Consider the following 57,671-nt stretch of genomic DNA (forward strand, 5'->3'; position numbering starts at 1 on the left):
TGCACATCGGCAACGCGTTGGATTTCCCCCGTTGCGACACAGGTACCACAGACGCCCTTGCCCACCGGGATCCGTACACACGCCACCTTACCCTGGAACGGGCCCAGTACCAGTTCCCCCTGACGCATAATGTAAAAGCCTGCCCAGTTTAAATCAGGCAGGCTTTGAAATAATAAAGCACTGAAATTGGCCATATTGGCAATCACATCGGTTTCTTCCTGCAGCAAAGCCTTAGCCTGCTGCAGCAATTCAGCATAGAGTGCGTGTTTTTCGCTCGACATCTTCGTTCGTAAAGTGAGTTAGGGTCAAAAGCAGTACATTACTTGTTTTAAGCACTAATTTAAACCTTTTTTAGCGCGTCGCGCTGGCGGCCAGGCGCAGTCAGTACACTAAACAGCGTTAATTGCTGCTTATTTCAGCAAGGGCCGCTCGCGGCGTTAAACTGTAATGGATTGGCGGGATACAACAGCTGTGGTGCCTGACTCTGATGACTGAACTTGCGGGTGTCTTTATATGGCAGCTTCATAAAGCCCCCAACTCCGTCACCACTGATTAAACCGACCTTACTGAGAATACTCTGCAGTAGCCGGTTAAATTCTGGTTCAGCCGCCGGATCCAGCAGGCGGTAGTAGCTGTGGATTTTCATATATAAGGGCGTGACCTCAAAGATAATACAACCGGTATGCCGGATCAGGTTAAGCCGCGCGATATCGTCCATAATGGCATCGGGTAATACCAGTTGCTCATCCGGATCCTTGCCATCTTCAAAATAAGAGTGCTGCTTACTGGCCTCTTCTGCACTGAGTACCGGCGCCAGCTGATACGGAATTCGACTCTCTGCTGGCGCCACAAAGGGCTCAGCTTCCGATGCGCGGCTAATATGAATAGTATTGCGGGCATTAAATAAACAGGCTTTAAAGATCCCGACCTTGCCAATAGCGCGGGCCAGCGTCACCACGTTATTGACCGCCAGCGCGAAGGCCTGACTCAGGCTCTGATCATATAAATTCAGACTGCTGTCGATATAGATGCCGCCGGCCTGCCAGTGGATGGCTAAACCGCCCACAACCGGATAGCGCCCGAGCCGGCTGACGGCAGCGATAAAGGCTTTTTCGGTTTCGCCCATCCCTTCCAGATAGTTTTTGTAATAGCGTTCCAGCTGCACATCATCGATGTAGGCGATATCCAGCTCTTCGTTATGCTCGCGTAAAAAGGATTTGCGCGACGAGTACACCACGGTATCCAGCTCACGCCGCTGTGGGCTCACCCAAACCGGCAATACGGGGCTGTCATCAAACAGCGGCAGTTCCGGTAATACCAACTGCTTTAGACGCGGCATCTGCTTAATAAAATAATCACCGGCCTGCTGGCGTAATGTCAGATCATCGGCCAGCATACTATCAAGCATGGTGGCAAACTCCAGCGGCAAACCCAGACTACGTGCCGGAATAGCTTTGCGGCCGAAACGGCAGGCCTGCCCCGAGGCCAGCGCATAGAGGGTACTGGCGACGCCCTGCTCGTCAAAGCGTGGGCTGGATAACTGCCCGCTGCGCTGTTCCGGGCCAATAAAGTAGACATCGCCCATCCGGGCATTGGAGTGTTGCAGATCGGCTGACATCAGCTGCATCACATTATTCGACAGATAATGCCCCTCGTGATCCAACTGAGCAAACACCGAGGAGCCCCAGTCAATCAGGCTCAGGTGGCCGCTTTGCTCCTCAAACACCAGATTGGACGGCTTAATATCGCCATGGACTATCGGCGCCGGCGCGCCGTCTTTTTCGATACTACGTAAATATTGCAACAACTCAGCCAGTTGCGCCGCCAAATCCACCAGCAAACGCACCGGCAGGCGGCCATGCTGCAGGCTGTATTGCTCTAAATCAATACCCGGCGCCCGATCCATCATCAGAATGCCCTGCTTGCGCACTACCTGATAAGTGATATAACGCGGCACCGCCGGATGTTGTACCTGCGACAACATATAGGCTTCATCGGCAAGCCGTTCCTGAATATGCTGCGGCAGATTAATCCGCGAGAACTTAAACACATAGCATTCGTCGTTAATGCCAAAGCCGGCAAAGGCAAAACCGTAAGCACCTTTACCGAGCAAATGGATATCCCGGTATCCCAGTTGTTGTAACTTGCTGATACAGAGCGCCACCCAATCTTTCAGCTTTTTCGCGTCATTGGCGTTCAGCAGATAGATCGACTGTTCTTCCGGGATATAGAAATTGCGCAGATTACGTTCTTGCATCAGGGCCATTACTCAGCAATTTGACTCAGCGATTTTATTCAACGATACCACGCGCCATCTGGGCACTGATATTAAAATACCAGTTAAACTCATGCTCATCGCGTGGATTAACGATAGTCATCAAATCAAAGGGTTGCTCCTGATGCCACACCAGCGCCTGAGCCTTAGCATTAAAACCATGCAGATTGATAAAGGTATAGAGCTCAGTGGTGCTGGTACAGAAAAATGCGGTTTCCGGCGTTTTACCATCACCACTTTGCCAGATTGCGGCCATCAGACCGTCTAACACTTCCTGATGATACTCGCCCTGCTCGGTATTGCCCGACTCAAACTGACAGACCATAGCACCATAATGGCCGTTTAAGCTGATAAACTGCTCCGCTAATAGTTTGGTAGTATGACTCAAACACTGCTGCCAGTCTTTTTTGGCGATGGCTTCAAACATCAGACTGGACAGTGCCCGCTCCACCATACTGTATGGCCGGTAAGCTGAGGTTTTGGTATAGGCCTGCCGCAAACTGGCCAGTCGCCTTGGCTCTGGTGCTTGCTGCACCTCTGAGAGCAACAGCTGATAGTGCTGGTCCGCCGCGTCTTGTTGCGCTCTCTGCGTAGCAGACATTAGGGGTGCAGCAGTCATTGGGGGCGCAGCAGACATCGCAGCTGCCGCACCCTGCTTTGATTGAAGCGGTTGGGCACAGCCGCTCAGTAATATCATTAAGGCTGTTAAAATACCGATCCGAAACACCATAGTAGTATCCTTTGCTAATGGTTTTATTCATCTAAGGGCAAGCGCCCGGCCCGCACGGTGCGTCTTTGCACCGCCTGTTTCAGCACCTGATAGTCTGGCACCACCAGAGTCAGTTGCTTTGCCGCCCGGGTAATACCGGTATACAACAGCTCGCGGCAGAGTACCGGGTTATCCCGCTCCGGCAACACCAGCACGGTATGACTGAACTCTGAGCCCTGCGACTTATGCACTGTCATCGCAAAGACGGTTTCAACAGCACCCAGGCGGCTAGGTAAGATCCACCTTAACTGGTTATCAGCATCAATAAAGACCACACGTTTTTGCTGATCCTGCGGTGAAATCAGGACAATGCCGATGTCACCATTACGCAAATTCAGATTATAGTCATTACTGCTAACCATTACCGGCCGCCCCTCATACCAGCTATCCTGCTGCAAACTGCGACTGGCCGGCAGTTGCGGCAAGGCCTGTTGTACCAGCTGATTTAAACCGACAACGCCAAAGGGACCTTCACGCACGGCCGTTAATAACTGAAATTGCTGATAGCTGTTAAGCACCGCCCGCGCCCACTGCTCAATAGCGCCCGCCTCGGCACCCGCGTCAGGTTTGGCCGCTAGCTGCTGCCAGTAGGCGGCAAAGCCACGACGGCACAAGGCTGCTAACTGTTGCAGCGGATCTTGCTCCGGCTCCCCGGCTAATAACTGCAGATCCTGATAGCCCGCCTGACCTGATAACAAATAATCGACCTGCGCCTGCTCACCCTGATTGACTGCGCGGGCCAGGGCGCCAATACCACTGTGTTGATCAAAACGCCGGCTAACCCGCAACATCACCACCTGTTGTAGCCGCTGCCGCGGCGTGCTGGTTGCCAACTGCGCTGGTATGGGTGCGGCGCTGAATTGCTGCAGATAAGCCATAGTTTCTGCACTATAGCCACCCTGCTCGGCATCCTGACAAAGCTGTCCTAAAATAGCGCCGGCTTCTACTGAGGCCAGCTGATCCTTATCACCTAACAAAATCAGGCGGCCATCCGCCGGCAGTGCCGCTAGCAGCGCCTGCATCAGCTCAATATCAATCATACTGGCTTCATCGACAATCAACACATCAAGCGCCAGCGGTTTACTGCGCTGATGCTTAAATTGCCGGCTGCCGGCTTGTACCCCCAACAGTTTATGCAGGGTCGCGCTGTCGGCGCGGATCGCGGCAACCGCGCTCTGCCAGTCCTCTGCCAGCGCTTGTAAGCTTTGCATCGCCTGGGTAATCGCCTCTTTCATCCGCGCCGCGGCTTTACCGGTGGGTGCTGCCAGCTTGATAGTCAGTGGCGTGGCCGACAAACGCTGTAACAGCGCCAGTAAGCGCACCAGGGTATAGGTTTTACCGGTGCCCGGCCCACCGGTGATCACACTAAAACGGCTACGCAAGCTATTGGCACAGGCCAGCTTTTGCCAATTGATCTGAGCGAAGGCATCGCCAGCGCTGGCGGCTAACGACTCAGCGCCAAACAGCTGATCCAGATAACGTTTTAGCTGCGCTGGCTCAGCCAGCAGCGTTACCGCTTGCATTAAAGCGCGCAAGTCGGCGGCGATCTGTTGCTCTGCTGACCAATAGCGGGCGAAATAGAGTATCTGTTGATCTAATACCAGCGGCCGTCCCGGCGCTGCGCTGGCAATCGACTCAGCGTTGGCCGGTGTTACGGTAAGCACCGTATCACACTGTGCCAGGCTGGCCTCCAGCTCTTCCAGACTATATGACGCCAGCAGCAGCGCCGGATCCGGTAACAGACTGCCATCCTGCTGGCTTAACGCCTCAGGGGTTAACTGCGCACTCTGGTAATTGAGTAGCTGTGGCGCATCGGCCAGTAAATCCGCCAGTGGCAAACAGACATGGCCGCGGCCAACCTGCCGTGACAGTAAGGCAGCAAGCAACAAACTCAACGGTTGTACTGTGGGTGCGTTCTGCGCCAGAAAGCGGGCAAAGGCCAGGTCAAGCTGACTTAACAGCTGCTGGCGCTGATAGGCGGCCAGTAGCGCCAGCATCGCCTGACGATCCTGCAGCCGTTGTAATACCTCAGGTAGCATTGTACTAATCAGCATCGGCGACCTCCACAGCAGACTGTGGCTCTTGTTGCATAAAGTATTGCTCTAAACTTAGGATCAACGACTCCGGTACCCGATCGATAAAGGCGCCCCGGCTGCTGGCTTGCTGGCCACGCAAAAACAGATATACCACGCCGCCGATATGCTGCTGATAGCTGTAAGCGCCTTTTAAGCGGGCTTTTAAAAGCTTATGCAGGGCCAGGCTATAAAGCACATATTGCAGCTCATAGCGGCTTTGTAAGATTTTCTGTTGCATCGCTGCCGGGTGATAAGCCGCATCATCCGGCCCCAGATAGTTTGATTTGTAATCCAGCACGTAGTACTTACCCTGATGTTCAAACAGCAAGTCGATAAAGCCTTTTAACATGCCATTTAAGTAGTTGCGGCTAAGCTCAGGTCTGGCGGCACCGCCCAGCACAGCGGCACTAACCCACTTATCCAGTTGCCGGGTACTGACCCCCTGCACGGCGAACCAGAACTCAGGCTCAGCCCGATAGCTACGCAAGGCATTAAGTGCTACCTGCCCCCCCCCCGGTAACGGAAAACTCAGCTGCAGATAGCCATGTAACCAACGACTTAATAACTCTGCGCGCTGCGCCCAGCTGCCGTGGCGGCAGCGCCGGGCAACCAGGCTTTGACACAGCTCAGGATCTGCAGCCACGGCGGCGAAGCCGTGCTCGGCTGCATCCTGCAACAAGTTATGCAGCAAGGTTCCTGGCCCGGCGCCGCGTGGAAAGTCATGCAAACTGACTAAGTCTGGCGTTGCTGGCAAGTACTGCGCTACAGCGGCAAACTGCGCTGTACTGTCTGCTGCCAGGGTTGCCGGGGAGGCATTCGGCATGACTTCTGCAAGCAGCGCACTGGCCTGTTCTTCCAACAGGTTATGTTCCAGCGCGGTATCGCCCTGACTGGCAGCACCATAGGTTAACGCCGAATAACTTGCGATCCACCAGGGCACAAATGGCTGCGCGGTATTGCGTTGCCGCGCGGCAAACTGTGAGGCTGAGCCACTAAGCACCGGCGGCAAATGCTGCGGTGTGCTAAAAGCAGGCAAGGCAACCACCTGAATGTCTTTGCCATTAGCAGGCCACAGCGCCTCGGCTTGCTGTAGCAGCTGCAGCGGCTCTGTCGCCTGATCACAGCCCAGCAGATAGGCCAGCGCTGAGCGCTGCCAATCACCTACCGGACTTAAACTAAGCCAGGTCGCATATTTGGCCCGGGTCACCGCCACATAGAGCTTGCGGATATCTTCGCCCAGCCGCTCCTGATCGGCGGTTGCCAGTTCAAGCTTACCGGGCGTCAGGCTTTGCACCAGTTCACCGGCTTCATTATGAAAGCTTACCAGCCGGTCATCATGACTTACCGGACGGCACAGGCTGATAAAGGGCAAGAATACCAGTGGATACTCCAGCCCTTTCGATTTATGGATGGTGACAATTTGGATCAGCTCAGCATCACTTTCCAGCCGCACTATCTGATCATCGGCAGGCTGGGCAATGGCTTCCTGCTGGTACAGATGCTGATAGAGATAGCGCAGCAAAGCATGCACACCATCCAGTTTGACACTGGCCTGCTGCAACAGCTCGGCCAGGTGCAGTAAATCGGTCAGATAGCGCTCGCCACCGGCGTTCACTAACACCCGCTCTGCCACCTGAAACTGCTGCACTAACTGGCGGATCAGCGCCAATACGCCGCGCTGCTGCCAGCAGTGGCTAAACTGATAAAACCATTCCTGATACTGCTGCCAAAGCCTATCGTCATGCCTTAGCGCATCCAACTGCGCCAGCGGCAAGGCCACCAGTGGCGTATAGAGCGCGTTTAGCAGCGCCTGCTGATTGGCCGGCTCGGCACAGGCCTGCAACAGCAAATACAGATCGCTGGCCACTTCACTGTCGAACACGGAATTACGATCCGATAAATACACGCTGGCCATGCCGCGCTCACGCAGCTGCTGCTGGATCAAATGCCCTTCCTGATGGGTACTGACCAAAATCGCAATATCTTTGCTTTGCAGCGGTTGTAAGGTCGGCGCTGTCGCAGCCTCCTGCTGCAGCATAAAACCCGTGCGCCCGACGGCCGCACTGCCCAGCAAAGCGCCAATATAGTCAGCAACCCGGCCCGCCAACTGCTCCCGGTACAGGGTTTTACTCAGTGCTTTGCTATCGTCTGCACCCTCGTCGAAACTGCCGACGCTGGCGGTCCACAGGGTTAAGGCAGCCGCGGCCGCTTGACCGTCAATCACCAGTTCAGCTTTAACGCCCCTGGCGTTAACTTCAGTAAAGGGCAACGGGTTGCCGCTGCTGTCAGCGAATAAAAATGCCTGCCTGGCGGCGCTTTGCTCCGCCGGACGAAACAACGCATTAACGGCCGCCACCATCTGCTTACTGGAGCGGAAATTGGTGGTCAGCGTATAGTGGCGCCCTACGGTATCGCGGCGGGCTTGCAGATAGGTGAAAATATCGCCGCCACGAAAGGCATAAATCGCCTGCTTCGGATCGCCAATCAAATAGACTGCCTGTGCCGCTGCATTGCTGGCCAGCTGGTATACCACATTGAAAATGGCGTACTGCGCCGGATCGGTATCCTGAAACTCGTCAATCATCGCCACCGGGTACTGCTGGCGTAAAATAGCGGCCAGTGCCGGCCCGGCATCACCCTCCAATGCACGCCGGCATTGCTGGATAATGTCATCAAAGCCCATTTTGGCTTGCTGCTGCAGTTGTTGCTCCAGCCGGGCCTTACACCAAGTTACCGCCTTTGGTAACAGTAATGGCCGCAGCGCCGGCCCCTCGGAGAGTAGCGCAACCAGATCCAGCAAGGCCGCCGGCCAATCCGCTGCCAGCGGCTCACCCTGATAATGCTGGTAAAACTGCTTGCCATAATTATCGACAAAAGAGGTTTTTAGTTCAGGTAACTGCGTTACGGCCTCAGCAACAGGTAAGGCCGTCCAATCCAGCAAGGGCGCAAAATCCTGACGGGCTTTTTTCAGATTATAGGTTCTGGGTTTACTAAAGCTGCCGGCCGCTTCGGCCGCGGCAATCCAATCCAGCCAGGCCGGTAACGCCTGTTGCCAGTAGTAAAAGGCGCTACTTAGCCGCTGCTGATAAGCTTGCTCAGCCGCCAACAGCAGCTCAGCTAATTGTACCGGCTCAGAACTGGCACTGGCCTGTGCCCATAGTGGCCTTAGATCATCGAGTAAGGCTTCCGGTGTACGGTATAAAGCCTGGATCTGCTGCAGCTGTGCTTCAGGTAGCGGATAGCAGCAGCTGCGCCAAAAGTCTCTTACCGCCTCTAATTGCAGGGCGCTAAGATCGGTCAGCAACTCCTGTTGAAACAAACTGCCGCTATTAAACGCATGCTCGCGCAGCACCTGCTGGCACCAGCTATGGATGGTTTTTACACTGGCTTCATCCATGGCTTCGCTGGCCATTTGCAGCGCATAGGCACATTCCGGCCAATGCTGCGGGGCAAAATCGACTTTTAGTGCCTGCAACACCGCATCGGCGCTGGCCGAAGCGTCACGAAATACCGCCGCCGCCTCCACTAAACGCTGACGGATCCGATCCTTTAGCTCGGCCGTTGCCGCCTTGGTAAAGGTCACCACCAGAATATCAGCCGGCAATAGCGGTGTGCTGCGACTGGCCGCCGCTGTCAGCCTCGGCAGATGCGCCAGAATAAAACGTAAATACAGCGCTGCTATGGTATAGGTTTTACCGGTACCAGCACTGGCTTCAATCAATACACTGCCGTGCAGCGGCAATTGCAGCGGGCTGGTTAATTCTTGGCTCATGGCTGCTCCTGGCTCGTGATTGCTAATGACTCATGCTGCGCCTGAATCATGGCTGCGCCTCCGCTGTTATATCCCCGGAATTCATATCTAAAGCACCTAGCGATGCCACCAGGGCACTAAGCGGTTGTGCTGTTGCTGCCTGCAGCTGTTGGAAGAACGGCCGGTAATACGCCACCCTATCGCTAAAGCCGGCATCCAACAGTTGCTGTGCCTGCGCGTAATAGCGCGCCAGATAAGGCGTATCGGCCCGCACCCCCTCCTGATACGCGTTACCGTGATAACGGCCGGCAAGTTTCGACAGACTGTACTCTTCCTGCTTCTGCTCGGCTTTATACCAATCAGCCGCCAGCTCTAATGCCAGCGGTAATGGCTGACACAGCGCCTGTTGTAACCAAGCCGCAAGTTGCTCTAGCTCTGCCCTGGCTTGCGACGCGATTAGCGGTGCCAGGGTCAGAAAACCATCGGCGCCCAGGATCACCGTGCTGGGTGCCTGCTTCAGCACTGTGCAGGCGACCAGATGTTTCAGATACCCCGTAACCAGATTACGCCACTGATAACTGACACTGCGCGGTTTGACTTCGACCACCTTGCTGGCGGTCAGCTCCAGTTGCAGAATTGCCTCTGGCGTGGCATAGAGTGTATTGAGCTCCGCCTCCAGCAAGACGTCACCCAGTTGCAGCTGATAAGTCTTGGCCGCCAGCGGCGTACTTTGCTGCACCAGCGCAGAGCGTGCCTGATATAACGCCAACACGGTTTGCTCGGTGCGGGCCAGATCCGGCCCGGCTGCTGCACCATAGGGTAAGTCACCGGCTTGCTTCAGACGTTGTTGCTGCTGACGCAGCAGTGCTAAAGCTTGTTCATCATTTTGCGGCTGCTCTGCCAGCAATGCTGTCAGTAGCTGATGTTTCACCTGCCACACCGCCAGTCCGTTCAAAGCAAAGGGCTCAACATCCGGCAAGGCCTCAGGCGTACTCTGCAGGTAAACCCCTAAGCGGCGCCGCGCCAATAACTGCGCCGGCTCTTTTAACAGCAACTGTAAATCCAATAAGCTAAAGGGCGCTTCGGCTTGAAATGGCGCCAAAGGTTCAGCCCTGCCACCGGTAACGCGTACCGCTCCACCCGACAACTCGGTTACGCGTTTCAACGGAGATTTATCACTATCCTGATGAATACTAAGCCATTCTTTGGCATAGCTAAAGTAAGGCGAGTTTGGTTCGGCAGCAAAGTATGCCGGCGCAAAAGGCTGCAGCTTATGGGCGGTGGTCAGGCGTGCAGCCAGTGTCGGGGTGCCCGCTGGCGCTGGCCAAAGTGCATTCAATTGGTCCTGTAGCTGGCCGACCAGCACCGAAGGCGGCAGTTCACTGTTATCCTGGGCACTGGCGCCAACCCAGCTGATATAGAATTGTTGTCTGGCCGATAACAAGGCTTCTAAAAACAGATAGCGGTCATCTTCACGACGCGAGCGATCACCGGGCCGGTAATGCAGACGCATAAGATCAAAATCGGTTTTCGGGCTTTGCCGCGGGTAATCGCCCTCATTCATCCCCAGCAAACAAATGCGCTGAAACGGAATGGCCCGCATTGGCATCAGCGTGGCGAAGTTCACACTTCCGGCCATAAACCGTTGTTGCAGGTTGGGCTCGTCGACACTGGCAAGCCACAGCTCCGCGACGATACTAACAGGTAAAACCGCCGTGAACTGTGCCTCCTGGGTGCTTTGCAACCAGTCATCCAGCGTATCGCGTAACCTGGTCAGCAGTAACATTTCCTGCTCATTGTCTGCTGTAAACAGTTGATCTAACAGGTTACTCAGCAGTTGATGCCAATTGGCCGGGCTGCGCTCAACCTGCAGCTGCTGCCAGCAGTGCTGTAAGGTTTCCACCAGTGCTGCCAGCGCCCCTATCGCTTGCGCTTCCAGTGCAGACACCTCAGCATAAGCGGCGATATCTTGCCAGGATGCGGCCGTGGCGCCGGCAGCATAACCATAAAGCAAGCGGTTCAGCGCAAACTGCCAGCTGTTTTGCTGCCAGCTATAACTTAACCCCAGCCCCTGACGCTGAGTGGCATCCAGACCCCAGCGTGCCCCTGCGGCAGCTGCCCACTGTTGTAGTTGACTGACCTGCTGCTCGCTCAGAACAAAACGACGCCGCAGTGCCGGGACCTGCAGTAAGTCAAACAGTTCACTGTGACTAAAGCGCTGCGTTGGCGCCTGTAGTATCAGCTCCAGCGCCTGCAATAGCGGGTTGCGCTGGCGCTGGCCCTGATCGGCCAGCGTATAAGGGATATAACGCGGATCATCCGCCGCCAGCCGGCCAAACACCGCAGTAATATAGGGTGCATAGCTGTTGATGTCAGGTACCATCACCATAATATCGCGCGGTTGTAAGCTGGGATCGGCATCAAAGGCGGCCAGCAAATGGTCATGTAACACTTCCACTTCCCGCAAAGCACTGTGACAACGCTGAAACACTATCGATTTATCGGTTAGCGGATCCGGCGCTGGCCAATGTTGCTGACTTTCCTGATTGGGCCTGAGGTGCAGAATATCGTGTTGCAGGCGGCCTAATAAATGCGTTGGCTCCGCCTCATCAAACAGATCAAACCGTAAATTGGTAAAGGCAGCCGCTTTAGCTGCCGTTTCATCAAATTCATCTAACAGTCGGATATAATCCCGCCCCTGTTTGCCCCAGGACGCCAGCAACGGCGGCGCATACTGATGCAGCTCTGACAGCAGCAGCGAGCCGGAGCTTTGGTTTTTGCTGCGAAATCTGGGCTTAGCATACTGGCGCAACAGATCGCGGCCGGCAATAATATCGGCCCAATGATACTGACAGGGGTTATGGACGCAGAGCACGATCTGACATAGTCCTTTCAGGGCATGTAGCACTTCCAGCGTTTGCCGGGGTAACGAGGAAATACCGAATACCACAATCCGCGGTGGCACGCCGTCGGGGCGCTGCTGCGCCGTCAGGCTGGCCGCAGCACTTAAAAAACGCTGATGCAGTGCCGCCCTGTTGCTGCAAATCTGCTCGGCACCGATATCCTGCACCAAAGCCTGCCATAGTTTTGCCTGCCAGCGCTGTTCGTCAGGCAAGGGGATATTCTGCCCCGACTGGGCCAGTACCAGCTCACCACGGCCCCAACTATCCAGCCAGTCCGCGCGATACACCTGATACTGGTCAAACAGATCGGCCAGCTTGTCGCTTAACTGAAATAATTTGCGCTGCTCAGGCCCGGCCAGACTGCTTTGCTGCTCGTCGGTGGCAGTTTGCAGCTGATGAGCCGCAGCGCCGGGTTGAGCCGCGGCCTTATCTACCGGCGCGATATAATGCGCCAGCGCTTTAAAGTCTGGATCCGCAGCGACCAGTGCCGGCAATAATCGGAGAATACGCCAGCGGAGCCGCTGCTTATCAAAGGGGGAGTGTTTCGGAATATCCGGGCCCAGCACACTGCGATAAAGCCGCCATACCAGACGCGCCGGCAAACTGACTTCCAGCATAGTCGCAATACCGGTCTGTCGTGCCAGCGCCTGCTTTAACCACTGCGCTATACCATTGGATTGCACCAACAGCACTTCCTGCTCCAGCGGTGGCAGTGGATAGCGATCCAGCAATTCGACAGTTAGGGCGGTCAGATCTTCGAGGCGGTGGCTATGCGCAACAATAAAACCGGGCGTCAGCATCAAGATTCCTTTTCACAGGCGACAGTTAACAGCAGGCAGACAGCATAGAAGATCCGGTTTCAGCTGTCAGACTGTAAATATATCCACTGTACCCTAAACCAGCAGCAGTGCAAGCCTGACACCGCTAACTGCCCGATATTTATCCAGATTATTTAAACTTAACCTCAAGTGGCGCCACCCGGCGATAGCTGGCGCTGTGTCCTGTTACCCATTCACCGTTTTGCAGATAACGCGCGCTCACGGTTAAGATATCGCCAGTCAGGGTACTGACTGACTCCACCATCGTAATGCCGTTGGCATTATTTTCGACTGCCTCGCGCGCGATGATCCGCTGGTTATTATCTTCAAACGTCATACTGCCGTGGGTATAAAAACCGGCCGTCGTAAAATAGTAGTAATTAATACTTTGTTTGGCTTCATCCCAATAAATAATCGACTCGCCGCCATAAACACCATCATTAATCGAATGCACCGTTTTTATCGCATTGCCGTTTAAAGCCCGTTGCCAGTGTGAGCGATCAATCATTTTTTCGGCGGCGCCGCTTTGGGTCAGATCGCCCTGCCAGTAGGTATCCAGATAGGGTCTGAAGGGTTCAAGTTTTGGATGTAATGTAGCTTGCTCAGCCTGTAGCGAGAAGCTAAACAGGCTCAATAGCAGGATCAGCAGGACTTGGTTTGCTCGCAGCATGGGGTACTCCGTTATCGTTATCATTATTGAGGATCGGATCCTAAGTAAAACCGATCAGGCCAATAACTGCAACTCGGCAAGCTCGCGATAAAGCGGACAGGTCGCTACCAGTTCGCTATGGCTGCCACTGGCCAGCAGCCGCCCCTGATCCAGCACCAGGATCCGGTCAGCATTTAATACCGTGCTCAGCCGATGGGCGATAATCAGCGTGGTTTTTTGCTGCATCAACTCCTGCAACGCCAGTTTGACCGCATGTTCACTGGCAGCATCCAGCGCACTGGTGGCTTCGTCCAGCAACAAAATTGGGCGATCCGCCAAAATGGCCCGGGCAATCGCAATACGCTGCTTCTGACCGCCAGACAGGCGCACACCCCGCTCGCCCAGTTGAGTCTGATATCCTTCTGGTAAGTCGCAGATAAACTGATCAGCCCGCGCCGCAACACAGGCGGCAATCACCTGCTCCAGACTGGCCTCTGGCCGGCCATAACGCACGTTTTCCAGCACCGAGTTGGCAAAGATCACTGCCTCCTGTGGCACCAGCGCAAATTGACGGCGCAGTTGTGCCGGCTCGAGCGCTGTGATCGGCAGTTGGTCCAGATAAATCGACCCGGCGCTGACATCATAAAAACGCTGCAGCAACTGAAAGAGGGTACTTTTACCCGCGCCACTGGGGCCAACTAACGCCACCCGCTCACCCGCCTTGACCTCAAAACTAAGCTGCTGCAGCACCGGCTGTGCCGGCGACAGCGGATAAGCAAAGCTGACGGCGTCAAAACGTAAATCGCCGCTTAGCTTTGCTGGCAGTGCAATCGGCTGCGCAGGCGCAGCGATTTGTACCGGTTCACTGGCCAGTTCCTGCAGCCGCTCTGCTGCACCTGCGGCCCGCTGCACTTCACCTATCACTTCGCTAATAGTGGCCATGCCGCCGGCGACCATCACCGCATAGAATAAAAACGCAGTCAGTTGGCCGGCGCTGATACTGCCAGTTAACACATTCTGCGCACCAATATAGCCAACTACTGTCACCGCGCCGATGCTAAGTAGCATCACCGAGGCAATAAGTAGGGCACGATAAAAGATCCGGCCCCGTGCCGCTGCCAGTACCGCATCGATTTTTTGCGCAAAATGCTGTTCATCGCGCAGTTCATGGCCATAGGATTGCACGGTATGAATTTCATGCAGGCTTTCATCAACATGAGCGCCAATATCAGCCAACCGATCCTGACTTTGCCTGGCCAGCTTGCGCACCTTTTTACCAAGGATAAAAATCGGTGCCAACACCAAGGGCACTGCTAAAAATACCAATAACGTCAGCTTAATACTGGTAAAGGCCATCATTGTCAGGCCACCGATGGCGGTAACCGCTGAGCGTAGCGCCATCGACAGGCTGGAGCCGACCACGCTTTGTAATAAGGTGGTGTCGGCAGTAAAACGCGAAATCACCTCGCCGGTACGGGTTTCACTGTAAAACGCCGGTGATAGCTTAAGTAAATGTTGAAACACCTGGTTGCGCAGATCGGCACTGACCCGCTCACCGAGCCAGCTCATAAAATAGAAGCGGAAAAATACCGCCAGAGCCCCCACCAGCGTGATAGCCAGTACCAGTAGCGTCAGTTCGTTTAAACGGCTGCTATTGCCGGCAACAAAGCCTTCGTCTACCAATAAACGTACGCCCTGCCCTAAAGCCAGCCAGGCCAGCGAGCTAAGCAGTAAAAACAGCAGCGCCGCTAACACCCGGCCGCGATAAGGATTTAAAAAACCGGCAACCCAGTGTAAAACACCTGGCTGCTGTTGTTGTGGCGAAGCACTCATCATTAATTCTGCAATTCTGCTCGGCTAAAAGCTCAGAAGTGGCGTTGTAACCGGCATTAAACAAGAGGCCAATAGAAAATTTCTGCATCCGCTAAAAATGCAGCTCAAATCTGGGCGGCGACAGCCGATATAAAAATACTGACGTTAAACCCGTTCTGATCGGAGCTAAGCATGGCCAAATTTCATCCGCAGGCAATTACCCCGGAGCAAACCTCGGAACTGCGTTACTTACATAAAGTGATGCAGGCACTGGATATTCTGGGGGAGCACCCACAGCTGCATGTGGTCGCCTACGGCCGGATCTGGCGCTATCCTGATATGCTGCAAACCGCCATGCGCTATGCCTATCTGGCGCAACTACACGGTTTTAATATTGAGCCGTTCCGGCGCTGGTATAACCGCGATGCGGAAATCTTCTCACACTATGGGATCCAGTGGTTTAATGGTCAGCAAGTTTGAAATAAACAGTTAAAATCTTGCTTTTTAATTGCTAAAAGCTATTAGGCTATTCGCTTTAAGTTATTTTTCCTTTTCCATATTGGGGTCTATAGTTATTGCAACTTATTGACGTATCACGCGTCGTACCCTTTGCAATAACCAAAACAGGAGTGACCCATGGACAAGAACACCCCCTCCACTGGTAAGTGCCCTTTCGCGCACGGTGCTAATACCAGCAGCAGCGATAACGTGATGGCCTGGTGGCCGAAAACGCTGAACCTTGACATCCTGCACCAGCACGATAGCAAGTCTAACCCGCTTGGTGCCGACTTTAACTATGCGGCCGAGTTCGCCAAGCTGGATCTGCAAGCCGTTAAAAACGATCTGAAAGCGCTGATGACGCAAAGCCAAAGCTGGTGGCCGGCAGACTGGGGCCATTATGGTGGCCTGATGATCCGCATGGCCTGGCACAGTGCAGGTAGCTATCGCATTGCTGATGGCCGTGGCGGTGCCGGCACCGGCAATCTGCGTTTTGCCCCACTTAATAGCTGGCCGGATAACGGCAATCTCGACAAGGCCCGCCGTCTGCTGTGGCCAATCAAGAGAAAATACGGTAACAAAATTTCCTGGGCCGATCTGATGATCCTGGCCGGTAATATGGCTTATGAGTCGATGGGCTTTAAAACCTTCGGTTTTGCCGGTGGCCGTGAGGACATCTGGCATCCGGAAAAAGACACCTACTGGGGTAGCGAAAAAGAATGGCTGGCCAAATCCGGTAGCGAAGGCAGCCGTTACTCTGGTGAACGCGATTTAGAAAATCCGCTGGCTGCGGTAATGATGGGTCTGATCTATGTCAACCCTGAGGGTGTGGATGGTAATCCGGATCCGCTGAAAACCGCCCACGATATGCGCGTTACCTTTGCCCGGATGGCGATGAACGATGAAGAAACGGTGGCGCTGACCGCCGGTGGTCATACTGTCGGTAAGGCGCATGGTAATGGCCGTGCCGAAAATCTGGGCCCGGCACCAGAGGGAGCTGAATTACATGAGCAGGGTTTTGGCTGGATGAACCATAAAACCCGTGGTATTGGCCGCGATACCGTTACCAGCGGTATTGAAGGTGCCTGGACCAGCGAACCGACCAAGTGGGATAACGGCTACTTTAAAATGTTGCTGGAACACGACTGGGAGCTGAAAAAGAGCCCGGCTGGTGCCTGGCAGTGGGAGCCGGTAAACATTAAAGAGCAGGACAAACCGGTTGATGTTGAAGATAGCGCCATTCGCTATAACCCCATTATGACCGACGCCGATATGGCACTGAAGATGGATCCTGAATACCGTAAAATTTCGGAGCGCTTCTACCAAGATCAGGCCTACTTTGAAGATGTATTTGCCCGGGCCTGGTTTAAACTAACCCACCGCGATCTGGGGCCGAAAAGCCGTTATTTAGGTCCCGATGCGCCAGAGGAAGACCTGATTTGGCAAGATCCGGTACCCGCTGTTGACTACACCTTGTCGGATGCAGAAATCAGCGAGCTAAAAGCGAAAATTCTGGCTAGCGGTTTAACAGTAAGTGAACTGGTCGCTACCGCCTGGGATAGCGCCCGCACCTTCCGCGGTTCAGATTATCGCGGCGGCGCGAACGGTGCCCGCATCCGGCTGGCGCCACAAAAAGATTGGGAAGCCAATGAGCCTGTAAGGTTACAAAAGGTACTGAAAGCGCTGGAGGGCATTCAAGCTGGCCTGAGTAAAAAAGTCAGCCTGGCTGATCTGATTGTACTGGGTGGCTCGGCGGCGATCGAACAGGCAGCTAAAGCGGCCGGTGTGAACATCACAGTACCTTTTGCACCGGGTCGTGGCGATGCGACTCAGGCGCAAACTGATGTTGAGTCATTCGAAGTGCTGGAGCCGCTACATGATGCCTACCGCAATTATCTGAAAAAAGATTATGTGGTACAGCCTGAGGAAATGATGCTGGATAAAACCCAGTTACTGGGTTTAACCGCCCCGGAAATGACTGCTTTAATCGGTGGCATGCGAGTTCTGGATACCAACTTTAGTGGCAGTAAGCACGGTGTCTTTACCGATAAGCCAGGGGTGCTGAGCAACGATTTCTTCGTCAATCTGACCGACATGAACTACAGCTGGCAACCAACCGGTCGCAACAGCTATAACATTGTCGAGCGCAGCAGTGGCAAAGTGAAATGGACCGCGACCCGGGTCGATCTGGTGTTTGGTTCCAATTCGATTCTGCGCGCTTATGCTGAGGTCTATGCCCAGGATGATAACAAACAAAAGTTTGTACAAGACTTTGTTAACGCCTGGGTAAAAGTGATGAATGCCGATCGTTTCGATCTGAAGTAAGTGGTCTTTACCCAAACAGGCCGGTCACCAGACCGGCCTGATTCGTTATCATCATCTCGCCTAAAACTTCGGCACCTGACCTTTTGATAGCCGTTTCTGTACCGCTTCTGCCGTTAACTGTTCAACCCATTGTTGTCGGCTGCGTTCTGTGTGCACTATCGCGCCCAGATCCATTAGTTCGCCACTAAAGCTACTGATCGGATCGCCCGGGAAAAAGTAACTCAGGTAACTACCACAGTCAGTAAATTCTTTCGGGAATAATCCCTTACCAGTATTATTGCCGGCCCGACTGCTAAAGAACTGCTCCGCACTGACATTGACTAACACACTTTCACCAAAACCCGGCGCAATATTCACCTGCGGCTCATTCTTATAATCCCGGGCTTTCAGACAGGACATCTTGCCACTCGCTTCCCATACCGGCTGATCTTTTTGATTACGATTAAATGCCGTTGGTTGACCATAACGTGCCGTAAGAGACTGCATAAATTGCGCTGACGCCGGCTGGTTGCTCAGGATCAATCCCTTGCGGGCCACGCCAATTACCCGTACCTCGCCCACCGGACCAGAGAAGAATACCTTTAACACTGCCCCCTGATTCCCCTGCAAGGCTTCTATCCGATCTAAAAATTCCGGGCTGGGCTGCAGATTAGCGCCATCGTTGAGGTCAAACACCGTAGCAACTTCTTCAATCTGTAGCTGGGAATCAAAGGTATTAATGGCTGCCTTGACTTCATCAACCGTCATACCAAGTTTTATACCGGCAATATCCAACTGCTCTGCCGGCACTGCCTGAACCACGCTGGAAAAACAGAAAAGTAGGCTAATCGCTGATGTTCTGAGGATTTTATGCTTCATACTGGCTCTCCTTGATGCATATTGCTGATAATGACTACCAACCGAAGCGACATCAAAACGCCAGCTCTAGTATAGACGCGGAAAAGACCGCCGTATTACCGGCGGCATAAAATAGGTTTAAAATACCGGTGCCAGTTTCGGCAATTGCACTGTCGTTTGCTGTGGCTGCTGGCCGATTTCTATCGCCAGCCTTGGCACATCCTGCTCGTTTAATAAGTCTTTATGCCAAACCCGCAAAGTATAACTTCCGGCCGGTACCTGCTCCAGCCTGGATAATCCCTGCTGATCACTGCGGCTGTAATAAGGCGTATCCAGCGCCACCACCCAGGCAATCATTTCATCGTGAATATTGCAGCCCAGCACAGCAACGCCACTCTGGTCAAACAGCACTGGCGCCGACGGGGTACCAACATAGAGCTTAATTTCAAACGGCTTGATGGCAGAAAACGAATACACATGATGCCGCACCGTATCTTCGTTGGGAAAATATACAGCGGTACCGCGCGGGATCACCAGCACATCCGGGATAAAGGTTTTATCCTTTTGCACAATACGGGCATCGTCGACAGGCTTTACCGCTGCACTGGCAGCAGCGGATTCTAAAAACACCACTGCCCCGGCAACCGGTTTGCCCTGCTCGTCAATTACCTGTACCTGCAACCCGGCGGCCAGGCTAACACTGCTAAATAGCAGCGCCAGCGTCAGTAGGATGGTCAGTAGTTTAAGGTTCAATGGCGATACCCGTTATCGTGGTCGGTAACTCGCCAAGTAACAGTGTTTTACCACTGGCCAGATCCACCTGATACAGGCTACTTACCGTAGCGCCTTGTTTGCTGACTGCCAACAGACCGATATTACGCAGATCGGAGATATCAAAGGCGACGTCGCTAAGTGCAGCCAAGCCCAGGCTACCCACTGTGAACAGAGTACCGGTATTGGGTGAAACAGCCGGCTCCTGGCCTTCAATACTGCCCTGAGTCACCAGCGTGCCTTGTGCCAGATCGATAGCATAATTGGTGGTGAGTTTCTCATTTTGCTGATTGTAGGTATAAGCGGCAGCGACTATCGTTGGTTGCTTATTCGCATTGACGTCGTCCGCGGCATAATGCAGCTTGGGATCGGTAAAGGCCAGCGCGCCGGTTTCCGGATGCAGGCGTAAATTTTGTCCCTGCACATTAACGACCCGGATCCGATCTGCCGCCGGGTTAAAATCAAAACCATAAGCAGCGTCAGTCAGAGTACCTGCGGGTAATGCAGTACCAACTTTAGTCAGGCTACCGTCTGTCGTATTGATCTGATAGAGCTGGCCCTGATTTGATAAACCAAACAAAACGCCGTATGCCACCCGGTAATCAATACCAATTAACTGCTCCGCTGCAGAGAGTCCCTGCAAGGCGCGCTGCTCGATAATTTGCTGTGGCGCCTTGGCCGCAACTTTAACCAACTGCTGTTCAGCCGTTAATAACCACAGCTGTTCATTGCCTTTTAGTTCTGGCATTGCCTGCAAATAAAGGGGACTTAACAATAGCGCTGCTGCAATACTACAGGTCTTGGTTGTTACCGTCATGGTTGTACCTCGCTTTAAGAACGCCAACTGGCAGTTACACTACGGTACTGACATTTCAGCGGTTCAGCAAGGGATTAGCGGCTAATCAGTCCTGCCAGCAGACCAAGCACACCACCAAAAACCCCGCCCCAAACCACCAGCCAGCCCAGATGCTCGCGGATCATCCGTTGAATAATCTGTTTTACCAGCTCGGGGGTCAGCTCAGCCAGCCGCTGTTCAACAATTTGTTCGATCTGTTGTCTGAGCTCGGCTAATTGCTCCGGACTGTCCAATTGCGTCAACAGCAACTGGTTAAACTGCTCACTCTGACTAATCTCAATCAGTGCGCTCTGTAATTTTTCAGTAAAGGGCTGTTGTAAGGGTTTTAGCATCGCACTGCCGCCGAACATCGACAGCATACTGCCAAAAGAAGATTGCTCCACGGCACTGACCAGCGCATTAAAGGCCGGACTGAGATCGGTTTGCCTGATTACCGGTTCAAAATCAAAGGCCCGGCTGTGTTGTTGTTTTTTCTCCGCTAAAAAGCGGTCGATATTTTCACTGCTAAAAAACTCGGTCATCACCAACTGATAGATCCCCTGCCGGAATTCCACAAAGCGCGCCGGGATCACACCTGAGCCATACAGCAGAGGCACCCGCTCAAACAACATATGGATAGCCAGGGTATTGGTAATGGCGCCGGCCAAAGCAAACATACCGATACTCAGCAGCAGTGGCTGAGCAAGCAGCACGCCGCCCAGTACCAGCACCAAAGCCGCCCCATTAGTCAGTAGATTTTTATTCACCATGCACTCCGCTTAGCGTTGAAGATCCAGGCCGGCGATTTTATGCAGAAGTACCGCCTTTGGCAACGTTAGCCGGCACAGCATTTTGGCGTGGGCGTGCGGCTGGTCTTTCTGCCCGCAATACGCGTATACTCAAACCATAACAGCAGTTTGGAGCCAGGTATGGCCGTATTACAAAAAATTGTGCTTCTAAAAAGCCGCTTACGCAGCGCTGAACTGGCGATAGCGGACTATGTACTGGCGAACTCAGCACAAATTCGTCAATTATCATCACAGGAACTGGCACAGGCCGTTGGCGTTAGTCAGGCTACAGTGGTCCGCTTTACGCAAAAGCTGGGTTATAAGGGCTACCCGGATTTTAAGTTTGCAATTAACGACAGCCTGCACCAGCAAACCAGCCCGAAAAGCATTAAATTGCATGGTGATATTGCGCTGAATGATAATTTTCAGGAAATGGCGCGCAAACTGCTGGCGGGTAAAATTGAAGTTCTGACCAATACCCTTAGTGCCAATGAGCAGGCCAGTATGGAGCAAGGCTGTCAACTGCTGACCCAAGCCAGACGCATTATGCTAACCGGTAAAGGTGCCTCCTTTCTGGTGGCACAGGATTTTTGCCTGAAGCTACGCAAACTGGGGCTACAAGCCATCGCAGAAAGTGATAACCATATCCAACTGGCTGATTTAGCCCACTACAACAATAAAGATTTACTGGTGGTGATCAGTGAATCCGGTGAAACACCGGAGATGATCGTCGTCAGCCAGTATGCCAGTAGCCGTGGCATTCCGCTGCTGAGCCTGACCGGTTTTGCGCCTAATACCGTAGCGAAACTCTCAGTGCTAAATTTAAAAACCGTCGCCAATGAAAATGCCGCCCGGCTGTCGTCTATTTTGTCACGTAATGCTCAGGAGCTGGTCATTGACCTGCTGTTTATTATGCTGACGCAAAGCTCAGCACGCGGGCGCAAAATGGTCGAAGCCTCAAATCAGGCAGTAGCTGAATACCGTAAACGCTAAAGCATGCACACAACCTAGCCAGAGCGGGAATATCTGAGTAAACTACTCAACTATTCTGTCACTGCCTTAGAGCCGTTATGTCATTATTTCAGGTTGAACATAGCTACCGAACCCTCCCTGCTGCCTGCTACGCCGATTGTGCGCCAACGCCGGTGCGCGCCCCGGCCTGGCTGGCATTTAACCAGACTCTGGCCAGCGAACTAAAGTTGCCAGAACAGTATCAGCGCACAGCTGAGGGCTTAGCGCTGTTTAGCGGTAACAACCTACCCGATTGGACATTGCCGCTGGCTCAGGCCTATGCTGGCCACCAATTTGCTAACTATGTTCCCCGCTTAGGCGATGGCCGGGCGCTGCTACTGGCAGAGCTGCGGGCCAAGGATGGTAAGCTTTACGATCTGCAACTAAAAGGCGCCGGTCGTACCCCGTTTTCACGCAGTGGCGATGGCCGCGCCCCACTGGGCCCGGTACTACGCGAATATCTGGTTAGCGAAGCCATGTATGCCTTAGGCGTACCCACCACCCGGGCGTTAGCAGCCGTTAGCAGCGGTGAGTTGGTGTTCCGTGATGAAACACTACCGGGCGCTATCTTAACCCGGGTTGCCAGCAGTCATATCCGGATCGGTACAATGCAGTATGCCGCCAGCCAGCCTGATCCGGCTGTGCTGCCCGCACTGGCAGACTATGTGATAAACCGTCACTATCCACAGCTGTGGCAACAGGATAATCCGTATCTGGCGCTGTTACAGCAGGTAGCGGAGCGCCAGGCGCAGTTGGTCGCACACTGGATGAGCCTGGGTTTTATCCACGGTGTCATGAATACCGATAATATGAGCCTGAGCGGCGAAACCATTGACTATGGTCCCTGCGCCTTTATGGAAGCCTATCAACCGCGGCAGGTTTACAGTTATATCGATCAACAGGGTCGCTATGCCTATCAGAATCAGCCAGCCGTTGCGCAGTGGAACCTGGCCCGGCTGGCCGAAGCCCAGCTGTCCCTGATTGACCCGGATCAAGAGCAGGCGATTGCGCTGGCAATGTCGGTGCTGAACGCCTTTCCACAGTATTATCAAACTGCATACCGGCAGCGCTTTCGGGCCAAGTTGGGATTAACGGCACCGGCACAGGAGGAGGCGGACGATCAGCTGATCGCCGATTTTCTTGCGTTACTGAGTGCTGGCCAGGCTGATTTTAGCCAGAGTTTTTTCGCGCTGCGCCAAGGCGACAGTGTCTATTTAACGCAGCAACTGGACAAACAACAGTTCAGTGCCTGGCAGCGGCAATGGCGGCAGCGCCTGAGCCAGCAGACTGCCGATCCGCAGGCTATTATGGCAACCGCCAACCCTTATCTGATCCCACGCAATCACCTGATCCAACAGGTGATAGACCAGGTTAGCCAGCATGGTGATTTAGCTTTGTTCCAACAATTGCAGCAGCTATGGCAACAACCTTATCTGCAATCCGCAGCAGGTGAGCCATACAGCCTGGCAGCGCGCCCGGAACAGCGCGTCTGCCAGACTTTTTGTGGTACCTAAAGGATCCAGCTTTGGTAAAGTGGAATACCGATTAAGATATTAAACGGGAAGGTGATCCCGAGCGCCGCCAGCATCGACAGACCGATATCAGCCTGCGGAATGGCGGCACGGATCGCCGCGGGTGCCGCGATATAAGAGGCACTGGCCATCAGCGTCGCAAACACCAGGGCACTACCCGCTGGCATACCCAGGATGCCGGCAACCAGCAGTCCGACACTGGCCAGCACCAACGGCGTAACCAGTGCGAAAATCATCAGCCGCCAATGCTGCCACGGCAACGGATTACAGACCCGGGCCGTGCACAGGCCCATTTCCAGTAAAAACAGCGCCAGCATGGTTTTAAACCCACCCAGCAATACCGGGGTAATTTCCGATAAGCCCTCATTACCATAAAAGGCCCCAATCAACATGCCACCCAATAGCAGCAGCACACCGCGGCTGGTCAGGGCTTCATGTAAAATTGCCAGACCATTGGCCTTGGTGCCATTAATAAAGCGGTACAGCCAGAGCATTACCACGATAGCCGGTAACTCCAGCAGTACCAGATACAATGTGGTCTGGGCGGATAATTCCAGATTATTCGCCATCGCAACCGCCAGCACCACCGCAAAGGTACCAGCACTAACGGAGCCATAGTGCGCGGCAATACTGGCAGCGTTGGCACTATCCAGCTTAATCAGGCGTCTTAACAGCGGATACAGCAGCAGTGGGATCAGGGCACCACAAAATACGATTAGCGCCAGCTCCGGCAGCAGCGGCAACAAGGGTTCACCATGTAGCGCCATACCGCCTTTCAGGCCAATTACCAACATCAGTAAAATTGACAGGATTTCATAAATCGACACCGGCACTTTGAGATCGGATTTCACCAGGCCGGCAATTAAACCCAAGGCAAAAAACGCTATAACCACATCTGGCATTAAGTTCTCCCCGTTCTAGAGCATCATGTAGTTTTAGTTTGTGTAAATATCGGCGCCGATCTTGCCTGCAACCTACCCTTTATGCTAATTAATAATTTAACAAATCACTATTGATAATTATCTATGGACGCCCGTCATCTTAGTTTCCGGCTATTACAGGTTTTCCGCCAGGTTGCCGAAAGTGGCAATATTACCGCCGCTTCCCGTTTACTACACCTGACGCAACCCACGGTATCATTACAACTTAAAAAACTGAGTGAAATCATTGGCGAGCCGCTGTTTGATTATCAGCAACAACGCTTACAACTGACCGCCAGTGGTGAACTGCTGTATCAGGCGGTGCTGGATATTGATGAACGGCTATCAGAATTTAATCAGCAGCTACATCAACAGCGCCGTGGCGATGCCGGCACCATTTCGCTGGCGGTAGTCAATACCGCCCAATATCTGTTGCCACAACTGCTGGCTGATTTTAGCCGTGACTATCCGAGGGTGGTGATCAACCTGCAGATCGGCAACCGGGCCCATATTTTAAACCGCTTTGCCCAGCAACAGGATCACCTGTATTTATTTAGTCACCCACCCGGCGGGGAAAATGTTAAAGCCAAGGCCGTAGTCGCCAACCCGCTGTATCTGGTGGCCCCGCCCGGGCACTGGGCCAGCCGGCAAAGCGGCTTAAGTTTTGGTATGCTGCAGGAGGAACGCTTTATTCTGCGCGAACCCGGCTCTGCCACCCGCATGACCTTTGATAGCTGGCTCAGTAGCCAGGCCACTGAAATCAAATATAGTATGCAAATGGAGTCAAATGAAGCGATCCGGCTTAGTGTGATGGCTGGTCTGGGCGTAGCCTTGTTATCTGCCCATACCTTGCAGGGACAGCAACATCTGCTGTCTGTACTGGAGGTAAGCGGTTTTCCGCTGCTAAGTCACTGGTATCTGGTACGGCACAGTAATAAACGCTTGCCGCAGGCCGCCGTCAAACTCGGCAGCTTTATTGAGCAGCAGTTGGCGCTGTGGCAGGATCCACTGCAGGCGGAAAGAAACGCTCGCCCTGGGTCGCAAAATCCTGCAACCACTGGCTAAAATCTTTGGCGGATAACGGTTTGGCGAAGTAATACCCCTGCACCTGCTGACAGCCGGCATCCAGTACCCGGCTTAAACCGGCATGATTCTCCAGCCCTTCTGCCGTAACGGTCAGCCCCAGTCCTCCCGCCAGCTGCGCTGTCGCCTGCACAATCAACGCATCCTGTTGGTTGTGTTCGATATCTTTGATAAAGGCGCGATCGATTTTCACTTCATGTACCGGCAAATTCTTCAGATAAGCCAGTGATGACTGCCCGGTACCAAAATCATCAATCGCCAGCTTGATCCCGGCCTGCTTTAATACTTTCAGATTAGCGATAGCCCGGCTGGCATCCTGCATCACCGCACTTTCGGTCACTTCCAGTGTTAAGGCACTCACTGGCACAGCGGCTTCAGCCAGTGCGGCCAAAATACGCGCCGGCAAAGCATCATCCAGCAGATCGGCCGCCGATAAATTTACTGCCACTGCCACTTGCGGGTGCAGCTGTTGCCAGCTGGCGAGTTGCCGGATCACCTGCTGTAACATCCAGTTCGAGATCAGGCTAATATTGCCGGTTCGCTCGGCCAGGGTAATAAACTCCATGGGTGAGACAAAACCCAGTGTAGGGTGTTGCCAGCGGATCAACGCCTCTGCCGCCCGACAGCGGCGGGCAACGATATCGACCTTCGGCTGGAATACCACAGAAAACTGACCACTGTCTAACGCCTGTGGCAGATCGCGGATCAAGGTCAGCTCCCGCTGATGGCTTTCATCCTGCCCGGTGCGATACCAGGCTTGCGGCAGATTGTCCGCTTTGGCGTTAGCCAGGGCAATTTCCAGCCGCCGCAATATCGCATTGACATCCTGCGCCAGCGCCGTGGTGGCATAGACACCGGCCACCAACTGTAGATTAATCGCCGAACCGGCCAAATCGAAGGGTTGCGCCAGATTAACCAGCAAACTATTGATCTGCTCCTCTTCCAGCGTGGAGGGGATCACCAGTAAAAACTCATCTGCTCCCAGCCGGGCACAAAAATTAATTGTGGTTTCATTGTTAAGCCGCAGCGCCAGCTGTTGCAATAACAAATCACCACTGTGATAGCCCAGACTATCGTTCACGTAACGAAACTTTGCGATATTTAATAGCAATAAAGTCGACGCCTGTTGCTGCAGCCTGACTGCCAGGTGCTTCTCGACCGCCAGCCGGTTTGCTAACCCGGTTAACGGGTCGCGCTCCACCTGCTCCAGTAGTTGCCGCTCCCGCTGCTGAATTGCCGCACGCATCTGGGTAAGGGTATTTGCCAGCAAGCCCACTTCAGCTAGGGCTACTGCCGGCGGCTGTACTTCCTGACCACGCCCGATCGCCTTGGCGTAGCGCACCAGTTTATCCAATGGCCGGGTGACACTACGGGTATATACAAAGGCCACCACCAGCGCCAGCGCCAGGCCCAGACTAAAGATCTGTAGCAGCTGATTACGCAGTGCCTGATAATTTGCCAGCCACTGCGCATTTGGCAGGTGCAATACGCCCCATAACTGCTGGGTTTCACTAAGCGCAAATAGTTGACTGATATGCTGGGGTAACAACTCCGGCAATACGCGTTCATCAAGCATGATAGGTTGCAGCTGCTCGGCCAGCTGCTGTTTGGCCGCTGCCGAAAGCGTGGAACTTAGCACCAAACGTTCGCCGCTGAGCCTGATAAAACTCACCTGCAGCCCGGTTAAATCGGCGATTTGGCTGGCAAGTTGCTGATCGACACTAAAGCCCATACCAACCCAGGCAATAATATGCGGCGCCCGTACCGGCACCAGCACTAACTGATAGGCACGCTCTCCCACGCTGAGTACGCTGGCCTGCGAACCTTGCTGAGCACGGGCTTGTTCAAATAAACCGGGTAATACGGCGTTATCCTGCACCGCAGCGGTACTGGCCAGCATCCGGCCATCCGGGGTAAACAAAAACGCCAGATCGGCGTTAATCCGGGCGCCATGATTTTCTAAAACACTGCTGATGGTTTCCGCTTCGGCGGTGGCCACGGCCTGACGAAAGCCAAAGTCGGCCGCTAACAGGCGGACGCTGTCAGTTAACTGATCACTGCGCACTTGCAGCGTTTGGCCGGCGGCGTTACTGGCAACCTTGAGCAGCTGGCGTGCTTGCTGCTCACTGTCGTTACGCATAGTATTTAGGGTGGCATAACCGGTAAATACAGCCAGCAACAGCAATAAACCGACCAGCAATAAGGTTAACTGACTACGTAACGACCTTAACATCGAGCCCCCGGGCCTGCGATTTGCGTTTAGCGTTTAAACCGATGAACCAAATCGGCCAGATTATCCGACACTTTTTTCAGCTGGCTCAGCGTATGGGCCGCTTCCGTCGCCGCCTGAGTGCTATGTCCCGCCAACGTGGAAATGCTGACAACCTGACGGTTGATATCGTCTGCCACATGGGCCTGCTGCTCTACCGCAGCTGCCATCTGAGTTGACATATGGGCAATCTCATTCACTGCGCCATTGATACCACTTAACATCTCACCACTTTCCAGCACTTTTTGTAAACCATTTTCTGCATCCTGGGCCCCTAACTGCGCCACATGTACCGCGTTATTCGCCCGCGCCGTCAACTCCGCGACGATAGCATAAATTTCTTTGGTCGATTGCTGAGTACGCTGCGCCAGATTACGCACCTCCTCCGCCACCACCGCAAAGCCCCGCCCCTGTTCGCCGGCGCGAGCCGCTTCTATCGCTGCATTTAACGCCAGTAAATTGGTTTGATCAGCAATTTGCTCAATAAACTGTGCCGCCTTGGCAATCTTATCGGTTTGATCAGACACCTCAGTCACCGACTGGCCGATACTGCTGACCGTATCGCGTAATTTCTCAATCGAATAGCGGGTGGTACCGGCAATTTCATTGCCCCGTGCCGCTAATTTGTTGGCTTTATCGGCCTGGGCTGCAGTATCAGTAACATGGTGCGCCACTTCGGCGATAGTCGTCGTCATTTGATTCATCGCCGTGGCCACCTGCATGGTTTCGGCCTGCTGGCGATCAATCTCCTGGTTGGCTTCCTGCGTCAGTTGTAAGCCGCGCAGTGAGTCCTTAGCTACGCTACTGGCCGCATTTTCAATCCGAGTTAGCATGGCACGCAAATGCGAGCGTTCGCTCAGCACATTCACTTTTAACTTGCCTACCGCATTACGATCATCGGTATAACTTAGCACCGCCAAGCGATCACCAAAGGCACCGGGTAATAAGGCATCCAGCTCACTAAAGAGTTTGGCCTGCTGCCATTTTTGTAACAATGCCCAGGTCAGTGCCGCAGCAGCGAGCACCCACGCCAGCGCCATTAAACCGCCTTGCCACAGCGCTAAGCTAGCGACCAGCAGCGTCAATAAACCGAGCCCCGCCTCCACCGACCAGCGCCTTGCAGCAGCTTTGTCCTGATTGATGTGTTGATACAGTTGTTCAGCGCGGGTGACATCCTGCTCTTTCGGTGCACAACGCACCGACTCATAACCCACGATCTGGCCTTTTTCAAAAATCGGCATCACATAGGCATCCACCCAGTAATAATCACCGTTTTTACAGCGGTTCTTCACCAGGCCCATCCAGTTTTTACCCTGCTTCAGGTAACGCCACATGGTTTCATAGGCTGCCGCAGGCATATCCGGATGCCGTACCAGATTATGCGGCTGTCCCAGCAGCTCCTCTTTGCTGTAGCCACTTACCGCGACAAAAGCCTCATTACAGTCAACAATAATACCGCGGGTATCGGTAACCGAGATTAACCGCTCCTCAGGGCCAAATGTACGGCGTTGATTGGTAACAGGCAGGTTTTTACGCATGGTGTAAGCTCTTTAAATAATTAGAAAAACACATAAAACATTGTAGCGTAATTTACCACCTTGGAGGTAGAAAAGCGTGTAGCAGCGCTTTTTATCCGATTAAGTGAGCTGCGGCTTACCATGCTGAGGACTCCCGCCTGACTGTACCTGCAGGCCGGCGATCGGTTATTATGCCGCTATATGCTCTAATGTTAGTAAGCTGCTGAAAATCCGGACAGGAACCGCCATGAGCCAAGCGCCAAGCTTTTATTTCTATGACTTTGAGACCTGGGGCGCCGATCCGAAAAAAGATCGCCCGGCCCAATTTGCCGGTATACGTACCGATCATGAACTGAATATTATTGGCGAGCCCGAGATGTGGTATTGCCAGCTCGCCAACGACTACCTGCCCCATCCGGCAGCCGCCCTGATCACCGGTTTAACCCCGCAGCTCTGTAATAAAAAAGGCTTAGTTGAAACCGAGTTTATGCAGCGGATCCTAAATGCCTTTAGTACCCCCAATACCTGCGTGCTGGGGTATAACAGCCTGCGCTTTGACGATGAGGTCACCCGCTACGGCCTGTATCGCAACTTTTATGATGTGTACGGCCGCGAATGGCAGCAGGGCAATAGCCGCTGGGATCTGATTGATCTGGTACGCGCCTGTTACGCGCTGCGCCCCGAGGGTATAAACTGGCCACTGCGTGATGATGGCAGCCCCAGTTTTAAGCTTGAGCAGCTAACCAAAGCCAATAATTTAGAACATAGCGCCGCCCATGATGCGCTGTCTGATGTGTATGCCACCATCGCTATAGCCAAACTGATTAAACAGCAACAACCTAAACTGTTTCACTATCTGTTTGAACTGCGTAAAAAGCAAAAAGTCGCCGAGCTGATTGACGTTGCAGGCTTAACCCCCCTGGTGCATATTTCTTCAAAGTTCCCGGCGACTCAGGGCTGTGCCAGCTGGATAGTGCCGCTGGCCTACCACCCAAGCAATAAGAACGCGGTTATCTGCTATAACCTGCAGCTCGACCCCAGAGCGCTGCTGGATGATGATTTGGCTACACTGCAACAAAAACTCTACCGTAAGAGCAGTGAACTGGCCGAAGGCGAACAGCGACTGGGGTTAAAACTGATCCATCTGAATAAATGCCCGGTGCTGGCCAATGCGAAAACCCTGAGTGCCGAACGCGCAACCGAGCTTGGCATTGACCGCAACCAATGCCTGCACCATCTGGAATGGCTGCGCCAAAATCGCCAGTTACAACAAAAAGTGGTCGAGCTGTATCAACAAGCCGGCGACTACGGCGCTGAAACCAACCCCGATTATCAGCTGTACAACGGCTTTATCAGCGACGCCGATAAACAAAAAATGCAACAGCTGCACCAGCTGGATCCGGCCAGCTTAACCGCCGATAGCCTTATCTTTAGCGAAGAGCGGCTAAACCGCTTATATTTTTTATACCGGGCACGTAATTACCCGCTCAGTCTTACCGATAGCGAGCTGCAAAAATGGCAACGTTACCGCACTGACAAGCTGATGCACGGCCTGGATAATCCCAACCTGACGCTGGAGCAATTTAGCCTGGCACTGGAAAATCTGGCGCATGAGCACAGCGCCGATGAGCAAAAAATGGCGATTTTAAAAGCCTTGTATCGCTACGCAGAAGCACTGTAACAAATCCCATCTGATTGTCGGGTGGTCGCAAAAGCGGCTTTTTTGTGCGCCATAGCGCCTATTGCTTCGTATACTAAAGTGATTTTAAAGCAAAGCAGACGAGGTAAAGATGCGTACCACCCTGACTAAAGTCAGCCAGTTAAGTTTACTTGCTGCCGCACTCTGGGCTGCCAGCGCCGCAGCCCACCACGGCTGGAACTGGACCGAACAGCAGCAAACCGAGATGAGCGGTGAAATTACCGAAATCTATATTGGCCCGCCGCATCCACGTTTAATGATCAACACCCCGGATGGTGCCTGGCAGGTCGATCTGGGCAATCCACGGCAAACCCGGGATGCTGGCTTTGTCGAAGGCGAAGCCGCAGTCGGTGATACCGTGCTGGTGCGTGGCCATCGCTCGGCAAAAACAGATGAGCGGATTATCAAAGCGGTTCGCGCCACCATTAATGGTAAGGTGTATACCTTTTATCCGCAGCTGCTGCGCGAAGACTAAGCCTTGCTGGCAAACAGCCTGATCAGCCTGTCCGAACTGGCGCTCATTAACCTTATCCGCCAGTCGGCACTGGCTTATCCGGCGCTGAGCGCGCTGCATATTCTGGGCATCGCCCTGCTGCTTGGTAATATACTGCTGTTGGATCTGCGGCTACTCGGAGTGCTACGCCAAAGCGCGTTATCAGACTTATTTAAGCTGTTTAGCCGGCTGGCCGGCGTCGGTTTACTGCTGGCTATCGGTAGTGGCGTGCTGTTATTTAGCGTGCAACCCCTGCAATATGTTAGCAATCAGGCTTTTTTGCTGAAAATGCTGCTCCTGGCCCTGGCACTGCTTAATCTGCTAATAGTGCACCTTAGCCAGGCCTGGCGGCAGGCCTGCAGTGGCGGGCCAGTCAGTAACAGTCTTAAGCTCACCGCCGCCAGTTCGCTACTGCTCTGGCTAACCATACTTGTCGCCGGGCGCTGGATTGCTTTTGTTTGAACAGCAAGTACTTAAAATCCTAGCCTATAACACATCACGATACTTTTCATTTGCCTGATATGCTTCCACCTCCAGAGGGGCGTTGTCATAGCCATAGGTCGCCAAGTCGCTAAAATGCTGTGTGATAACTTGCTGCAAACTGGAACGTTCAATTTGCAAAACATGCACCAGCTCATGTGCCAGACGTGGCGTAGTAAGCGGGTAGTCTTCGCGGACATAAATGGAATAGCCAAATACCTGAGCATTATTGACAATACCCTCGCCGATAAAGCCCACGGCTTCACCCACTGTTTTTAACAGCAGGTTATCGTACGGAAAAGGGACTTGATCAACAAAGACCAGCCTCACCTGTTGCGGGTTTTTGATACCAATATCTCGGGCAAGTGCCAACTGTGTGTCATCCAACGGCTGGCCAGTTTGCAGGCCCAACAGTTCAGTGTCGGTGGCCCATTCAATATACTGCGGCAGTATCAGTGCCGAAATCAGATTTTGATGGAAAAATACGATGCCACTCCCCATGGCGAGCACAAAACCCAACACCAATGTCCATTTTTTTACTGCGCTACCTTGCATATCCGCTCCTGAAAAGAGGCAACCTTTACTATTTTGGGCTAATCACAACGACGCGCCCTGCAACGGGAGAATAATTCGCTATGCAGGGCCAAAGCAGTCAGTATTATGACTGACTGCCAGTATGACAAGACTGTGATAACACTTTCAATTTAAAACTGCGTAGTCCTTAGCAAAATAACTCCGATTCCGCCCGGCTTCCTTAGCTTGGTACAGCGCCTGGTCTGCCAGTGTCAGCAATTCAGCAAGCTGCTCGGTGTCGTGCTGTAATCCGGCAACACCTGCGCTAAAATGCAATGGATAATCCGGCGCCAGCTTCAACCGTTCGGCAGCCGCGGCACTGCGCAACCGCTCCAGTATGGAATTAGTCTCGTCACGATCTACTCCCTGTAATACCAGCAAAAACTCCTCGCCTCCCCAACGGCCGAATACATCCCCCGGGCGCAGCACTTTATCCGCCATCTTGGCGAAGCATTTCAGCGCCTCATCCCCGGCATCATGACCATAATGATCGTTGCAGGTTTTAAAGCGATCCAAATCAAGTAGTGCGACAAATAGCGGCTGTTGCCGAGCTTTGGCATGGGCAAAGGCTTCCTGTGCTCGCGCCTCTGTATAGCGGCGGTTTGCCAAGCCGGTTAAGGGATCAGTAAAGGCCATCTGCCGGTAAAAACGTCGGTGTCGCAGCAGCATCATCACGATAATGCTAAGCAGCAGCGTTACTATAACACCGCTCACCATGAGTAAGCGGTGGCGGCGATCCTTTTCTACCGCCTCTAGGGTTTTGCGCTCCAGGCTTTGTACCAACTGTTCTACACGAAACCGCGCCTGTATGAGCCTGTTATTGCGTGCCCAGCTGTTATCGCCAAACTCCAACAGTTCGCTTAAGGCGACATTAAGATCTGACACCGCAGCTTCGTAATGACCCAAAGCGGCATAAGTTTGCCCTCTGATAAAGTAATACCTGTAGCCATGATAACCGACGTCCCAGCCTGGCCAGTCCTTAGCTAACGATTCAAGGATCACCATGGCTTGCCCGGGTTCTTTATTCGCCAGCAGCGCCGCCGCATAATTCACATTAGTGCTGTATTCGGTGATATGCCAAATACCCTTTAGTTTAGGTAAGCTGGCGCGGCAGCTTTGCAAAGCCTCTGCAACCCGCCCTTGCTGCTCCAGCACACCACAAAGCCCGGCTTCGGCGTAGGCCTCACCAAAAGGATTGTCGGCCCGTTGTGCCGCTTCGGCAGAGCGGCGAAAGAGCTGTTCGGCGTTTTTCAGCGATTGGCTATCCCGTTGCCTCCACCAGGAAAACGCACTCATATATAACTCATTGGCAACCATATCGTGCATTTGCTGAGCCTCGAAGTAACGCAGCGCCTCTTCGCTCAGCGCCCGACCGTAGTCACCATCTGTTCTCAGGGCAATCTGCCCCAGCACTGATGCTGCTTCGGCACGCATCCAGGCCAGCGACTCATTATCCGCATTCCGGTAAGCATTTGAGGCCAATTCAAAGGTTTCGCCATTAAGTGCTTCGATGTCTGCCATAACGGAGGCAAGACGAATTTTCAGACAAAGCGAGGTCGGTTGATTGACAGGCAATAAGGCAAGCTGCGGTAGCAGCCTATCGAGGGTTTCATCAACTGAGGCGCGTAAGCCGCCACCGTAAAGATTAGCAATCTGCAGATGCAATAATGCCGGATGATCGGCCGGCAGTACCTGCGCCGCCTCTAAAGCAAGCGGGAGCTCGGTTTTCTCCTGGCCAAGCATGCGTTTAGCTTGAGCGCGCGCAGCTTCCAGCCAGGTGCGCCGCTCAATCGTCAGATCTGTCTGGCCCAATACTTGCTCAATCGCAGCTAAAGCCTGATAAGGTTGACGGCCGATGTCTTTGGCAAGTGCCTCAATCTCCGGATCACCACTACCCAGGCAACTGGCGGACGCCGAGGCATTAAGAAACAACAAACCGCTGCAGAGTACAATTCCTTGCCAATCTAATCTCATCCCTTCTCCCTACGACCGCTCGGGCTGGCTTGCTCAATTCACTTTAAACAATAATATTCACAAGCTCAGCCATATCGCAAGCGACTACAAGTACTGATTATTACCACACCAAAGCAGCGCTGTTAGCTGGTACTTGGTTAAACGTCAGGCTACAGCTGAAATCTGCTAATTGTTGCTTCCGGTTTATTGCATTGAATGCAGGCCAATCAGGTTGCCCTCAGTGTCACGCACCAGCGCGCAAAACCCATGCTCACCAATAGATTGCTTCTGTTGCACGATCTCACCGCCATATTTTTTGGCACGAGCTGCCTCTACGGCGCAATCCGCGCAGGCAAAATATACCAGGGTGCCGCCGGCTCCTGGAGAAAAGCCATCCATTTTCACCAACATACCACCAGAACCATACTGCGACATCCCGGCTTCTTTATCCATTGGGAAAAACCACATATCCATTTCTACCTCAGGGATCGGACTTGGCATATTCTGCAGCGTCGTGGCAAAGACGGCTTCATAAAAGGCTTTTGCCTGGGCCATATCAGCGACATAAATTTCAAAATGCACAACAGGATTGGTTTGCATCTTCGTTCTCCAGCGTTCGGTGTTTAAAAGTTTTACACCTTAAGAACAGTATATAACCCAACTATAGAAGGTATTCACCCAATATGAGTAACTTGGTGACCCAAAGCGCCAGCAGTGATACCTGCGTTAAGCCCAAACTCACCGGTTTGAATTCAAACACCTCGTAACAGACGCTGGTAAAAAAAAGTGTCGGCTTTCTTTACACTTCATATTCTAATTATATCTCAATCCAACATAAGGCATTGAATACATTGTTTTTTTAAAACTGGAACGCTTCATGCATTACGAGAGTCAATAGTACTTTATACGTAGTTTGTTATACACCAAGAGGTGACCAACATGAATATGAAAACAAAATACCTGTGTACTCTGATGCTGCTTGGCACCAGTTATTCCGCTTCAGCGGCCTTGGTGGATCTTACCGGCGCCGGTTATGTGACCTACGGAGATTTTAATTCCTACTCACTGCCTATTGCGTCACTCCAAAACGGTTGCTACCCATTCAATAACTCCTGTCCGCTGTACATACCAGGTTCAGTTGGACAAATTAGTGACAAAATTGTGATTGCCAGTGGTGTTCCCGGTGCAGGTATCAACACCAGCCTTAGCGGTGTGGAACGTGCTTACGAAACGCCTAATAGTAGCTCTCAAAATTTCTTTAGTACTGCCATTAATCCAGATCCGAATGGTGCTGGCGAATTCTTTGGTGACAAAGCCAATACCTGGGACATTACATTACTTGCCTTACGTAATTATCTGGCTGGCGAAAGCATGGCGTTGTTTTTTAACAACAACAATAATAATGGTGGTAATTTACAAAGCCTGGCAGCCTGGGCGCAGTTTGAAGTTACCGACAATAACGGCAATCGTCTGGGCATTTTCGATTTTACTAACAATGGCGGTGCATATGATCTCATTTCTCAAGGCGGTGGCGGGCAATTTCTTGGCGATCCCACTGCGTACACCTCAACCGGTGCCGGTCCACTGATTGGTAACAACAGTAGCACCGACTATGTATTAGCCGGCGGACCAATCTGCCTTGATACCACCAGTGCAGCAGTTCCAATTCCTGTTCCTTGTGATTCTCCACTTAAAGACTTTGGCCCGGTTAACCACAACTTGGGCTCAAATGCTGCAGCCTACGCTGTCGTTGCACCAGAGCTTAATGCGCTGCTAAAGAATCTTTTTACATTGGACGACGCTCTACTGGCAAACTACACCATGCATGTTGATCTAAGACTGGGTTGCGATCCTCAGTTTGGCGCTGTGAATGATGAGATTTGTACCGGTGCGACCTCAGGTTTTGGTAAGAACCTGAATAATGGCTATGAGCAGCTATTTATCGGCACAGCCAGATTCAGTGATGATCGGCCACCAGTCGATGTTCCGGTGCCAGCGGTACTGTTTTTATTCGGCACTGGCTTGCTGATCATGCGTCGCTTCTCAACTAAATAAAGCGGTTAACAATCTCTAACACCGAATATGCGCCCCGTTCAGGGGCGTATATTTTTCTACTTAGCTGCAATTTTTGCCACATTAGGTGCAACTAGCACTCTGAATTGATTCTATAAATCTGCCCTAATCCGACATCCCAATCCTTCCACACCGGCTGCAGCCCGCGGCTGGCCATGCTGGCCGCAACCTGCTGGGCAGAGCGCTGATCATCGGTGCTAAACTGCTCCAGACTGGCCGTTACATCGGCATAAGCGCCGGGGGCAGTACGCGAGCCGGCACTGATACTGGTAATGGCCAGCGGCACCACATGATCGCGAAAATGCGCCGATTCCCGGGTGGATAAACTGAGCTCCAGCTCAGGATCAAATAAGCGCCAGGCGCAGATCAGTTGTACCAATTGTTTATCGCTGATCAGGGTATCGGATTGATGTTGCTGTAACACCTGATCGGCCAAGCCACCCGCGCAGGGGCGCAGTCGTGGAAACGACATATTGTAGCGGCTGCGCCAATAATGTTGCTGCAAGTAACGCAGGTGCAAGGCCAGATATAACGAGTCGAGCCGCCAATCGCCTAACCCCAGCAAAGCGCCAAGGCCTATTTTATCAACCCCGGCCTGCCCCAGTCGCTCTGGTGTTGCCAGGCGCCAGTCAAAATCCATTTTTTTCCCTTTTATATGGTGTTTGGCATAGCCGTGGCGATCATAGGTTTCCTGATACACCAACACGCCATCCAGTCCATACTGCCTGAGCTCAGCATAGTCCCGGCTGGCCAGCGGCTGTACTTCTAACAATACATAGCTAAAGTAGCGCTTTACCACCGGCAGCACCTGCTTAAAGTACGACAGCCCGACTTTTTTTTCATGCTCGCCGGCGACCAGTAATACCGTTGCAAAGCCCTGTGCCTTAATCGCCTGACATTCTTGCTCGACCTCAGCCAGAGTCAGGGTGCGCCTTTTTAGCGCATTACTCATCGAGAAACCGCAATAACTGCAATCATTCGCGCATAAATTGGATAAATACAGCGGAATATAAAACTGCAGCGCATGGCCAAAACGCTGGCGGGTAAGCAGCTGCGCCTGGCTGGCCATTTGCGCTAAAAAAGGCGCGGCCGCCGGTGAAATTAACGCAGCGAAATCATCCAGATCACGGCGCTTTTTTGCTAAAGCACGCTGCACCGCAGCTGCATCGGCCTGCATAATTTTTTGTTGCCACTGCTGGCTATCTTGCCTGGCCAGCAGCAAACTAAAGCCGCAGGGCTCAAGCTGCAGCGCTTGCGCATCATTCGCCATGGTTGCATCGGCTAAGGCATTGCTTGTCATAGGCTCTCCAAAAAGGCCGTTAACGGGCTGCTGGCTACGGCTTGTTGCTGACGGGCAGCTAAACCAGCTTGCTGGGCTAACTCCCCCGCTTCACAGGCCAGTTTAAAGGCTTGCGCCATCGCAATAGGATCAGCGGCACTGGCAATGGCGGTATTAACTAATACCGCGGTAGCGCCTAACTCCAGCGCCTCGCTGGCATGACTTGGTGCACCAATACCGGCGTCAACTATTACTGGTACTCGGCTTTGCTCAACAATAATGCGCAAGAAATCGCGGGTTTGCAGGCCCTGATTTGAGCCAATGGGCGCGCCCAGTGGCATCACCGCTGCGCAGCCAACTTCTTCTAAACGTTTACACAGCACCGGATCGGCGCCGCAATACGGCAACACCACAAAGCCTTTGGCCACCAACAATTCAGCGGCTTTAAGCGTTTCAATGGGATCGGGCAATAAATAGCGCGGATCAGGGTGAATTTCTAATTTTAGCCAGTGCGTTTGCAGTGCTTCACGCGCCAGCTCAGCCACAAACACTGCTTCTTCGGCGGTGCGAGCACCAGAGGTATTTGGCAGTAGCTTAACGCCCAGTGCGCTAAGCACCGGTAAAATTTCATCCTGACGTGTCATCAAATCGACCCGCCTAAGCGCCATGGTGACCAGCTCGGTACCACTGGCTGCTAAACTTTGCTGCATTAAACCAGCACTTTGAAATTTACCGGTGCCGGTTAGTAAACGTGATTGAAAAGTGTGTCCTGCTATTTGATAGGCCATATTTACCCTCCAGCTATGGCAGTAAACAGCATAATCGTATCGCCATCGTTAAGCGGCTGAGTATCCCAGCAACTACGCGGGATCACCTGCTGATTAATGGCAACCGCGATACCGGGGCGTAGTTGTTGTTGCGCGGCCAAAAATTCTGCCACAGTGCAAGGCGGCGTTAATGAAAAAGGTTGTTGATTAAAATAAATCAGCATCGCGTTTGCTCTCTTTAATCGAATTAGGGCGAAATAGGTCGGCTGTCGCCGGCGGCACAGATCGGACATGCCGGATCCTGTTGCAGCTGTAACTGACTACTCTGGCCGCGCAGGCCATCAAAACAGTGCAAGCGGCCAAAGGACAGATCGCCTATTTGCAAGAGGTGTTTAAGCGCCAGCAGCGCCTGCTGACAAGCAATAGTGCCAACCATGGGTCCTAATATGCCGCCCGCTAAACAGCTGGGGCTATCCTGCCAATCGGGGTATAAGCATTGATAGCAGCCCTGCCCCAGCCAGGGTTGAAGCGCCAATAGCTGCCCCTGCCAACCACTGGCGGCACCGCTAATCAGCGGCACCTGCCCTAAATAACTGGCCTGATTAATCGCTAAGCGGCTGCTGGCATTATCAGTGCAATCCAATACCAGATTAACCTCAGGTAACAGCGCCAGCAGATCAGGCAAGGTTAAGCGTGCAGCCAGAGGGGTAATGGCAAGATCCGGGTTTTGCGCCTGTAACCGCGCTTTGGCAGCATCGACCTTTAACTGGCCAACCTCGGCCGTGCTATAGAGTAATTGCCTGGGTAAATTGCTTAAGCTAACGCGATCATCATCGGCCAGCAGTAAATGCCCCACGCCAGCTCCGGCTAAATAGGACGCTACCACGCTGCCTAAGCCGCCTAGACCGATAATCAACACCTTGCTATACGACAATCGCAATTGCTGGCTCTCATCCATTTCCGGCAGCAGCAGTTGTACGCTATAGCGCAGCTGCTGGGCTGCTGTTAGTTCAGACATACTGCGTTGACCTCGTTTATAGCCTGCGCAAACTCTTTGGCTTGCGCCAGTTGCCGAACGTGTGCCTCCTGCTTAGCTTTTGCCAAGAGCGCCATCAGCAGCTGGGTTGCCTGTTCAGGATCGGCTGCTTCGGTAATGGCTGTTACCACCGCAATACTATTTACCCCGGTAGCAGCCACCGCCGCTATACGCTCAGCATTAATGCCGCCAATCGCTACCGTTGGATAAGGTGCTGCCAAGGCTACATACTGCGCCAGTCTGGCCACGCCTTGTGGCTGCGAGGGCATTTGCTTGGTTTTGGTCGGGAAAATATGCCCAAGCGCAATATAAGACGGCTGCAGCGCTTTGGCGCGAAGCAACTCAGCATAGCCATGGCTCGAAACCCCCAGGCGAATACCGGCTTGCTGTAAAGCATGAAGATCGGCGGTTGCTAAATCTTCTTGCCCCAAATGCACGCCATAGGCGCCAAGCTGCAAGGCCAGCTGCCAGTGATCATTAATAAACAGCTGCGCCTGATACTGCTTGGCCAGCGCAATGGCTGCCGCAATTTCAGCACTCAGCTGTTGCTGATCAGCCGTTTTAATTCGCAGCTGGATGGTGTTAACCCCCAGCGGTAATAACCGCGTTAACCAGGCTACCGAATCAACTACCGGGTACAGCCCCATTTCCGCTTGCGCTAAAGGCGCAAAAGCGGCGGATGGCGGTGTTAAATCCGCTAAGCTCGCCCCCTGATACAGCGCCTGTACCTGCGCCGTATTAAGCCAAAGTGGAAAATGTTCGACGGCAACAGGCAATGGCAAGTGGCTTAAGGTGCCAGGCCCCTGCCCCGTGGCATAAGCCGCACTCAGCCCGCGGTTAAGATAGGCTTTGGCTAGCACAACGGCATCATCTAACGGATATCCTAGCGCCAGACCACTGGTAATAGCACTCGCTAAACTACATCCTGTGCCGTGATTATGCTCGGTATCAATTCTGGGGCTGGCTAACCAGTATTGCTGCCTGGTCGATGCCAGATAATCCAGCGCCAGCTGTTTACAACCACTGGCATGACCGCCTTTTACCAATACCGCTCGCACCCCTTGTGTCAGCAAGCACTCTGTCGCTGTGATGATCTGTTCAGGGGTTGTTACCGCTAAGCCGGTTAAAGCGGCTAATTCCGGCAGGTTGGGCGTCAGTAAACTGGCAAAGCGATACAGCGCTGGCAGCTCAGGCAAGGCATCCGAGCCTGGATCCAGCGTTAGCGTATCACCGCAACTGGCAATTAACACCGGATCGATTATTACCGGTATCGTTGTCGGCAAGGTTGCGAGTAAAGTTGCGAGCTGCTGCTGTTGCGCGCGGCTCGCCACTAAACCAATTTTAATGGCGACTGGCGGTAAATCGGCCAGTAAAGTTTGCCACTGCGCGGCCAGCATCTGTTCAGATACCAGCTCCACCCGCGCCACTTCTACCGAGCTTTGCGCCGTGATTGCAGTGATAAGGCTACAGCCATGCACGCCAAAGGCGCGCATGGTCAGTAAATCCGCCTGAATACCAGCGCCACCACCCGAGTCAGAGCCGGCAATAGACCAGACAATCGCTTTGGTAGCCTCAGTTTTATTGCTACTCACTTTAGCCGCCTGCGGCATCAACTCAAAGTGTGGCGGCATAATCACGTACATCCTGAGTAATTTTCATGGAGCAGAACTTCGGGCCACACATTGAGCAAAAATGCGCGCTCTTGTTCGACGCTTGCGGTAAGGTTTCATCGTGATACTGACGGGCAGTTGCCGGATCCAGCGCCAGATTAAACTGATCTTCCCAGCGAAACTCAAAACGCGCCTTCGACATCGCATTATCACGAATTTGTGCACCCGGATGCCCTTTGGCCAGATCCGCAGCATGGGCAGCTATTTTGTAGGCAATCAGCCCCTGTTTCACGTCTTCTTTATTGGGCAGGCCTAAATGCTCTTTTGGTGTGACATAACACAGCATGGCGCAGCCAAACCAACCGATAAAGGCGGCGCCAATGCCCGAGGTGAAATGATCATAACCCGGAGCAATATCGGTCGTCAGTGGTCCCAGGGTGTAGAATGGCGCTTCATGGCAGTGTTTCAGCTGCTCATCCATATTCTGCTTAATCAAATGCATCGGCACATGGCCCGGGCCTTCAATCATCACCTGTACATCATATTCCCAGGCGATTTTGGTTAGCTCCCCCAGGGTCGCAAGCTCAGCAAATTGAGCCTGGTCATTGGCATCATAAATCGAACCCGGACGCAGACCATCGCCTAACGACAGCGACACATCATAAGCAGCACAAATTTCACAAATTTCCCGAAAATGCTCATATAAGAAATTTTCGCGCTGATGCGTTAAGCACCACTTGGCCATGATCGAGCCGCCACGCGATACAATGCCGGTCAGACGCTTGGCGGTCATTGGCACATAAGCCAATAACACCCCGGCATGGATAGTAAAGTAATCAACGCCCTGCTCGGCTTGCTCTAACAAGGTATCGCGAAAAACCGGCCAGGTCAGATCTTCAGCCACGCCTTTGACTTTTTCCAGCGCTTGATAAATCGGCACTGTGCCAATAGGTACCGGGCTATTGCGGATAATCCAGCTGCGGGTTTGGTGAATATCGCGCCCGGTAGACAGATCCATCACCGTATCGGCGCCCCAGCGCGTGGCCCACACCAGCTTTTCCACTTCCTCTTCAATGCTGGAGGTCACTGCCGAGTTGCCGATATTGGCGTTCACCTTTACCAGAAAGTTGCGGCCGATAATCATCGGTTCGGCTTCAGGGTGGTTAATATTGGCCGGAATAATGGCCCGGCCAGCGGCCACTTCGGCGCGGACAAACTCCGCTGTGATTTGCGCAGGTAAGGCCGCGGCATAGGGCTGCCCCGGATGTTGATGCGTTAACAAGGCACTTTTAACCTGATCGCGGCCCATATTCTCGCGAATGGCGATATATTCCATCTCCGGGGTGATAATACCGGCGCGGGCATAATGCAATTGCGTAACCCTTTTACCCGGCTTGGCTTTCAAAGGTTGCCGGTTTAACCGATGCGGCACTGGCGCTTCCAGCTGTTGCTGCTGACTAAAGCGCGAACTTAGCCCCGATAATTGCTCAGTATCCTGCCGCTCTAAAATCCACGGCAGGCGCAGCGGCGCTAAGCCATCTTCAACACTGATGCAGGCTTGCGGATCGCCATAAGGGCCTGAGGTATCATATACCGGCACGGCTTCATTCGGCTCAGTAATGGGCGCTTCGGGCGTGCCACCAACCACCGTATCAGCCAGCATAATCTGGCGCATTGCCACCTGAATATCCGGCCGGCTGCCCGGTAAATAAAGGCGCTTCGAATTGGGATAGGCCTCGCCTTGCAGCTGAGCAATAAAATCGCGTGCCGCCTGGCGCTGTGCGCGACGTGACGATATGCTGGACTCAACAAGGTTAGATGTCGCCTGAGTTGGGGCTGTTTGTGATTCTGGGGTAAATAATTCTGTGTTTGACATAGCAATCTCACCAAAAAGTTAAGGGAAAATGCTTGTCAGGAGTGTTGGATAGGATTAAGTGTCAGCAGCAGCAAAATCAAACTGCTATTCAGCAGGTCTTGCCTTGCTTATCAGATGACACAACTCAGAATAGAGATTTGTAAGCCTCGGTATTCGTAGCTGGTCAGCTGGTACATAATCACTACTTGTTCCCTTCGCAGGTATTAGCCTGATCAGGTTCAACGGATCCCGCAATGCGGTCTCAGCTTCAGGGCAATATCGCCCTGATGCACTCCGACAAGTTTGTATCTTGGTCTTGCCTTTTTAATTAACCATAAATTTACCGAAAAGAAAAGCCCGACTTGCGGCCAGGCCGGCAACAATACACACCGGTTGGCTTCGCCGGCATAACCCCGTATTATGGCGGCGAATTTGGACAGAGTAAGAATCTATGCTGCAAAATAACCCGCTGTTAGCCCAGCTGAAACAGCAACTGCGTGAATCGCTGCCCGTTAAAGAGGGTGTGGTCAGAGCCACCGCCAAGAACTTTGGTTTTCTGGAAGTCAGTGATAAAGAAAGTCACTTTATCAGCCCGCCACTGATGAAAAAGCTGCTGCATGGCGATCGCATTACGGCAGTGGTCCGTGAAACCGATGATAAAACGCAGGCCGAGCCGGAAGCGCTGTTAGAGAGTGGTCTGAGCCACTTTGTCGGTCGGGTAAAACGCTTTAAAAATCGTCTGCAAGTACTTCCCGACCTACCGTTATTTAAAGACGCCTTAAAAGCCAAGGCGGTAAATGGCGTGGAAGATAAAGCACTCAGTGAAGGCGATTGGGTGAAAGCCAGCCTGGTGCAGCATGCCTTAAAAGACGAGCAGTTTCTGGTCGAGGTGACGGAGCTGATTGCCAAAGCCGATGATGCCAACGCGCCCTGGTTAGTGGTATTGGCCCGGCATAATTTACCTAAAGCCGCGCCTGAACTTAGCGCCGAATTAACCCAGCTTGAGCTGGAACGCGCCGATCTTAGCGCCACGCCGTTTTTTACCATCGACAGCAGTAGCACCCAGGATATGGATGATGCCATTGCAATCAGCGAAACGGCCGAGGGCTGGTTATTGCAGGTGGCGGTCGCCGATCCGGATGCCTATATCCATGCCGGCTCAGCGCTGGATAGCATTGCCGCCGAGCGGCTATTTACGACCTATCTGCCAGGTCGCAATGTACCGATGTTACCACGGCAACTGGCCGACGAGCTCTGCTCATTGCACCCCGGCCAGTTGCGCCCGGCGCTGGTGTTACGCCTGCAGATCCTAAAAGATGGCAGCATCGGCTCGGCGCCAGAGTTTCAGCTGGCCACCATTTGCTCACAGGCACGCTTTGATTATCAGCTGGTGTCTGATTATCTGAGCGGCACTGGCGACTGGCAACCTGACTCTGAAGTAATGGCCAGCCAACTGCATAGTCTCTGTGCGATGGCAAAAGCCCGCCAGCACTGGCGTAAAACCCATGCCATCGTATTTCAGGATAAGCCGGACTACCGCTTTGCATTAAATGAGCAAGGTCAGGTAATCGCCATTCACGCCGAACACCGCCGTATTGCCAATGTGATGGTCGAAGAAGCAATGATCGCCGCCAACCAGGCTTGTGGCCGTTATCTGGCAGAGCAGCTGGGATTTGGTGTCTTTAATAGCCACAGCGGCTTTGAAAGCAGCAAACTTAACCCGCTCAATGAGCTGTTAGCCAGCTTTGCTGCACCAGTGCAGGGTGAAGCGTTGACGCAACTCTCCGGGTTCTGCCAGCTGCGTCGCTGGCTGGATCAGCTACCCACGCCTTATCTGGATAACCGGATCCGCCGCTACCAGGCTTATGCCGGCGTCAGTATCACTCCGGCGCCGCACTTCGGCCTGGGCGCCGAACACTATGCCACCTGGACTTCGCCGATCCGTAAATACAGTGATTTGGTCAATCAGCGCTTACTCAAAGCCATACTGCTGCAACGCCCGGCAGAGGCGCCATCAGAAGAACTCGCCAAACGTCTGGCAGAGCAGCGCAAAATTCAGCGACGGGCCGAGCGTGATATCGCCGACTGGCTATATTGCCAGTTTTTAAGCAGCGCCATCGACAGCGGCCAAACCTTTACCGGTGAAATTCAGGATATCAACCGCGCCGGGATCCGGCTACGGTTACTGGAAAACGGCGCTCAGGGCTTTATCGCCCTGACCAGCATCAACGACGAGCAAAACCCGCTTACGGCTAACTGGGAAGAAGGCCGCTGCTATCAGGGTGATACAGTACGGTTTGAGCTGGGACAACAGGTACAGGTAAAAATCAGCGACATTAATCAGGAAACGCAAAGCATCAGCCTGGCACTGGTGCAAGCGACGGTAGAGACAACAACAAGCGCCGACTAACTGCGCTGCCAGGGACTGCTACTCGCCAGAATAGCAGTCCCGCTCTGTGCTTTATCTGTAATTTCTGTGTAATTTATCTGTGCTTTCGCTGCGCTTTCTCTGTGCTTTAATAAAAGTGTCACCTTAGCTGACTAGGCTATAATTACACTTTATTATCATTTGTGCGCCTTATGTTAGCATCCTTATTGCTTATTCTCAGTTTGCCCCACGCCGAGCTCGGCCCCCGCCCCGGCTATTTAACCGACTTACTGCCTGAAGGTGACCTTAAACAGCAGCTTAGCGCCTGTTTACAGCAACCGGCGAAACGCCACCCGTTTTCAATTGGCCACCGCGGTGCACCCTTGCAGTTCCCTGAACACAGTAAAGCCTCGTACCTGGCGGCGATCCGCATGGGCGCCGGCATTGTCGAATGTGATGTCACCTTTACTGCGGATAAACAGTTGGTTTGCCGGCATGCGCAGTGTGACCTGCACCAGACGACGGATATCCTGCTGCGCCCGGAGCTGGCCGCTAAATGCAGCACACCTTTTACCCCGGCAAGCAACGGGCAAGCCGCCAGTGCCAAATGTTGCACTTCCGATATCAGCCTCGCTGAATACAAAAGCCTTTGTGCAAAAATGGATGGCGTTAATCTTCAGGCTGATAACTTAACCGATTACCTGAACGGCAGCCCGGACTGGCGTACTACCCTGTATCAGCAATGCAGCGCGCCACTGAGCCATCAGGAAAGTATCGCGCTGTTTCAGCAACACGGCGTAATGATGACGCCAGAGCTAAAAGCGCCGGAAGTCGCTATGCCATATCAAGGCGACTACAGTCAGCAAGACTATGCTCAGCAACTGATTAACGAGTATAAAGCAGCCGGCGTGAAACCTTCCGAAGTATGGCCGCAATCCTTTCAGCTGGCGGATATCCGTTACTGGCTTAAACATGAACCGGAGTTTGCCAAACAAGCCGTGTTTCTGGATGATCGCGTTGACGCTGAGCACTATGATCCGGCGCATCCGGAACAACTCAGCCCAAGCTTTAGCGAGTTAAAGGCCGAGGGCCTGAATATCATAGCGCCACCGCTATGGGTGCTGGTTAGTGTCGAAAATGGCAAACTGGTCCCCTCCGCCTATGCCAAAGCAGCACGCGCCGCCGGCTTACAGCTCATTACCTGGTCATTGGAGCGCTCAGGCCCACTGGCTGCCGGTGGCGGCTGGTACTATCAATCTATCAGCAGCATTACCAGTGACGATAGCATGACATTGCAACTGCTCGACGTGCTGGCACAACAGGTCGGGGTGATTGGCGTGTTTTCAGATTGGCCTGCCACCACCACCTTTTATGCTAACTGCATGTTATAACATTGCATATTTAGTAAATATTTCATCAAACTGAAATTCAATTTAAACTTTTCTGTAACATTCCAGCGGCACACTTAGCCTCCGTCATACTGGGCTGACCAGTATGACGGAACCTATAACCATAAAGCGCTTCTGGAGAATACCGTGCGACATTTTAACGTCAATTTGCTCACCCTGGCGGTGATCAGCGCCCTCAGCTTTCAAGCCCTGGCCGACCAAACCACGACACAAGCAGCATCACAGGATGCCGGACTGGCCGATGAAAAAGCCGTAGAAGTGATTTCTGTATTGGGTAAGCGCGTTAGCTATGCCAATAACACTACGGATGAAAATATGAAGCTGTTACAGGCGCCAATTGGCAACGTAATGGATCTGATTAATAATTTACCCGGTATTAACGTTGGTCAGGGTGATGCCTTTGGTAGCGATGATTACACCACTACCATCAGCATGCGTGGCTTTGTCATTGACCGCGCCGACCAGCAACTGGGCATTACTATAGACGGTATCCCGAATGGCGGCTCGGCCTACGCAGGTGGTAGCAAAGCCAACCGCTATCTGGATGTTGAGAACACCCGTCTGGTTGAAGTTGGTCAGGGCAGCGCCGATATCGCGTCCGCCTCACTGGATGCCCTGGGCGGTACCCTAAACTTTGTCTCTGATAATCCACAAACCGAAGCCGGTGCCCGCTTTGCTTATACCAGCGGCAGCCATAATGCCCGTCGCTACTTTGCCCGCTATGATACAGGCCAGATCGGCAACACCACGGCCTATTTCAGCGTGTCAGACAGCTTTAATAATCGCTGGATGGGTACCGGCAGTAATGGCCACGCAGATCGCCTGCACCTAGAACTAAAAACCGTCACCGAACTGGATAAAGCGCGCATCACGACCCGTTTATCCTATGACGATGCGCATGAAGACAACTATCAGCCGGTTTCTCTGGCGCACTTTAAACGCACGCCTCGCTGGGATGGCTTAACCACCGTTTGGACCGGTGATCCCGAAATCGATCAAAACTTTGCTGAAGCCTGGTCTACACTGCGTGAAAATACGCTGTTTTATGTGAAAACCGAGTGGTATCTGTCGGATAATCTGGAGCTGGATATTACCCCTTACCTGCACCTGCAAAATGGTCGCGGTGACTGGTTACCACCGTTTCAGGTGTATGCCACTGACGCCAACGGCAACCGCCTGAATAAAGGCGCTGGTGTCCGTCGTCAAAACTATACCCATGTTACCGCCGCCGGCATTCCGATCCTGGATGGTAATAATAACCAGCCGGGTGCCAAGCGCGTGTCATCATACCGGCACACCCACTATGATAAAACCCGCTACGGTACTACTGCCAACCTGACCTGGGATCTGGATAACCACCGTTTGCGCAGTGGTGTCTGGCTGGAATCACAGCAACGTAACCAAACCCGCGACTGGCATGATGTTGTCGATCCGCGGGTTTCCTACGAGTTTAATGCTCAGCCATACTGGGTACATTTTGATGACGACTATAAACACAACGTCGCCAAATTCTATCTGCAGGATCAAATCACTCTGGGTGATCTGCAGCTAACCCTTGGGGTGCAAAAATACCTGGTCGATATCAGCCGTACCGACAACTTAAATGGTAAGGGCAAGGACAAAATTGACAGTAACTCATCCGTGTTACCCAGTGCCGGTGTGGTTTATGCCCTGAACAACAATCTGGAGCTATTTGCCGGCTATTCGAAGAACTTTAAAGCCATTGCCGACAGTATCCTCGAAGGCAAGGCGGCAGCCGAGCTGCAAAACCTGAAGCCGGAAACTGCGACCAATATGGATCTGGGGATCCGCTATTTCGGTCAGCAGTTTAGCTTCTCCACCGCTATCTATAATGTCAAATTTAACGACCGGGTGGTATTACTGCGTTATGCCACCGCAGCCGATGGTACGCCAAACTATCTGGCCGCCGGTGATGGTAACTTTGACAACGTCGGTGGTGTTAATGCCCGCGGTATGGAAAGCAGCCTCGACTGGCGTCTTAGCCAAAACCTGAGCCTGACCAGTTCTTTAACGCTTAACCGTGCCGAGTACTCGCAAGATGTACTGGCCAGTAAAACCACGCCGGCCGGTGCTCCGGTATTGGTAAGGGATTACCGTAAAGGCGATAAACTGGCGGGTATTCCGGAGAAAATGTTGTCATTAGCGCTGAACTATCACGATGGTAACTACCGTGCTGGTGTAAGTGCTAAGTATGTTGATAGCTATTTTGGTGCCGCAAAACACACCTTTGCCAGCGACGGCAGCGAAGTGTGGAACCGCGACAAACTGCCTACCCACACCCTGCTAAATGCCTATCTGGGCTACGAAAAAGCCCTGGATAACAGCAGTTTCTTTAGCGGCGTAGATTTAGCTTTTGTGATCAATAACCTGACCGACAAAGACTACATCACCGGTGGCAGCGAAGGCGCTTACCTGATTGGCGCCGGCCGCACTGCCAGCTTTACTGTAAGTTTAAACTTCTAGTAATAACCCACCTCTTATGCTTATGGAGGTGGTTTAAGATTAACTACCAGATAGCGGCCTGCTCTGCAGGCCGTTTTTTTTCAGCCCAAATAACCCTGCTGCTGATAATACGCCAAACCAGCCGCTGTTAAGGAGGCTAGCTCTGCAAATAACTCAGGCTCGACGGTTTTAAAATTAAAACAGGATTTGCCCTGCATCCGCGCCCGCAACGCCGCTGAAATACCATCTAACAGTTCGGGCGCCAGATAAATCGGCATCAAATGGTAGCTGACATAGTTTTTCTTTAGTTGCACCGCACCGAAAAACAGTGGCTTTTTATTCTGTTGCAAAAAGGCAGTATCCAGATATAACTGCTCTGGCTCATCATGCGTTACTACCAGAACAGCAGCATGCTGCGCCAGCAGTGGCCGTAACGCCTGATACACCTGTTCTAAATTTGCCATCGTCACTCCTCGGGCAACAAGCTCCCTAGCCAACATTAGTGCGGCGCAGCAAATATTCCAGATGGGCGCGCACCTCTGGCCACTCTGCCTGATGCAGGCTATACATGACGGTGTCGCGGATAGTACCGTCACGCCGCAATGCATGGCCGCGGATCACGCCGTCCTTTTTCGCGCCCAGCCGTTCAATAGCGCGCTGGCTGGCAAAGTTAAAGTTATCCGTCCGCCAACCGACCACATTACAACCCAGCGTATCAAAAGCATGACTAAGCAACAGTAGCTTACAACAGGTATTAACATGGCTGCGCTGCACACTTTTGGCATACCAGGTATAGCCAATTTCTAATCGTTTCACCTCGGGTAAGATATCATGGTAACTGGTGGTTCCCAGTACCTTACCGCTGCTGGCCTCAATTACAGCAAAGGCAAAGCGCTGCCCGGCCGCCCGGCTTTGCAGGGCGCGTTCAATATAGCCGCGTGTATCTTCTGCGGTCGGCACCGAGGTAACACGCAGTTGCCATAACTCACCATCAGCCGCTGCCGCTTGCAAGCCGGCTTCGTGTTCAAGTGCCAGCGGCTCCAGGCGCACATCGTCCCGCTGTAATATTACCGGCCGAACAAAAGTCATCATCTTCCTTATTTAGTCACGTGTTAACACTAAGTCGTAAAATCGACCAACGCAGCACCAAGTATTCGATGCGCACACTCATCACAGCTATACTCACTTTACGCTTTGGTCAGTCAGGTCGAGCCACATTGCATACTTTGGTTTTGGCGACATAGTCATGCAGGCATCTTCTCTGCTTACCAAAAATCATCAAGGGGTTTATAAAACCAACTATGATCTGGCCGATAATCGTTAATTGATGTGTAATCGTGACCGGCAGCATCCGTAAGAAGACGATTCTTTTCCAATCAGCTTTGGTACCATCGAGGTTCTCAATTCTGATAGACATTAAATACTTACCAATGGTTTGAGCGTTGGTGTAAAGCAGATAACCATGCAAAACGGCAACCACTACAAAGCCATATAATATACTGCCGAGAATAAGCGACAACGTTGGCTGCCGAAAGGCGTCCAGGCCAACGTAAAGAATCATTGGTATACAGGCGATTGCATTAATCAATCCATCAACGACTACGGCAAATAACCTATCAACTCGAGATGCCAAACTCCCTGCCGGATTAGGATTAAGGGTAACTTGCGGTGGCAGCTCTTTTTCCTTTTCAGCGATACGTTGATCGATTTCCCGAGCGCGGTCCGGATAGGCCTCTCGATCTATCGATTCGGCCACAGAATATAATTCATCCAAAGAGTATTTTGAAAAATCAACATCCAATTCCATTCTACAACTTCCTTTTTATAAATAGCGGCCTGTTAAATTCAGGTCTTAGATTGAGCTTAGTAAGAGTGATTATTCAAAGATTACACAGCAATCAAGCTTTAACGGCCTTATTGCTACGTACCAAAAAGTAAAAACACGCAGCCAGCAGCAGATAACGCGGTAGCATAACCAGCAGATTATCCAAAATGATGGGCTGAGCTTGTAGCGTAAAGTACAACTGCGTTAACACCAAAGGAGCTAACAGCAACAAATAACAGCTAACATCAGGCTTTTTAATCAATAATTTAACCACAAAAGCCAAGATTAAGAAGGCGGCAGTCAAAGGTACTGCGATGGTCAGTACATCAACCAGGGTAAAAGCAAGCACCGTTGATACCTGCGCCAGGGGTCTAAGCAGCTCAGCCGGGATAGCGATAGCTGCGCCAACGCCAATAATCCAAAGCGCTGCATACGCCAGCACCAAACCTAGGATAAGGGCGGTAGCCCGATTTTTTAGTTGTTCCATAACATTTCACCTTATTATATTCATAGCCTGGCGGCTGCATTCACCATGCTTATTCACCATGATATGAGCTAAAAGCCGTTACAACGGCAGCTACTGCAGTTATAACCGGGTACCAGCAAACATTAGAGCAAGCGAGTTCCCAGCGGCACCTCCTGATCCGGCACACAAAGCGCGACATCGCCGGCCGCGTTATGAAAACCGGTTACCAAACACTCTGACATCAGCGGGCCAATCTGCTTGGCAGGAAAATTGGTTACCGCTACCACCAGCCGGCCAACAAGCTCATCTGGTTGATACAGTACGGTAATTTGCGCACTCGACTTGCGTACCCCAATCGCCTCGCCGAAATCTACTTCCAGAATATAGGCCGGCTTACGTGCCTGCGCAAAGACTTTAGCACTGATGATGCGGCCAACCCGTAGCTCTACCTGCAAAAAATCTTCAAAACTAATGGTTTTCATACGGCTCCGTTAATCTATTATCCGCTCGTGTTGCTTGCCATAGCATCACAAGGTTGAACTCATCCTACTCGTTTCGCGGCGCAGTATCTTTATCTGAGCGATTAAACAACCACAACATCGCCTGGCGGTAACTCTCCGTACTACTGGCAGCATGAGTCCCGTTATCTAATGTAATCACTCGAGTTTGCCATGGTGCCTCGGCTTCAGTCTGCCAGTGTTGCTGCCAGTTTAACGCTGCCTGACGTAGTTTGGGCCAATCCCGTGCACCACTGGTGAGCACCAGACCCAGATCTGGCTTCGTTGCGGACGGCGGCGCGCTAAAAAACATCGCGGCTCCCGGCTCAAAGGTCGGATTACTGGCTATTCGCCCCCAGAACAAATCAGGCTGGGTAAACGCAGAATAAAGTACAAAATACCCTCCCCGACTCTGACCAAATAAAATTTGTTTGCCACTATCAATTCGATAACGTCTGGCCACCTCTGGCATTAATTCCAACTCCAGAAAACGCTGAAAGGCCGGTGCGCCACCTTGTTCTACCGAGGCATCAGCTGTCGGCGCCGAAAAATCATAACTGCGTTTATTTACGCTACTGTCAAAAGCGCCATAGGCAATACCGACGATAATGGCTTCCGGTAAGTCCTCATCATAAGTTAGGAATAAATGATTTGCCGCCAGGATCGGAAACAGTGAATCACCATCCAACAGATAAACCACCGGGTAGCGGGTCGTTGCGGTGTCATAATCGGCAGGTAGACGCACATAAATATGAAAAGGTCTGTTGACCTCGGCAGAATCGAATTTAAAGTAGTCGCCCTTTAATGCCGGCAGAAAACTTAACGGCGCGCCAGCCGGCGCTGATATATTTTTTAGTATTGCCAATAAGATAGCAACACCCAGCATTAAGGCAGCCCCCCCAATAAACGCCAGATAGTGGCGAGAGGCGCTAACCGCTTTCGCAGCAAAATGACGATGCCATTGCCAGGGTAGCAAGAGTAGCGGCAGTGACGTCAGCACCAATAACCAACCAAAGCCAGTAAAGGCCCTGGCGGAAAAAACGTATTCAGCGCTATAGATAAATGCCAGACCGACCAGCATCCGGATCACAATTTCCAGATAATGCAGCCGAGCAGAGCTGGCAAAACCGAGCAAAAAAGACTGCGCTTGCTGGGGTCGCAACAGCGCCACTAGCCCAAGCGCAACCAGATAGCCGCCAGTCAGGCTTACGAGTAGTAACGCCAACAAAGCAATCATTTCATTAATAATCTGTGCCAATAAAAATTCCGAGTTTATTGCTCAACCGGCTTGTCACTCTATCACCTGCGCGTAACGCCCCAGGTTGCTTACATACTGATGAGCACGGCGTAAATGACAACGCCGATTAATCTAACAGTAGCGCAATAAATACGCCAGCCAATGGCAAGTCAAACCCGACCAAACAGAGTATCCAAGCTCGCGGCTCTGATTTTGGCGACATGATTAAGCTGTAACACCGGCGATACTGAAAACAGCGTACAGATGGCGCGCCAGCCATCTATATGCGTTTAGTTTTTCTCTTCTATAGCCTTTACTCTGGCCCGGATATCGTTGATCACTAAAAAGGCGCCAAAGAACACAGCACCAAAGATCGCAGCAGCGAAAAGTCCAAAGATGGCGCCGAAAAAGCCGCCGCTTTGCCAGCCGGCAACCAGGCCAACCAACAAAAATAGCCACAGACCAATTTCCAGCAGCACGGTATAAAGGTTAATAACGATTTTAGATAACATAGTATTTCCTTCTTTCCCCCGGTTATTGTTTTCCGTATAAGTATCAGCGAGGGTTACTGACCTTATTACTTATTAGCGATACTGCAGCTGAACATGCGTTGCTTGGTAATTTGCGCCTTAAAAGAGCAAACAATGCCCTGAGAATACTTATACTTTTGGCCTTTGCTATAACCTTTTCTCCATTCTTAGCAACGGCCAGATATCGTGGTTGGGAATACAGGTTAAAACACCAATCTGCCAATAAAACCGGCAACGACTAACAGCACACCGATAAGTAAAAGCTTTTCTGAAAATATTTCTCTGCTGTTTCGCATGGTTAGTTTGAAAGCCTCAGAGAGTTTTAAAAACGCAAACTCAGGAATTAAAGCGAATGAGACCAGCAGTAAAACACTACCAAAACCTGAAACCGTTTCGAAAGAAACTGCGCCATACTCATATACATTGATAACCGAGCCGGCAAAAACCACCGCAGCCGTCAGTAATAAGACGCCGGAAAAAATTTTATGCTTTCGTTCCTTGCCAAACATTTAAACCACTCCAATAGCCGTAGAGCCAAGCTTTGTTATATCGCGCAAAGTTTTCATCATCATCCTTTTATGTTGTTGTGTCCTTGGTCAAATTTATACAGCTCCACGAATCGGCACTTAGCGCGTAATTCAAGACCGAGCTTTGTTCGCTGCAATTTCTTCCAATCGTTCAGCCAACCAAACCTTGATAATTGACTGGCGGGTACCGCCGATCCGATTGGCCTCTTGATCAAGTGACTCAATCATCCAGGCAGGAAACAATTTAAGGGTCAACCAAATCTTTACGCGTTACTGTCTTTCATCCTGTCGTGGTTAGTGCCGCTTGTCAGATTCGAACCACCACGGTCTTACCGATAAAGTCATGAATTGCCCGGCGTTTGTCGTTAAACAGCATAGTGACAAATTCTGATACCGCCCAAACAAAAGCAAACACTCCGAATCCGAGCACTAACAAAGCCAGATTTTCAGAAATATCGCCGTGCAGCTCAAACGAACCCCCCACCGTCAAAATCAGAAAGAACCAGACAATATTTAACCCCAAATTAACCGACTCTCTGCGCAGGGCTTGCGTTAGATTGATCTTTGTTTCGGTATCGTGATTGAGTACCTTTACACCCATCGCCATTTTGCCGAGCGTCTGCCCAAAAAAGCCATGCATCAGAATGGCGTAAATGGCGAATTGCAAACCGTTTACAGCCTGTAGAAAATTATCATTGGCATCGTATTCAATACCAAAAATTAAGCATTGCACATATAAAACAACAAAAAACACCAGGCCATCGAGCATCGCAGCAAAAAATCTGGGCCAGAAAGTTGAGTACTTACTGATCGGACGTTCTTCTTCTGGCACCTCCCTGGGTTCTGCCGGTTGCACTCTGGTTTGTAACAGATTAACGATTTCCGCATAACGCTCAGGGTAGGCTTCTTTATCGATATGCTCTTTTGCATCAAGCAGGTCTGAATATGAATATGAAGAAAAGTCTGGCTTATCAAACATCTTGAAATACTATCCTTGTAGTGAAGAAAGCTCGCAACAGCAGCTTGTTAAAGGTTTGTTACATGTTATCCGAATATTAAAGTCTATTTTTTTCAGCTAATTTTCGGAACTAAAGCCAATATTAACGTCGCGATTGGGCCTAAAATTAATGAGTCTAGGAACCAAACTAAACTGCTACGATTTTTGCCCTGGGCCAGTACTGTATTGATCAGCATTAACGTTCCCCAACCGACCACTGCTGCCAAGTGCCTACTGCAAACAGGCTACCGATAAGTAATACCCGAACTCACCAACCAAAAAGTCAAACTGTTTTTCGGCAACACTGGCGTTAAACGAATAGTGTCAGCACCACGCACTAGAAATATACTGCAAATCAGGATTACACCCAAATTGCTAAGTCAAAGAAGACCCCATACCCACCCTCAGCCTGTAACCGTCAATGTTTTTGGGAGTAACAGTAATGAGTACTATGTTCTAATGTACACAATACAGGGGATAACAATAACTGAAGGAGTTGAACCTTCGAGGCATGCCCCTACACCTCACCTTAGTACAACTTAACCCAGTTGACGGGAAACATTCGCCCGAATACAAACTTACCGTACTTCTTTACTCAATCAAATCTACAGTCCAGTTCAATGCTTGTATCCTTACGTCAAGCTCACGGAACTGTTTGGCATAGTCATCGGCCTGCTTCTGAACGGTCTTTACATCCACTGCAGGCATAAACTTGATTTCTAACTTTTTATAACGATCTTGGGAAACAGTGGCTTGTTTGGCGAGTTCTCTATAGAGATCTCGCAAAGAAGCCAACTGCTCTCGCTCTGCCAAGATGTCTGCCATCGTATTATTTTGGTCAAATTTCAAAACATTATTTGTTTTATTTATTTTTTTAACCAGAGCAACAAGCTCTTTCGAAGCCTGGTTTAAATCTAAAAGTAGTTCATTCGGATCTTCAGCTGGTTTCTCATCAACTTGAATCTTTGCATTCCTCAAGATCCGTTCCTTTAATTGACTTACCTTTCTCTGTAAGTCGGCTCTTATACTTAGTGCTTCTGCAAGTTTCAAATTTATCTCCTTAAGAACATAAGGCTTCAAACACCTTAGGGGCATAGCGACATCTGCGTATTTTAACTTGTGACATTCGCACGCACGGCTTGTGTTCTAGCTTCCGCGATATTTGCACTATGTTTCCTTGAAATTTAACCCCAAGCTCAGTGACACCGAAAAGTTGCTAACCTTTTCGGCATCAGATGCAGCAACTGGTTACGCCTCATTCTCGACTACCTGAACTACTGGCCCCAGGGACTCGAGTTCGCGTAGTTCATTATCATCAACGCATCGTCCGGTGACGACGAGGGATTTCAAACCCACAATCCGCGCAATGGACATCAGCATGGGCGCCGAAATATGGGCGACGTTGATTGCGATTAGTTCAATCCCGGACAGTTCGAGCAGTACTGTTGCATCCTGCTCGGAGACTGCAACATCCATTAAAGTGACCGCGAAGGTTTCCGCTTCCCAAACGAAACTACCACCAAGGCGCTCGACTTCAACTAGAATTATCTCGTTCCTGGCCTGCGCGTCTGGAGTCATCTAATCCCTTTTGAAGCAAAACGAGCCTGCAGAAAAACCTATTAAGAACACAGCATTTCCACTTCGGCCATTCTGTTTCTTATTTGTTATCAACTCTGCAGGTTTCTGGTGGGAATTTCAAGACAAGATTTATTCGGATAACTGCTAAATACCAATAGTAACAAACTGGTTATCATCATCGGGTGCTTAGCCCTGTAATATTGCTTGTAAGCTGTGTGGACCAAGCCATTGTGCACTATAAACTTCGTATTTTGCGGATTACTGATCCAGCAATAACTTTGGCGTGCTGATACACCCTTTGGATATTGTGGCCAAAGGTATCTGCCAGCCGAACAGCTTTTTCGTCAGGCGGGCTACTTGTAGCTATGCGATATTAAACAAAAAATAGAAAAAGCCAACAAAGAAAATCACGCCAACAATAACCATTACGGTAAGTGTTTTTGAGCGCTTCATGGACTGGAACAAGGCGTATTCTGTTAATAACCCGGTTGCAATAAGCGCTGTGGTTTTTAGGTTGT

48 protein-coding genes, 1 pseudogene and 1 riboswitch (2 of these 50 cut by a window edge) are annotated in these 57,671 nt (G+C 52.1%); of the genes and pseudogenes, 12 read left to right on the forward strand and 37 right to left on the reverse strand.

Annotated features, from left to right (window positions below; translation table 11 throughout):
* The 8 genes from AJE_RS01320 to AJE_RS01355 all read right to left on the reverse strand — a co-directional run.
* A protein-coding gene (locus AJE_RS01320; protein ID WP_008949313.1) for a GAF domain-containing protein crosses the window boundary here: on the reverse strand, window positions 1-281 show its 5' portion. The gene continues 190 nt to the left of window position 1, outside the view; only the first 281 of its 471 coding nucleotides appear in the window; it begins with the start codon at window positions 279-281; the stop codon falls past the left edge of the window.
* 134 nt (window positions 282-415) lie between these two features.
* A complete protein-coding gene (locus tag AJE_RS01325; protein ID WP_008949314.1) occupies window positions 416-2,257 on the reverse strand; it encodes a protein kinase domain-containing protein in 1,842 nt (613 codons plus the stop codon).
* 34 nt (window positions 2,258-2,291) lie between these two features.
* Window positions 2,292-2,876, reverse strand: coding sequence for a DUF4919 domain-containing protein (locus AJE_RS01330; RefSeq protein WP_237709276.1), 585 nt, complete (start codon window positions 2,874-2,876; stop codon window positions 2,292-2,294).
* 152 nt (window positions 2,877-3,028) lie between these two features.
* Window positions 3,029-5,098 (reverse strand): exodeoxyribonuclease V subunit alpha, encoded by a 2,070-nt coding sequence (gene recD, locus AJE_RS01335; protein ID WP_008949316.1) that lies wholly within the window; start codon window positions 5,096-5,098, stop codon window positions 3,029-3,031.
* Window positions 5,088-8,891, reverse strand: a complete 3,804-nt coding sequence (gene recB / locus AJE_RS01340; RefSeq protein WP_008949317.1) for an exodeoxyribonuclease V subunit beta — start codon at window positions 8,889-8,891, stop codon at window positions 5,088-5,090. The genes recD and recB overlap by 11 nt, the downstream gene beginning before the upstream one ends.
* A 46-nt stretch (window positions 8,892-8,937) precedes the next feature.
* Window positions 8,938-12,573: an exodeoxyribonuclease V subunit gamma gene (recC, locus tag AJE_RS01345; protein WP_008949318.1), complete on the reverse strand. Its 3,636-nt coding sequence runs from the start codon at window positions 12,571-12,573 to the stop codon at window positions 8,938-8,940.
* A 148-nt stretch (window positions 12,574-12,721) separates the two neighbouring features.
* The gene (locus AJE_RS01350; protein WP_008949319.1) at window positions 12,722-13,261 is read right to left on the reverse strand and encodes a hypothetical protein; all 540 of its coding nucleotides are present in this window, start codon (window positions 13,259-13,261) and stop codon (window positions 12,722-12,724) included.
* A 54-nt stretch (window positions 13,262-13,315) separates the two neighbouring features.
* Window positions 13,316-15,073, reverse strand: coding sequence for an ABC transporter transmembrane domain-containing protein (locus AJE_RS01355; protein ID WP_008949320.1), 1,758 nt, complete (start codon window positions 15,071-15,073; stop codon window positions 13,316-13,318).
* 171 nt (window positions 15,074-15,244) lie between these two features.
* Here AJE_RS01355 and AJE_RS01360 point away from each other — a divergent pair, with 171 nt between their 5' ends.
* Both AJE_RS01360 and katG read left to right on the forward strand, forming a co-directional pair.
* A complete protein-coding gene (locus AJE_RS01360) occupies window positions 15,245-15,532 on the forward strand; it encodes a hypothetical protein (protein ID WP_008949321.1) in 288 nt (95 codons plus the stop codon).
* Between the two features lie 156 nt (window positions 15,533-15,688).
* Complete coding sequence (katG, locus tag AJE_RS01365; RefSeq protein WP_008949322.1) at window positions 15,689-17,875, forward strand: catalase/peroxidase HPI; 2,187 nt, start codon at window positions 15,689-15,691, stop codon at window positions 17,873-17,875.
* Between the two features lie 60 nt (window positions 17,876-17,935).
* Here katG and AJE_RS01370 read toward each other — a convergent pair whose 3' ends face one another.
* The 4 genes from AJE_RS01370 to AJE_RS01385 all read right to left on the reverse strand — a co-directional run bounded on the left by AJE_RS01370 (window position 17,936) and on the right by AJE_RS01385 (window position 21,085).
* On the reverse strand, window positions 17,936-18,733 hold the full coding sequence (locus tag AJE_RS01370; protein WP_008949323.1) for a hypothetical protein: 798 nt from the start codon (window positions 18,731-18,733) through the stop codon (window positions 17,936-17,938).
* A gap of 117 nt (window positions 18,734-18,850) precedes the next feature.
* Window positions 18,851-19,465, reverse strand: a complete 615-nt coding sequence (locus tag AJE_RS01375) for a methylamine utilization protein (protein WP_008949324.1) — start codon at window positions 19,463-19,465, stop codon at window positions 18,851-18,853.
* Window positions 19,455-20,300: a DUF4394 domain-containing protein gene (locus tag AJE_RS01380; protein ID WP_008949325.1), complete on the reverse strand. Its 846-nt coding sequence runs from the start codon at window positions 20,298-20,300 to the stop codon at window positions 19,455-19,457. The genes AJE_RS01375 and AJE_RS01380 overlap by 11 nt, the downstream gene beginning before the upstream one ends.
* 74 nt (window positions 20,301-20,374) lie before the next feature.
* Window positions 20,375-21,085 (reverse strand): DUF445 domain-containing protein, encoded by a 711-nt coding sequence (locus AJE_RS01385; protein WP_008949326.1) that lies wholly within the window; start codon window positions 21,083-21,085, stop codon window positions 20,375-20,377.
* 162 nt (window positions 21,086-21,247) lie between these two features.
* Between AJE_RS01385 and AJE_RS01390 the strand changes: the two genes are divergently transcribed.
* Window positions 21,248-22,099 carry a MurR/RpiR family transcriptional regulator gene (locus tag AJE_RS01390; protein ID WP_008949327.1) on the forward strand — a complete coding sequence of 284 codons (852 nt, stop codon included), beginning with the start codon at window positions 21,248-21,250 and terminating at the stop codon, window positions 22,097-22,099.
* A 77-nt stretch (window positions 22,100-22,176) separates the two neighbouring features.
* Complete coding sequence (locus tag AJE_RS01395; protein WP_008949328.1) at window positions 22,177-23,631, forward strand: protein adenylyltransferase SelO; 1,455 nt, start codon at window positions 22,177-22,179, stop codon at window positions 23,629-23,631.
* Here the strand turns inward: AJE_RS01395 and AJE_RS01400 are convergent.
* Complete coding sequence (locus AJE_RS01400; protein WP_008949329.1) at window positions 23,628-24,551, reverse strand: sodium-dependent bicarbonate transport family permease; 924 nt, start codon at window positions 24,549-24,551, stop codon at window positions 23,628-23,630. The genes AJE_RS01395 and AJE_RS01400 overlap by 4 nt on opposite strands.
* A 123-nt stretch (window positions 24,552-24,674) precedes the next feature.
* Between AJE_RS01400 and AJE_RS01405 the strand changes: the two genes are divergently transcribed.
* Window positions 24,675-25,634, forward strand: coding sequence for a LysR family transcriptional regulator (locus AJE_RS01405; RefSeq protein WP_008949330.1), 960 nt, complete (start codon window positions 24,675-24,677; stop codon window positions 25,632-25,634).
* On the opposite strand, the gene AJE_RS01410 is transcribed toward AJE_RS01405, so the two are convergent.
* Together AJE_RS01410 and AJE_RS01415 are read right to left on the reverse strand one after the other, a co-directional pair.
* Complete coding sequence (locus AJE_RS01410; RefSeq protein WP_008949331.1) at window positions 25,543-27,885, reverse strand: putative bifunctional diguanylate cyclase/phosphodiesterase; 2,343 nt, start codon at window positions 27,883-27,885, stop codon at window positions 25,543-25,545. The two genes, AJE_RS01405 and AJE_RS01410, sit on opposite strands and share 92 nt — an antisense overlap.
* A gap of 26 nt (window positions 27,886-27,911) precedes the next feature.
* Window positions 27,912-29,459 (reverse strand): methyl-accepting chemotaxis protein, encoded by a 1,548-nt coding sequence (locus AJE_RS01415; protein ID WP_008949332.1) that lies wholly within the window; start codon window positions 29,457-29,459, stop codon window positions 27,912-27,914.
* 226 nt (window positions 29,460-29,685) lie between these two features.
* Between AJE_RS01415 and sbcB the strand changes: the two genes are divergently transcribed.
* From sbcB to AJE_RS01430, 3 genes are all read left to right on the forward strand, one after another.
* Complete coding sequence (gene sbcB / locus AJE_RS01420; protein WP_008949333.1) at window positions 29,686-31,119, forward strand: exodeoxyribonuclease I; 1,434 nt, start codon at window positions 29,686-29,688, stop codon at window positions 31,117-31,119.
* A 109-nt stretch (window positions 31,120-31,228) separates the two neighbouring features.
* On the forward strand, window positions 31,229-31,612 hold the full coding sequence (locus AJE_RS01425) for a hypothetical protein (RefSeq protein WP_008949334.1): 384 nt from the start codon (window positions 31,229-31,231) through the stop codon (window positions 31,610-31,612).
* 3 nt (window positions 31,613-31,615) lie between these two features.
* The gene (locus AJE_RS01430; protein WP_008949335.1) at window positions 31,616-32,092 is read left to right on the forward strand and encodes a DUF6644 family protein; all 477 of its coding nucleotides are present in this window, start codon (window positions 31,616-31,618) and stop codon (window positions 32,090-32,092) included.
* Window positions 32,093-32,116: 24 nt separating this feature from the next.
* Here AJE_RS01430 and AJE_RS01435 read toward each other — a convergent pair whose 3' ends face one another.
* From AJE_RS01435 to AJE_RS01445, 3 genes are all read right to left on the reverse strand, one after another.
* On the reverse strand, window positions 32,117-32,665 hold the full coding sequence (locus AJE_RS01435; protein ID WP_008949336.1) for a hypothetical protein: 549 nt from the start codon (window positions 32,663-32,665) through the stop codon (window positions 32,117-32,119).
* 144 nt (window positions 32,666-32,809) lie between these two features.
* Complete coding sequence (locus AJE_RS01440) at window positions 32,810-34,657, reverse strand: GGDEF domain-containing protein (protein ID WP_008949337.1); 1,848 nt, start codon at window positions 34,655-34,657, stop codon at window positions 32,810-32,812.
* A 183-nt stretch (window positions 34,658-34,840) separates the two neighbouring features.
* Window positions 34,841-35,236 carry a VOC family protein gene (locus AJE_RS01445; protein ID WP_008949338.1) on the reverse strand — a complete coding sequence of 132 codons (396 nt, stop codon included), beginning with the start codon at window positions 35,234-35,236 and terminating at the stop codon, window positions 34,841-34,843.
* Window positions 35,237-35,566: 330 nt separating this feature from the next.
* On the opposite strand from AJE_RS01445, the gene AJE_RS01450 reads away from it, so the two are divergent.
* Entirely contained in the window at window positions 35,567-36,691 is a 1,125-nt protein-coding gene (locus AJE_RS01450; protein ID WP_138984182.1) for a hypothetical protein, read from the forward strand.
* Between the two features lie 91 nt (window positions 36,692-36,782).
* Here the strand turns inward: AJE_RS01450 and thiH are convergent, their stop codons facing one another.
* From thiH to thiC, 6 genes are read right to left on the reverse strand one after another with little or no spacing between them, the layout of a single operon-like run.
* Window positions 36,783-38,009 (reverse strand): 2-iminoacetate synthase ThiH, encoded by a 1,227-nt coding sequence (gene thiH, locus AJE_RS01455; protein WP_008949340.1) that lies wholly within the window; start codon window positions 38,007-38,009, stop codon window positions 36,783-36,785.
* Window positions 38,006-38,776 carry a thiazole synthase gene (locus AJE_RS01460; RefSeq protein ID WP_008949341.1) on the reverse strand — a complete coding sequence of 257 codons (771 nt, stop codon included), beginning with the start codon at window positions 38,774-38,776 and terminating at the stop codon, window positions 38,006-38,008. Before AJE_RS01460 ends, thiH begins: the two co-directional genes overlap by 4 nt.
* Before the next feature lie 2 nt (window positions 38,777-38,778).
* Window positions 38,779-38,979, reverse strand: a complete 201-nt coding sequence (gene thiS, locus AJE_RS01465; protein WP_008949342.1) for a sulfur carrier protein ThiS — start codon at window positions 38,977-38,979, stop codon at window positions 38,779-38,781.
* A 23-nt stretch (window positions 38,980-39,002) separates the two neighbouring features.
* Window positions 39,003-39,773, reverse strand: coding sequence for a HesA/MoeB/ThiF family protein (locus tag AJE_RS01470; protein ID WP_008949343.1), 771 nt, complete (start codon window positions 39,771-39,773; stop codon window positions 39,003-39,005).
* On the reverse strand, window positions 39,761-41,422 hold the full coding sequence (gene thiE / locus AJE_RS01475) for a thiamine phosphate synthase (protein ID WP_008949344.1): 1,662 nt from the start codon (window positions 41,420-41,422) through the stop codon (window positions 39,761-39,763). Before thiE ends, AJE_RS01470 begins: the two co-directional genes overlap by 13 nt.
* Window positions 41,406-43,199: a phosphomethylpyrimidine synthase ThiC gene (thiC, locus tag AJE_RS01480; RefSeq protein ID WP_420167164.1), complete on the reverse strand. Its 1,794-nt coding sequence runs from the start codon at window positions 43,197-43,199 to the stop codon at window positions 41,406-41,408. The genes thiE and thiC overlap by 17 nt, the downstream gene beginning before the upstream one ends.
* A gap of 250 nt (window positions 43,200-43,449) precedes the next feature.
* A riboswitch (TPP riboswitch) is annotated at window positions 43,450-43,563 on the reverse strand.
* A gap of 144 nt (window positions 43,564-43,707) precedes the next feature.
* Between thiC and AJE_RS01485 the strand changes: the two genes are divergently transcribed.
* From AJE_RS01485 to AJE_RS01495, 3 genes are all read left to right on the forward strand, one after another.
* A complete protein-coding gene (locus AJE_RS01485) occupies window positions 43,708-45,666 on the forward strand; it encodes an exoribonuclease II (protein ID WP_008949346.1) in 1,959 nt (652 codons plus the stop codon).
* A 170-nt stretch (window positions 45,667-45,836) separates the two neighbouring features.
* A complete protein-coding gene (locus AJE_RS01490) occupies window positions 45,837-47,015 on the forward strand; it encodes a glycerophosphodiester phosphodiesterase family protein (RefSeq protein ID WP_008949347.1) in 1,179 nt (392 codons plus the stop codon).
* A gap of 144 nt (window positions 47,016-47,159) precedes the next feature.
* Window positions 47,160-49,517, forward strand: a complete 2,358-nt coding sequence (locus AJE_RS01495) for a TonB-dependent receptor (RefSeq protein ID WP_008949348.1) — start codon at window positions 47,160-47,162, stop codon at window positions 49,515-49,517.
* Between the two features lie 80 nt (window positions 49,518-49,597).
* Here the strand turns inward: AJE_RS01495 and AJE_RS01500 are convergent, their stop codons facing one another.
* From AJE_RS01500 to AJE_RS18600, 13 genes and pseudogenes are all read right to left on the reverse strand, one after another.
* Entirely contained in the window at window positions 49,598-49,960 is a 363-nt protein-coding gene (locus tag AJE_RS01500; RefSeq protein WP_008949349.1) for a hypothetical protein, read from the reverse strand.
* Between the two features lie 25 nt (window positions 49,961-49,985).
* Complete coding sequence (locus tag AJE_RS01505; RefSeq protein WP_202799362.1) at window positions 49,986-50,588, reverse strand: GNAT family N-acetyltransferase; 603 nt, start codon at window positions 50,586-50,588, stop codon at window positions 49,986-49,988.
* Between the two features lie 106 nt (window positions 50,589-50,694).
* The gene (locus tag AJE_RS01510) at window positions 50,695-51,303 is read right to left on the reverse strand and encodes an RDD family protein (protein ID WP_008949351.1); all 609 of its coding nucleotides are present in this window, start codon (window positions 51,301-51,303) and stop codon (window positions 50,695-50,697) included.
* 91 nt (window positions 51,304-51,394) lie between these two features.
* The gene (locus tag AJE_RS01515; RefSeq protein WP_008949352.1) at window positions 51,395-51,808 is read right to left on the reverse strand and encodes a hypothetical protein; all 414 of its coding nucleotides are present in this window, start codon (window positions 51,806-51,808) and stop codon (window positions 51,395-51,397) included.
* 122 nt (window positions 51,809-51,930) lie between these two features.
* The gene (locus tag AJE_RS01520; RefSeq protein WP_008949353.1) at window positions 51,931-52,269 is read right to left on the reverse strand and encodes a tRNA-binding protein; all 339 of its coding nucleotides are present in this window, start codon (window positions 52,267-52,269) and stop codon (window positions 51,931-51,933) included.
* A 64-nt stretch (window positions 52,270-52,333) separates the two neighbouring features.
* Window positions 52,334-53,542, reverse strand: a complete 1,209-nt coding sequence (locus AJE_RS17910) for an alpha/beta hydrolase (RefSeq protein WP_008949354.1) — start codon at window positions 53,540-53,542, stop codon at window positions 52,334-52,336.
* Between the two features lie 269 nt (window positions 53,543-53,811).
* Window positions 53,812-54,033, reverse strand: a complete 222-nt coding sequence (locus AJE_RS01530; RefSeq protein WP_008610328.1) for a hypothetical protein — start codon at window positions 54,031-54,033, stop codon at window positions 53,812-53,814.
* A gap of 221 nt (window positions 54,034-54,254) precedes the next feature.
* Window positions 54,255-54,560: a hypothetical protein gene (locus tag AJE_RS01535; protein WP_008949355.1), complete on the reverse strand. Its 306-nt coding sequence runs from the start codon at window positions 54,558-54,560 to the stop codon at window positions 54,255-54,257.
* Between the two features lie 129 nt (window positions 54,561-54,689).
* Window positions 54,690-54,818: pseudogene (locus AJE_RS18705) on the reverse strand (type II toxin-antitoxin system BrnA family antitoxin); the annotation flags it as partial.
* Between the two features lie 67 nt (window positions 54,819-54,885).
* Entirely contained in the window at window positions 54,886-55,557 is a 672-nt protein-coding gene (locus tag AJE_RS01545) for an RDD family protein (protein WP_008610326.1), read from the reverse strand.
* A 609-nt stretch (window positions 55,558-56,166) separates the two neighbouring features.
* Window positions 56,167-56,625 carry a DIP1984 family protein gene (locus AJE_RS01550; protein WP_039925688.1) on the reverse strand — a complete coding sequence of 153 codons (459 nt, stop codon included), beginning with the start codon at window positions 56,623-56,625 and terminating at the stop codon, window positions 56,167-56,169.
* Window positions 56,626-56,823: 198 nt separating this feature from the next.
* Window positions 56,824-57,153: a hypothetical protein gene (locus AJE_RS01555; RefSeq protein ID WP_008949357.1), complete on the reverse strand. Its 330-nt coding sequence runs from the start codon at window positions 57,151-57,153 to the stop codon at window positions 56,824-56,826.
* A 363-nt stretch (window positions 57,154-57,516) separates the two neighbouring features.
* On the reverse strand, window positions 57,517-57,671 hold the 3' portion of the coding sequence (locus AJE_RS18600; RefSeq protein WP_008610320.1) for a hypothetical protein. 19 nt of this gene lie beyond the right edge of the window; 155 of the gene's 174 nt are visible here — the last part of the coding sequence; the start codon falls outside the window, past its right edge; it ends in the stop codon at window positions 57,517-57,519.

This window comes from Alishewanella jeotgali KCTC 22429, assembly GCF_000245735.1.
Lineage (GTDB): Bacteria > Pseudomonadota > Gammaproteobacteria > Enterobacterales > Alteromonadaceae > Alishewanella > Alishewanella jeotgali.

Coding starts and splice junctions, on each gene's coding strand:
- AJE_RS01515 (WP_008949352.1), bottom strand. CDS start 51,808: ATGGAACAACTAAAAAATCGGGCTACCGCCCTTATCCTAGGTTTGGTG.
- AJE_RS01500 (WP_008949349.1), bottom strand. CDS start 49,960: ATGGCAAATTTAGAACAGGTGTATCAGGCGTTACGGCCACTGCTGGCG.
- AJE_RS01490 (WP_008949347.1), top strand. CDS start 45,837: ATGTTAGCATCCTTATTGCTTATTCTCAGTTTGCCCCACGCCGAGCTC.
- AJE_RS01395 (WP_008949328.1), top strand. CDS start 22,177: ATGTCATTATTTCAGGTTGAACATAGCTACCGAACCCTCCCTGCTGCC.
- AJE_RS01350 (WP_008949319.1), bottom strand. CDS start 13,261: ATGCTGCGAGCAAACCAAGTCCTGCTGATCCTGCTATTGAGCCTGTTT.
- AJE_RS01555 (WP_008949357.1), bottom strand. CDS start 57,153: ATGACTCCAGACGCGCAGGCCAGGAACGAGATAATTCTAGTTGAAGTC.
- AJE_RS01355 (WP_008949320.1), bottom strand. CDS start 15,073: ATGAGTGCTTCGCCACAACAACAGCAGCCAGGTGTTTTACACTGGGTT.
- AJE_RS01435 (WP_008949336.1), bottom strand. CDS start 32,665: ATGCAAGGTAGCGCAGTAAAAAAATGGACATTGGTGTTGGGTTTTGTG.
- AJE_RS01405 (WP_008949330.1), top strand. CDS start 24,675: ATGGACGCCCGTCATCTTAGTTTCCGGCTATTACAGGTTTTCCGCCAG.
- AJE_RS01485 (WP_008949346.1), top strand. CDS start 43,708: ATGCTGCAAAATAACCCGCTGTTAGCCCAGCTGAAACAGCAACTGCGT.
- katG (WP_008949322.1), top strand. CDS start 15,689: ATGGACAAGAACACCCCCTCCACTGGTAAGTGCCCTTTCGCGCACGGT.
- recD (WP_008949316.1), bottom strand. CDS start 5,098: ATGCTGATTAGTACAATGCTACCTGAGGTATTACAACGGCTGCAGGAT.
- AJE_RS01390 (WP_008949327.1), top strand. CDS start 21,248: ATGGCCGTATTACAAAAAATTGTGCTTCTAAAAAGCCGCTTACGCAGC.
- thiH (WP_008949340.1), bottom strand. CDS start 38,009: ATGACAAGCAATGCCTTAGCCGATGCAACCATGGCGAATGATGCGCAA.
- AJE_RS01370 (WP_008949323.1), bottom strand. CDS start 18,733: ATGAAGCATAAAATCCTCAGAACATCAGCGATTAGCCTACTTTTCTGT.
- AJE_RS01460 (WP_008949341.1), bottom strand. CDS start 38,776: ATGGCCTATCAAATAGCAGGACACACTTTTCAATCACGTTTACTAACC.
- AJE_RS01440 (WP_008949337.1), bottom strand. CDS start 34,657: ATGAGATTAGATTGGCAAGGAATTGTACTCTGCAGCGGTTTGTTGTTT.
- AJE_RS01535 (WP_008949355.1), bottom strand. CDS start 54,560: ATGTTTGGCAAGGAACGAAAGCATAAAATTTTTTCCGGCGTCTTATTA.
- AJE_RS01400 (WP_008949329.1), bottom strand. CDS start 24,551: ATGCCAGATGTGGTTATAGCGTTTTTTGCCTTGGGTTTAATTGCCGGC.
- AJE_RS01360 (WP_008949321.1), top strand. CDS start 15,245: ATGGCCAAATTTCATCCGCAGGCAATTACCCCGGAGCAAACCTCGGAA.
- AJE_RS01330 (WP_237709276.1), bottom strand. CDS start 2,876: ATGTCTGCTACGCAGAGAGCGCAACAAGACGCGGCGGACCAGCACTAT.
- sbcB (WP_008949333.1), top strand. CDS start 29,686: ATGAGCCAAGCGCCAAGCTTTTATTTCTATGACTTTGAGACCTGGGGC.
- AJE_RS01325 (WP_008949314.1), bottom strand. CDS start 2,257: ATGCAAGAACGTAATCTGCGCAATTTCTATATCCCGGAAGAACAGTCG.
- AJE_RS01445 (WP_008949338.1), bottom strand. CDS start 35,236: ATGCAAACCAATCCTGTTGTGCATTTTGAAATTTATGTCGCTGATATG.
- AJE_RS01510 (WP_008949351.1), bottom strand. CDS start 51,303: ATGGAATTGGATGTTGATTTTTCAAAATACTCTTTGGATGAATTATAT.
- recC (WP_008949318.1), bottom strand. CDS start 12,573: ATGCTGACGCCCGGTTTTATTGTTGCGCATAGCCACCGCCTCGAAGAT.
- AJE_RS01545 (WP_008610326.1), bottom strand. CDS start 55,557: ATGTTTGATAAGCCAGACTTTTCTTCATATTCATATTCAGACCTGCTT.
- thiS (WP_008949342.1), bottom strand. CDS start 38,979: ATGCTGATTTATTTTAATCAACAACCTTTTTCATTAACGCCGCCTTGC.
- AJE_RS01470 (WP_008949343.1), bottom strand. CDS start 39,773: ATGTCTGAACTAACAGCAGCCCAGCAGCTGCGCTATAGCGTACAACTG.
- AJE_RS01415 (WP_008949332.1), bottom strand. CDS start 29,459: ATGCGTAAAAACCTGCCTGTTACCAATCAACGCCGTACATTTGGCCCT.
- AJE_RS01380 (WP_008949325.1), bottom strand. CDS start 20,300: ATGACGGTAACAACCAAGACCTGTAGTATTGCAGCAGCGCTATTGTTA.
- thiE (WP_008949344.1), bottom strand. CDS start 41,422: ATGCCGCCACACTTTGAGTTGATGCCGCAGGCGGCTAAAGTGAGTAGC.
- AJE_RS01520 (WP_008949353.1), bottom strand. CDS start 52,269: ATGAAAACCATTAGTTTTGAAGATTTTTTGCAGGTAGAGCTACGGGTT.
- AJE_RS01505 (WP_202799362.1), bottom strand. CDS start 50,588: ATGATGACTTTTGTTCGGCCGGTAATATTACAGCGGGACGATGTGCGC.
- AJE_RS01530 (WP_008610328.1), bottom strand. CDS start 54,033: ATGTTATCTAAAATCGTTATTAACCTTTATACCGTGCTGCTGGAAATT.
- recB (WP_008949317.1), bottom strand. CDS start 8,891: ATGAGCCAAGAATTAACCAGCCCGCTGCAATTGCCGCTGCACGGCAGT.
- AJE_RS01410 (WP_008949331.1), bottom strand. CDS start 27,885: ATGTTAAGGTCGTTACGTAGTCAGTTAACCTTATTGCTGGTCGGTTTA.
- AJE_RS01425 (WP_008949334.1), top strand. CDS start 31,229: ATGCGTACCACCCTGACTAAAGTCAGCCAGTTAAGTTTACTTGCTGCC.